Source organism: Nocardioides sp. GCM10030259 (assembly GCF_042666375.1).
Taxonomy (GTDB): Bacteria; Actinomycetota; Actinomycetes; order Propionibacteriales; family Nocardioidaceae; genus Nocardioides.
Map to the genome: position 1 here is coordinate 224699 of NZ_JBHTDF010000008.1, position 55157 is coordinate 279855.

Here is a 55157-nt window from a genome sequence, read left to right on the forward strand (position 1 = left end):
CCTCGAGGAAGCCGTAGCCCATGAGGCCGACGAGCGCGATGACGAAGAAGCTGCCGGTGCCGGGGCCGAGCGCCCCGTCGTAGAAGCCGACCGCGAGGCCCGTGCCCATCGCGATGAACGTGTGGCGGTGCCCGTGGTACCGCAGCATCGTGCGCGCACCGAGCCGCGGGTTGAGGAGCACGTAGGTGCCGACGACGATCAGCGCGACCAGCACGATCGGCTCGAACGCCGAGCGCGGGATCTGGCTCGCCACCAGCGCGCCCAGAGCGGACCCGACGAAGGCCAGCGCCATCAGCGGCAGGAACGTCCGCGGGTCGGGCCGGACCCGGCGGTAGTACGTCGCCGCGCTCACCGTCGTGCCGCTGATCGACGCCACCTTGTTGGTCGCGAGGATCTGCACCGGCGTCGCGCCCGGCATCCCGACCAGCAGCGCAGGGAGCTGGATCAGCCCGCCGCCGCCGACGACGGCGTCCACGAAGCCCGCGGTCAGGGCCGCCAGGCCCAGCAGGGCGAGCACGGTCGCGGAGAGGTCGTCCATCGCAGGACATTCTCCAAGTCGGTTCCCAGTGGTCCTCAAGTGGGCGCGGCTTGAGTACTCCCACCGAACCGAATCGGGTCCACGACGGCACAAGCCCTCGAGACACCCCGGAGCCACCGAAAGAGAGAGTCCCATGTCCCGTCGCTGGATGAACCGGGCGCTGATCGCGCTCGTCGTCCCCGTCGTCACCGTCCCCGTCCTCGCGACGTCCGCCACCGCGGCCGGCGCGGCCAAGGTCCCGACGGCCGAGGCCACCGCCAAGATCTACCCCCACGTCTCCACGGTCTCCGAGTCCACCAGCAAGGTCTTCGGCCCGGGCAAGAAGTGCGGCTCGCAGAAGGTCATCAAGGGCGCCAGCCAGACCTCGGCGTCGTACTCCCCCGACTACAGCGACCCCGCGCTGCTCGAGGACCCGACCGCCTTCGAGATGACCGGCGAGCGGCCGGGCCTCTCCGCCACCGCGATGAAGTTCCCGAGCACCAAGGCGGCGATCGACTACCTGCACGGCTACGAGAAGTACGCCAAGAAGTGCCCGGTCACGAACCCCGGCGGGGGCGGCGGTGGCGGCACCGGCGGCCAGCCGGACTGCAAGTCGTCGATGAAGAAGATCAACTTCAAGCTCGGTGACGAGCGCTGGGGCTACCAGATGAAGCTGACCTGCCCCGACTCGTCGACGGTCATGAACTCGCTCTTCGCCCGTGACGGCAAGTTCGTCGTCTACACGACGGCGATGTCGATGGACGCGACCGCGCCCTCGATCCCGAAGTCGGTCGAGTTCACCAAGCTCGGCCTCACGACCGTGAGCTGACGCCACCCCACCGGCCGCTCACGCAGGACGGCCCCGGACCCACCGGTCCGGGGCCGTCCGCATGTCCTAGTGTCGGTGGGGTGCGGATCGTCTCGCTGCTGCCGTCCACCACGGAGATCCTCTTCGCGATCGGCGCCGGGGACGACGTCGTCGGCGTGACCTTCGAGTGCGACCACCCCGCCGAGGCGCGCACCCGCCGGATCGTCTCGACCTCGGCGATGCCGGAGGGCCTGGCACCCGCGGAGATCGACGCGTACGTCGCGGGCGCGATGAGCCGCGGCGAGGATCTCTACCACCTCTCGGCCGACGCGCTCGCCGAGCTCGACGCCGACCTCGTCGTCACCCAGGACCTCTGCGCCGTCTGCGCCGTGGACGTGTCCGTCGTCGACGACGCACTCTCCTACCTCGGCTGCCGCGCCGAGGTGCTGACCATCGACCCGCACACGCTGGACGAGGTCTTCGGCTCGATCGTCGTGCCGGGCACGGCGACCGGGCACGTCTCCGCGGCCGAGGCGCTGGTCGCCTCGCTGCGGGACCGGCTCGCCGCCGTCCGCGCCCGGGTCGCCGAGCGGCGTCGTCCGCGGGTGATGCTGCTGGAGTGGACGGACCCGCCGTACGCGCCCGGCCACTGGGTCCCCGAGATGGTCGAGGCCGCTGGCGGCGAGTGCCTGCTCGGCAGGCCCGGAGCGCGGTCCGAGCGCGTGCCGTGGGAGTCCGTGCACCAGGCCGAGCCGGACGTCGTGGTCGTCGCGCCCTGCGGCTACGACCTCGCCGGGGCGCGGACGCTCGCCGACGACCTGGTGGCCGCCGGCGTGCTGCCGGCCGGGGTGCCCGTGCACGCCGTGGACGCGAACGCCGCGTGGGCCCGCCCGGGCACCCGCCTGGTCGACGGCGTGGAGGAGCTGGCGGCCCTGCTGCACCCGGCCTGAAGGAAGCTCACCCACCCGTGGGCTGTCAATTGTGGGTCGACCGGCGTACCGTCGAGGCAGCCGAGAGTTTCTCGTGACCCGTCGCCCAAGGCGCCTCCGTTCCCGGTTTATCGATACGCGTTCGACCGGGAACCATGATGTTGTACTCATCGGCCGTCAGGCTGGACCCACCCCGCGCGCACCTCACGGTCTCCGGGGAGCTCGACATCTTCACCACGCCCCTGGTCCAGCGCGACATCGAGGCCGCGCTCGACGGCGGCTGCGTGGACTTCACGGTCGACGTCGCGGCCGTCACCTTCGTCGACGCTTCCGGGCTCGGGTCGTTCGTGCACCTGCACAACACCGCGAAGACCTCCGGCGGATCCCTGAAGTTCGTGGCCGCGAGCAGCGCCTTCCTGTGGGTGAGCAGCGTCGCGGGCCTGCTCTCCGCCTTCGACCTGGACCAGCCGCTCGCCGAGCGGCTGCTGGCCTGAGCCCTGGGTCAGTCGCCGGCCCAGAAGCCGCGGCCGCCGAACCAGTCGCCGTACCCGCCGCCGTACCCGCCCCACGGGCCGCCGCGGCCGCGGCCGCCGAGGTACGAGCCGACGACGGCGGCTCCGAGGTCGTCGAGCTCGGGCGCGACCACCCGGCCGTCGACCCGCTGGGCCATCTGGTCGATGAAGCGGGCGAGTCCGGGGTCCTCGCCGAGCCGGAAGAACGTCGTCTGCGCGCCGAGCCGGCCGGCGTTGTCGAGCTCGCGCACGGCGTACGCCACCGTCAGCGGGTGCGGCGGGTAGGCGAAGTAGACCTGGCCGTCGGGCTCGAGGTGCGAGGTCGGCTCGCCGTCGGTGACGATCAGCAGCACCGGCTGGGCGCTCGGGTGCTTGCGGAAGTGCCGGTTGGCGAGCAGCAGGGCGTGGTGGAGGTTGGTGCCCTTGTCCCACATCGCGTCGAGCGCGGTGAGCTCCTCGATCTCCATCACCTCGGCGTGCCGGCCGAAGCCGATCAGCTGGAGCTGGTCACCGCGGAACCGGGACCGGATCAGCGTGTGCAGCGCGAGGGCGGTGCGCTTCATCGGCACCCAGCGGCCGTCCATGGCCATCGAGAACGACGTGTCGACCAGCAGCGCGACCGCCGCCTGGGTGCGCGCCTCGGTCTCCTGCACCTCGATGTCGTCGACGCTCAGTCGCGGCCCGCTCGGGTCGGCCGCTCGGCGGAGGACGCCGTTGAGCATGGTGCGCGGGACGTGCCACGGCTCGGTGTCGCCGAACTCCCACTGCCGGGTCGCGCCGGACAGGTCGCCGGCTGCGCCGGCCCGCTGGAGCTCGCGGTTGCCCTGCCGGCCCGACATCCGCTCGGCGACGTCGCGCAGCAGCGTCTTGCCGAGCTGGCGCATCGCCTTCGGGGAGAGCCGGTACTGCCCGTCGGAGCCGCGCTGGAGGTAGCCCGAGTCGCGCAGCGCCCGCTCGAGCTCCTGGAGGGTGCGCGCGTCGACCGCGGCGTCGTCACCCAGCTGCCGCGCGAGCGTGTCGAGGTCGAGGTCGTCCATGCGCGCGCCGCCGTACGACTGCGAGAGCTGCTCGGCGAGCCGGTCGAGGTCGGCGAGGTCCTGGAAGACGCCGGTGCCGTCGCCGAGGCCGAGCCCCTCCTCGCCCGACATCTGCTCCGAGCCGCCCCAGTCGAGGTCGGGCCGCAACGCCTGGAGGTTGTCGTCGAGCCGGCCGAGCTGGTCCGCCAGCTGCGGCGAGCCGAACGCCTGCGCCGACAGCTCCATCAGCTGCTGGCGCTGCTCGGGCGACATCGAGTTGAGCATCCGCTGGGCCGCGGCGGAGCGCTGGGCGAGCGACTCGAGGAGCTCGTCGATGTTCTGCGGGTTCTCGGGGAAGAAGTCCCCGTGCTTCCGCATGAACTCGTCGAAGTCCTCCTGGGTGTCGTCGCCCAGGCGGTGCTTCTCGAGCAGCTCGTTGAGGTCGCCGAGCATCTCGTTGACGGCGGCGCGGTCGTCGTCGGTGGCGTTCTCGAGCGCCTCCTTCATGCCGGCGAAGCGCTGGTCGAGCAGCTCGCGGCCGAGGAGGTCCTTGATCTTCTCGTAGTCCTCGCGGGCCTGGCTGCTCTGCCAGTCGTACGACGACAGCTCGCTCACCGCCGCGGCGGTGTTCGGCGGCAGGTTCTCCAGCTGCATCTCGCGCAGGGCGCGGTCGCCGTCGTCCATCATCGCGTCGCGCGCGAGCTGCTTGCGCTCCTCGAGCACCGCATGGTCGAGGAGCTCCTTGATCTCCTGGAGGGTGCCGTCGAGGTTGTGCCGCTGGGTCAGCTCGCGCCGGCGCTCGGCGACCCGGCGGGCCAGGTCGTCGAGACCGCTCTGGTCGCGGCCGCCGCGACGCAGGAACTCCCGCATGGCGCGCTCGGGCGAGTAGCCCGCCATCACGTCCTCCCCGATGGCGTCGAGCGCCTCGGCGAGGTCGACCGGCGGGGCCAGCGGGTCGCCGCCCTCGTAGCGCTTGAAGCGGGTGCGGTCCTTCATCCGTAGACCGTCTCCGCGCCGTCGGTGTCCTTCCCGATCTTGCGGGCGAGGTAGAGGCCCTCGAGCGCGAGCTCGATGGCACCCGCCCGCTGGCCGTCGTTGGCCGCGCCGACCCGGTCGCACACCTCGTCGTACAGCTCCGACTCGCCGAGCACCGGCAGCCCGGTGAGGAAGTCGCGGGCCGTGACCTGCTCGCCGGTGGTGACCATCGCGCCGTTCTCGATCGCCTGCACCAGCAGGCCGAGGTCGATGCCGCGGAAGCGCTGGCGCACGGTCTCGGCTACGGCCGTGCGCAGCAGGTGGGTGAGCACCTCGGTCTCGCGGCCCTCCTCGCCGGTCTCGAACTCGATCTTGCCGCCGAGCACGTCGACCGCGGTCTCGAGGTCGACGACCCGGGCGACCGGCTCGGACTCGCCCTGGCTGGTCGCGCGGTGCAGCGCGGCCGCGGCGATCGTCTCGGCGCCCGCGATCGAGAAGCGCGCCGAGACGCCCGAGCGCTGGTCGACCGAGCTGGACTCGCGCAGCGCGCGGGTGAAGCGGGCCAGGATCTCGACCAGGTGGTCGGGCACGTCTGCGACCAGCTCGGCCTCCTGCCGGATCACCGCGACCTCGTCGTCGAGCTCGGTCGGGTAGTGGGTGCGGATCTCGGCGCCGAAGCGGTCCTTGAGCGGCGTGATGATGCGGCCGCGATTGGTGTAGTCCTCGGGGTTCGCGGTCGCGACGACGAGCACGTCGAGCGGCAGCCGCAGCACGTAGCCGCGGATCTGGATGTCGCGCTCCTCCATCACGTTGAGCATCGCGACCTGGATGCGCTCGGCGAGGTCGGGCAGCTCGTTGATCGCGACGATGCCCCGGTGGCTGCGCGGGATCAGGCCGAAGTGGATCGTCTCCGGGTCACCCAGCGAGCGGCCCTCCGCGACCTTCATCGGGTCGACGTCGCCGATCAGGTCGGCGACCGAGGTGTCCGGGGTGGCCAGCTTCTCGGCGTACCGCTCGTCGCGGTGCCGCCACGAGATGCGCAGGTCGTCGCCGTACGTCGCGGCCGCCTGCTGCGACGTCACGGTGATCGGGTCGTAGGGGTGCTCGCCGAGCTCGGAACCGGAGATCACCGGGGTCCACTCGTCGAGCAGGCCGACCATGGTCCGCAGCAGCCGGGTCTTGCCCTGGCCGCGCTCGCCGAGCAGCACGACGTCGTGGCCGGCGATCAGCGCCCGCTCGAGCTGCGGCACCACCGTGTCCTCGAACCCGTGCAGGCCGGGCCACGGATCCCGGCCCTCGCGGAGCGCCGCGAGCAGGTTGTCGCGGATCTCCTGGCGGAGCGACTTCTGGACGTGGCCGGAGGCGCGCAGCTCTCCGACCGTGCTGATGGAGGGAGCAGTCACGGCTTTCACGCTACGCCGACGAGACAAGAACCGGGACCCGTCTCCGGTTACGGGCAGGTGACGGGAGCCCTACGCTGATCACCGTGGCCCTCCAGGACACCTGCCCGTGCGGCTCCGGCGCGACGTACGACGCGTGCTGCGGCCGGATGCACCGGGGTGCCGTGGCCGCGGCGACGGCCGAGGAGCTGATGCGGTCGCGCTACGCGGCGTACGCCGTCGGCGACCTCGACTACGTGTTCCGCACCTGGCACCCGCGGACCCGGCCCGCCGACCTCTCCCCCGACCCCGGGCTGACCTGGACCGGCCTGGAGGTGGTCGACGACGGCGCCGACTGGGTGGAGTTCGTCGCGTCCTTCACCCGCGCCGGCGTGCCGGGCGAGCTGCGGGAGCGCAGCCGCTTCCAGCGTCGCGGCGAGCGCTGGGTGTACGTCGACGGCGACGTCTCCTAGCAGCTGACTAGGGGACGACCGCCACGGCGCAGTCGGAGTGCTCGACGACGCTCAGCGCGACCGACCCGGTCAGCAACGTCGACAGCCGCCCGCCCCGGTGTGCACCGACCACGACGAGGTCCATCCGCTGCGACCGCTCCACGAGCGTGCCTGCGGCGTCGTCGCGCACCAGCTCGACGCGGGCACTGACGTCGGGGTACTTCTCGGCCAGGCCGCCGAGCGCCTCGGCGATCGGCAGCCGGAGGTCCTCGTCGGTCGCGTCGGGCGGCCAGACCTCCTCGACGCCGTGCAGGATCGTCAGCGGCAGCTGCCGCAGGGACGCCTGGTGGTAGGCGAACTCCGCGACGGCGCGCGAGGCCGGCCCGCTGTCGACGCCGGCGACGACGCCGTTGCGCACCTTTCCGCGGTTGCCCGGCCGCACGACGACCACCGGGCAGGTGGCGTGCCGGACGACGGCGACGCTGACCGAGCCGAGCAGCAGGCTCGCGACCGGTCCGCGGCCGCGTGAGCCCACGACCAGCAGGCTCGCGTCCTCGGCGAGCCGGAGCAGCGTCACCCGGGGGTCTGCCATCCACGCGGTCTCGTGCACCGCGAGGTCGGGCGCCCGCAGGTGGACGTACTGGCGCGCCTCGGTCAGCAGCCGGCGCCCGTCCTCGGCCATCTCCTCGACCACGGCGCGGTGGCTCCCGCCCATCGGGTCTGCCCACGCGGAGCCCGCGGGGTCGACGCCGAAGGCCAGCGTCAGCTGCCGGCGCTCGCGCGTGGCGTGGTCGATCGCCCAGTCGAGGGCCCGGTCCGACGAGGGTGAGCCGTCGATGCCCACGACGACGGTGCCCGGAGGAATGAGTGAGTTCTCCATGGCCCCACGCTCCTCCCGGCCGGTCCGGGAGGAGTAGCGCCGAAGGCCCGGCGGTCTCGGGACCATTGGCCCATGGCAGGGCGCGCGGGCCGCGCGCACCATGGATCGACCACCAGATCCCACCACCGGATCCCACCAGCGAAGGAGGCAGTCGTGCAGGAGACGGTCGACCTCAGCCCGGACCGGTGTGCGCTGCTCCTCGGCGCCGGCGTCACCGGTCGCGTGGCGCTGTCCTCACCGGACGGCCCGCACATCGTGCCGGTCAACTACGCGGTCGTCGGCGAGGCGCTGATCATGCGCACCTCGCCGTACAGCGTCCTCGGCACCTACGGCCGCGGCAGCATGCTCGCCTTCGAGGTCGACTGGTTCGACCACGAGCGCTGGCGCGGCTGGAGCGTCGTCGCCCGCGGCCGCGCCGACGTCGTCACCGACCAGGCCGAGCTCGACCGGATCCGGGCCACCGGCGACCCGCACCCGTGGGCCGGCGGCTCCCGCAACCTCTACCTGCGGCTGCGCTGGACCGAGCTCACGGGCCGGCAGATCGGCGTCGGCTGGGATCCCCTCGATGTCCTGCCAGTACGCCGCGCGGTCTAGGCGACGGCGCTCGGGCAGACTGGCCCCGTGCACCCGAGCGACGACTCCGCCGCCGCCCTGCCCGACACGACCCGGGCGCTCCTCGACGCCGTCGCGGCGATCTCGTCCGACCTCGACCTGCGCAGCGTGCTGTCGCGGATCGTCGAGGCGGCGACGCGCCTGACCGATGCGCGGTACGGCGCGCTCGGGGTGATCGGCGACGAGTCCGCGCTCGTCGAGTTCGTGACGACCGGGATCTCCGAGGAGGAGCGCGCCCGGATCGGCGACCTGCCGCACGGCCGCGGCATCCTCGGCCTGCTGATCAGGCATCCCGAGCCGATCCGCCTGGACGACCTCGCGCGGCACCCCGACGCGACCGGCTTCCCGCCGAACCACCCGCCGATGGCCACGTTCCTCGGGGTACCCGTCCGGATCCGGGGCACGGTCTTCGGCAACCTCTACCTGACCGAGAAGGCCGACGGCCGCTCGTTCACCCAGCAGGACGAGCTCCTCGTCGAGGCCCTCGCCAACACCGCCGGCTTCGTCATCGAGAACGCCCGCGCCTACGGCCTGAGCGAGCGCCGGCGCCAGTGGCTCGAGGCGGCGGCCGAGCTCGACGAGGCCGTGCAGCCGCCGGTCGGCTTCGACACCGCGCTGCGCGAGATCGCGCGGTCGGCCCGGAGCGTCGCGCGGGCGCGTGCGGTCGCCGCCACCACCAGCCGGCCCGGTAGCTCGCCGCAGTTCTCCTGCGCCCGGCCCGAGGACCTGCCCACGGTCTCCGCCGCGCTGAGCGGCCTCGTCGACGACCCGGTCGCCACCCACGCGTCGCGGCCGGTCGAGCGCGCCGTCGAGGGGTACGGCGCGTTCGTCGTACCCCTGCGCACGCACCTGGCCGGCAGCGGCCTGCTGGTCGCCTTCTACGAGCCCGGCACCGGGCCGCTGCCGGTGGAGGACCGCGAGCTGTTCGTCTCCTTCGCCGAGCACGCCGCACTGTCACTCGACCGGGCCCAGGGCCTCGACGACCGCGCCGAGCTCGCCGTCACGTCCGACCGCGAGCGCATCGCCCGCGACCTGCACGACGTCGTGATCCAGCGGCTGTTCGCGACCGGGCTGCACCTCCAGCGCGCCGAGGTGACGGCCCAGAACCCCGACGTCGCCGAGATCGTGCGCGGTGCCGCCGACGCGCTCGACGAGACGATCCGCGACATCCGCGGCACGATCTTCGAGCTCCAGCAGCACCGGACCGGCCCGTCGCTGCGCGCCGACCTGCGGGCGCTCGTCCACGAGTACGCGCCCCTGCTCGGGTTCGAGCCCGTCATCCGCACGTCGGGGCCGGTCGACTCCGCGGTACCGGCCGAGGTCCGCGACCAGCTGCTGCCCGTGCTGCGCGAGGCGCTCTCCAACCTCGCCCGGCACGCGGCCGCCGACCACGGCGAGGTGGACGTGACCGTCGCCGACGGCGAGGTGCGGCTCACCGTGCTCGACGACGGCATCGGCATCGGCGAGGTCGACCGCGAGAGCGGGCTGCGCAACGCCCGCCGGCGCGCCAGCGCCCTCGGCGGCCGGCTCGAGGTGACCCGTCGTACCCCGCGCGGCACGTCGTTCGTCTGGCGGGCGCCGCTGCCGGGCTGAGCGGTGGGCGGGGTCGGGGTCGCGCGCCAGCTGTAACGGGGTGTTGTGGCAGCTTCCGACCCGTCACACCGGGGCGGAAGACGTCACAACACCCCGTTACAGCCAGTGGGCGGCTCAGCTGTGGTGCTGGTCGCCGAGCAGCCGGCTGGCGAGCACGGCCGCCTGGGTACGCCGCTCGAGGCCGAGCTTGGCGAGGATGCTGGAGACGTAGTTCTTCACGGTCTTCTCGGCGAGGAACATCCGCTCGCCGATCTGGCGGTTGGTCAGACCCTCGGCGATCAGCGCGAGCAGCTTGCGCTCCTGCTCGGTCAGCTCGGCCAGCTCGGGCGCGACCGTCTGCGGGTGCCGCACCCGCTCCAGCACCTTGGCGGTCATGCTCGGGTCGATGAGGGACTTGCCGTCGGCGACCTGCCGGATGGCGTCGACGAGTTCGGCGCCGCGGATCTGCTTGAGCACGTAGCCGGAGGCCCCGGCCATGATCGCGGCGAACAGCGCCTCGTCGTCGTCGTACGACGTGAGGATCAGGCCCCGGATCGACGCGTCGACCGCGCGCACGGTGCGGCAGACCTCAATGCCGGAGCCGTCGGGCAGGCGGGCGTCGAGCACCGCGACGTCCGGCCGCAGCGCGGGGATCCGGCTCGCGGCCTCGGTCGCGGACCCCGACTCGCCCACGACCTCGATGTCGTCGTTGCTCTCGAGCAGTGCCCGCAGCCCCTGGCGCACGACCTCGTGGTCATCGAGCAGGTAGACGCGGACCGTGCGGGGCTCGTCGCTCATGCCCCATTCCTACCAGTCGCGGGCCCTGCCGCATCGGGACCTTGGTCCCGGACGGCCCGCCCTTCCGGCCGTTATCCACCACGGCCGACCGGAGCAGGCTGGCTGCGGAGAGGTGATCACGATGCAGGCACTCGTCGTCTACGAATCGATGTTCGGCAACACCAGGACGCTCGCCCGCGCCGTCGCGGACGGCCTGCTCGCCGCCGGCGCGCAGGTCACGGTCAGCCCGGTCGACGAGGTCGACCCGACCACGCTGACGGAGTACGACGTCGTCGTCGCTGGGGCTCCCACGCACGCGTTGTCGCTGCCCCGCCCGTCCACGCGCGAGGACGCCGCCCGCCAGGGCGCGCCCACGCCACCCGAGACCGGCCTGCGCGAGTGGCTCGGTCAGCTGGAGCCGACCGTCGGCGCACGTCCGAGGTTCGCCGTGTTCGACACCCGGATCGGGACCGGCGTGGCTCGGCACTTCACCGGCTCCGCGGCCCGCCGTACGGCGCGCACACTGCGCGGGCTGCACCGCACCCTCGCCGACGACCCGATGAGCTTCTACGTCGAGGCCACGACCGGACCGCTCGCAGCGGGCGAGGAGATCCGGGCCCGGGCCTGGGGCGGCCGGCTGGCGCGGACCGCACCGGTCGGCTGATCGGACGCGCCGGCCAGGTCGAGCACCCGGTCGACGCGGTCGAGCCCGGCCTCGGCGTGGGTGATCCACACGACCGTGCGACCGTCGGCGCCGGAGAGCACCTCGTCGGCGAGCGCGTCGGCCGTGGCGCCGTCGAGGTGCGCGGCCGGCTCGTCGAGCACCAGCACCGGCTGGTCGGCCAGGAGCGAGCGGGCGATGGCGATCCGAGCCCGCTCCCCGCCCGACACCTGCGCGTGCCCATCGCCCAGCCAGCTGTCGAGCCCGTCGGGCAGCGCGTCGAGCCAGCCACCCAGGCGCGCCTGCCGCAGCGCGGCCTCGACCTCGCCGTCGGTCGCGGACGGGCGGGCGAGGCGGACGTTCTCGACCAAGGTCGTCGCGAAGACGTGCGGGTCGTCGTCGACGAGCCCGACCGCACCGCGCACGTCGTCCAGCGCGAGGTCGGGCAGCGCCCGGCCGCCGAGCCGGACGACCCCGTCGACCGGGTCCACGAAGCGCAGCAGCAGCGACGCCAGCGTGCTCTTGCCGCACCCGGTCGGACCGACCACGGCCACCCGCTCGCCGGGCGCGAGCTCGAGGTCGAGGCCCTCCAGCACGCGTCGGCCGTCCCAGGCCGCCGCGACGCCCGCGAGCTCGATCGCCGCGCCCTCCGGTGTCGCGGGCGCGGTCGGCGACACGACCGCAGGCGCCCGTGACGTCAGCGCGTCCAGTCGCTGCTCGGCGGCCCGCGTGCGCGCGGCCAGCGCGCCGGCATCGGCGAGTGAAGCTGCGGGCTCGCCCAGCGCGAGCGGCAGCAGCACGAGGAGCGCGAGCATCGGCCCGGAGACCGCGCCCTGCAGCACCACGGCGGACGCCGCCACGCCGAGTCCCGAGGCGAGCAGCACCAGAGCCCGGCCGGTGGCGGCCCAGGTCGCGGCGGTGACGGTACGCCGGCCGAGCTCGGCGCCCAGCGCCGCCACCGATCCCACGGCGCGCTCCTCGGCCTGCCACATCGCGAGCTCGCTCGCGGTCTGCGCGGCCTCGACAACGGTGTCGGAGAGCCTGGCCCGGGTCGCGACGGCGTCCCGCTCGGCCCGCGCAGCACCCGCCCGGGCGAGCGCGTAGGCACCCCCGGCGGCCAGGCAGACACCGAGCACCACCGGTACGACGGCCGGTGCGACGAGGGCCGTGAACACCAGCGCGATCGCCGCCGTGATCGCGAACCCGCGCACCGGCATCCGCACCCGCAGCTCCCGGTCGAGCACGGCGTCGACGTCGTCGACCACGGCGGCCAGCACGTCACCGCGCCGGCGCCCGAGCGCACCCGGCGTGAGCGGCACGACGGCGTCGTACACCGCGACCCGCCGGTCGGCCAGCATCCGGAGCACGACGTCGTGGGAGCGCAGGCGCTCGGCGTACCGCAGCACCGGCCGCGCGATGCCGAAGGCGCGCACGGCCACGATCGCGACCATCAGGGTCAGGATCGCGGGCTGGTACGACGCCTTGACGATCAGCCACCCGGCGGTGGCCGTCAGCGCGACCCCCGACGCCGAGGCCAGGCCGGCCAGCACGGTCGGCAGGGCGAGGCCGTGCTGGGGCTCGTCGGCCGGCTCGTCCGGCGCCGAGGCACGGGCCGCCACCGAGGCCGCGCGCACCGGCACCGCGGCAACAGGCTCGGGGAGGGCGACGACCCGGTCGGCGACGGAGACCAGCGCCCGACGGTGCGCGACGACCACGACGGCGGACCGCCGGCCGAGCACCTCGACCACCTCGGCGATGACCCGCTCGGTCTCGGGGTCGAGGTGGGCGGTCGGCTCGTCGAGCAGCACGTAGGGCCGGTCGGCGAGCACGACCCGCGCCAGGGCGAGCCGGGCCCGCTCACCCGCCGAGAGCGTCGTACCGTCCTCGCCGAGCGGGGTGTCGAGGTCGACCGGCAGCGCGACCGTCGCGAGCGCGGCGCGCAGCTGCGCGTCCGTGGCCGACGGCACGGCCAGCCGCAGGTTGTCGGCGACCGTGCCGGTCACGAACACCGGGCGCTGCGGCAGCCACGCGATCCGTTCGCGGGTCGGCCCGTGCACGGCGCCGGAGGTCGGCTCGAGCAGACCGGCGAGCACCGCCAGGAGGGTGGACTTCCCGCACCCGGACGGGCCGGTGATCGCGAGGACGCCGCGGTCGGGGACGGCGAGGCTCACGTCGTCCAGTGCGGGTACGGCGCGGCCGGGCCGCAGCACGGACACGTGGTCGAGCGCCATCGCGCCGGGCCGCCGGCGCGGCGTCGGGTCGCCGCCGTCGACGAGGTCGCTCGCGGCCTCGAACGTCGCGACGCCCTCCGCCGCGGCATGGAACTCGGCACCGACCCGGCGCAGCGGCCAGTACGCCTCGGGCGCCAGCAGCAGCACGACCAGCGCGGTCTCGAGGTCGAGCGAGCCGTGGGAGAGCCGGATGCCGACGGTCACCGCCACGAGGGCGACGGACAGCGTGGCGACCAGCTCGAGCACGGCCGACGACGCGAAGGCGATCTGCAGCGTCTGCAGCGTGCGCCGCCGGTAGCGGTCGGTGATCACGCGGATCGTCGCCGACTGGGCCTCCGCCCGCCGGAAGGCAACGAGCGTGGGCAGGCCGCGCATCACGTCGAGGAAGTGCCCCGACAGCGAGGCCAGCGCCCGCCACTGCGACTGCGCGCGGTCGCGGGTCGCGAGGCCGACGAGGATGCCGAACACCGGGATCAGCGGCAGCGTCGCGAGCACGATCAGCGCGCTCAGCGGGTCGAGGACGGCGATCACGACCACGGTGATCACCGGCAGCACTCCGGCCAGCACGAGCGCTGGCACGTAGCGCGTCAGGTACGGCTCCGCGGCCGTCGCGCCGCGCGTCGCCAGGCCGGCCAGCTCGCCGGTCGACCGGCCCGTCCCGCCGTCGCGCAGGATCGCGCGGACCACGCGGCGGCGTACGTCGCCACCCACGACAGCGGCCGCCCGCGCCGCCATGGTGTCGGTGGTCCAGCCGACCGCGGCCCGCGCGGCGAAGACCGCGACCACGACGGCGGCCCACGACCACACCGCGCCCTCGTCGAGGGCGGCCAGCACCAGCCCGGTGATCGCCCACGCCTGGCCGACCAGCAGCGCGCCTCCGGCGACCCCCGCCACCAGCACGACGGCCAGCTGCCGCCGCGCCGGCGCCAGCTGCCGTCGTACGCGCGGGTCGGAGGGCTTCATGTCACCTTCTCGAGCTCGACGTCGGGGATGTGGTGGTGGGAGATCCGCTTGCGGAAGATCCAGTAGCTCCAGGCCTGGTAGCCGACCACGATCGGCGTGAAGATCGCCGCGACGACCGTCATGATCTTCAGCGTGTAGTCGGTCGCGGATGCGTTGGTCGTCGTGAGCGAGTACGCCGCGTCGGTGGTCGACGGCATCACGTCGGGGAAGAGCCCGACGAAGAGTCCGCCGACGGCGAGCGCGATGCACACGAAGGTGCCGATGAAGGCCCAGCCCTCGCGCGCGACGTACGCCGCCGCGATGCCGCCGACGAGCGCGAGCGCGGCGAGCACGAAGAGCACCGCCGAGCCGGCGTTGCCCGTCAGCGCCTGCGCCCACGCGAGGAAGACGACAGCGACGACCGCTGTCGCCAAGCCGCTGCGCACGGCCACCCGGCGGGCCCGGTGGCGGATGTCGCCGTCGGTCTTGAGCGCCAGGAACATCGCGCCGTGGGTGAGGAAGAGCAGCAGCGTCACCACGCCGCCGAGCAGGCCGAACGGGTTCAGCAGCGTGAAGATCGTGCCGGTGAACTCCTTGTTCTCGTCGATCGGCACGCCGCGCACGATGTTCGCGAAGGCCACGCCCCACAGCAGCGCCGGCACGTACGAGCCGACGATGATCGCGCGGTCCCACCACGAGTGCCAGGCGGCCTCCGGCCGCTGGTGGCGGTACTCGAACGCCAGGCCGCGCACGATCAGCGCGAGCAGGATCAGCAGCAACGGCAGGTAGAAGCCGCTGAAGAGGGTCGCGTACCACTCGGGGAACGCCGCGAACGTCGCGCCGCCCGCGGTCAGCACCCAGACCTCGTTGCCGTCCCAGACCGGGCCGATCGTGTTGATCATCAGGCGGCGCTCGCGGTCGTCGCGCGCCAGCCAGGGCAGCAGCATGCCGACGCCGAAGTCGAAGCCCTCGAGGGTGAAGTAGCCGATCCAGAGGACGGCGATCAGGACGAACCAGACGGTGGTGAGCTCCATGACTGCCTCTCAGTACGCGAACGCCAGCGGGCGGTCTTCGTCGTCGTCGCTACCGCGCAGGGTCGGGTCCGGTGGCTCCTGGAAGTCGTCGGGACCCTTCTTGATCACCCGCAGCAACAGGCCGACCTCGATGATGGCGAGCACGCCGTACAGCCCGGTGAGCGTGATGATCGAGATCCACGCCTCGGTCGGGCTCACGCCCGGAGACACACCGCGCGAGGTGTTCATCAGCCCGAAGACCGCCCAGGGCTGGCGGCCCATCTCGGTGAAGATCCAGCCGGCCGAGTTGCCCAGCAGCATGGCGATCGGGGTGGCGATCGCCATCCGCCCGAACCACTTCGACGTCGGCACGCGGCCCTTGCGGGTGAGGAAGAGGATCAGCGCCGCGAAGAAGGCCGCGGCCGCGCCGAAGCCCATCATGTAGCGGAACGTCCAGTAGGTGACGGGGATGATCGGCGTGTACTCGCCCGACGGGTCGTAGTACGCCGCGCCCGGGTCCTGCCCGTAGGTCTCGCGGTACTGCATCCGCAGGTCGTTGATGCCCTGCACCTCGCCGTCGAAGCTGCCGGTGCCGAGGAAGGACAGCAGGCACGGCACGGTGATCGCGAACTTCTCCTGCTTCCCGTCGGGCGTGCCGATCGTGAAGATCGAGAACGGCGCGCACGACTCCTCGGTGTTGTAGAGAGCCTCGGCCGCGGCCATCTTCATCGGCTGGACCTCGGTCATGATCTTGCCCTGGAAGTCGCCGCTGACCGCGACGCCGATCCCGCTCACGAAGACCACCCAGGCGGCGAGCCGGATCGCCATCCGGTACATCGGGCGGTCGTCGACCTTGATGCGCTCGCTCGAGCCGGCGCGGAGGTAGAGCCACGCGCTGACGCCGAGCACGAACGCGGCGGCGGTCATGTACGCCGCGAGGATGACGTGCGGGAACGTGACGAGCTGGACCTTGTTGAACATCACCGCCGCGAAGTCGGTGAGCTCGGCCCGCCCGGTGTCGGGGTTGTACTCGTAGCCGACCGGGTGCTGCATCCACGAGTTGGCCGCCAGGATGAACCAGCTGCTGGCCAGGGTGCCGAAGTGCACCAGCCACATGCAGCCGGCATGCAGGCCACGGGGCAGCTTGTCCCAGCCGAAGATCCAGAGACCGAGGAACGTCGACTCCAGGAAGAACGCCAGCAGCGCCTCGATCGCCAGCGGGGCGCCGAAGACGTCGCCGACGAAGCGGGAGTAGTCCGACCAGTTCATGCCGAACTGGAACTCCTGCACGATGCCCGTCACGACGCCGATCGCGAAGTTGATCAGCATCAGCTTGCCGAAGAACTTCGTCAGCCGGAGCCACTCCGGCTTCCGGGTGCGCAGCCACAGCGTCTCCATCACGGCGACCAGGGCCGTGAGTCCGATGGTCAGCGGCACGAACAGGAAGTGGTAGACGGTCGTGATGCCGAACTGCCATCGGGCGATCTCGAGGATGCTGTCCATCGTGCTCTCCGCTCCGCTTCTCGGCGACGCGAAGTGCGCCGCCGTCACGCTACGAACGACCGTGTCCCACGGACCCCGGTCCAAGGGACCCCCGGAACGGGCCAAAGGTCCCGTGACCCGCTTGTGAAAACTTTCTCAAAGTCTTGGACAGGGCCTGCGGACGTCGCGGAGCCGGGGGTCCTCGGGGGTCCGAAAACGTGACCGCCGTCTCGCCCGCGCGTGGCAGGGTGAGCGGCAGGGACGCCACGCCCGGGACCACCGCCGAGCTCGAGGAGCACGCCATGGCCAAGACCGACTTCAGGACCGCCGAGGACTACCTCGCCTCACTGCCGGAGGACCAGCGGGCCGTGCTCGCGGAGGTGCGCGCGGCGATCCTCGCCGGCGTACCGGAGGGCGCCGAGGAGGTCATCAGCTACCAGATCCCCGCGGTGAAGCACCACGGCTTCGTCCTCTACTACTCCGCGCACACGAAGCACTTCTCGCTCTCCTGCCCGCCGCCGAGCGCGGCGTTCACGGAGTTCTCCGACGAGCTGGCGCGCTACAAGCAGTCCAAGAGCGCCGTGCAGTTCCCCTACTCCGAGCCGGTGCCGGCCGACCTGATCACCCGGATGGCGCGCCACCAGGCCGAGCACAACGAGGCCCGCGAGCACGGTGGTTGAGAAGGGACGAAGTCCCGTCTCGAAACCACCATCCACAGGCACTCGCGGTGGTTTCGAGACAGGCGCTAGCGCGCCTTCCTCAACCACCGGAAACACGGTGGTTGAGGAGGGACGAAGTCCCGTCTCGAAACCACCATCCACAGACACTCGCGGTGGTTTCGAGACAGGCGCTAGCGCGCCTTCCTCAACCACCGGACCACACGCACTCGCGGTGGTTTCGAGACAGGCGCTAGCGCGCCTTCCTCAACCACCGGCACACGGTGGTTGAGGAGGGACGAAGTCCCGTCTCGAAACCACCGTCCACAGGCGCGGTCCCGCAGCGTTGCGGAAGGCCCACCACCGACGCACCCTCGTCACCATGCCCTGGACCTACATCGTCGAGTGCGCCGACGGCTCCTACTACGTCGGCAGCACGTTCGACCTCGAGCGCCGGCTCTGGGAGCACAACCACGACCCGGCGGGTGCGGCCTACACCCGTCGTCGACGGCCCGTGCGCGTGGTGTGGGCCGCAGAGTACGACTCGGTCGCGGATGCGTTCGCCTTCGAGAAGCAGGTACAGGGGTGGGGTCGCAGGAAGCGCGAGGCCCTGATCCGCGGAGAGTTCGACGACCTCCCTGCGTTGGCGAAGCGGCGTACGTCGTCGACGGATCGGTGGTTTCGAGACAGGCGCTAGCGCGCCTTCCTCAACCACCGGGCCACGGTGGTTGAGGAGGGACGAAGCCCGCCGGAGCACGGTGGTTGAGGAGGGACGAAGTCCCGTCTCGAAACCACCGTCGACGGCTCCTAGCGGTCGTCGGTGAACTCCGCCGGACGGCCCTCCTTGCGGGCGCGGGTGGCCTCCTCGAAGTTGCCGGTGAGCAGCCGCAGGTAGAGCTGGCCCATCCCCTCGGTCGGCAGGTAGGACTCCAGGCCGCCCGCGGCGATGCCGGCGTGCAGCGTGCGCTTGGTGAGCTCGATGCCCGGCTGGGAGAAGCCCGCGATCCGGCGGCCGGTCTCGACGGCGGCGGCAAGCACGTCGTCGTGCACGGCGGAGACGAGGCCGATCCGCTCGGCCTCCTCCGCGGTGACGTCGCGGCCGGTCAGCATCATGTCCGCGGCGCGCGTCGAGCCGACGGCGCGCGGCAGGAGGTAGCTGAGGCCGAGCTCGCTGGCGGTGAGGCCGTTGTTGATGCCGGCCGCACGGAAGTACGCCGACGGTGCGGCCAGCCGGAGGTCGCAGGCCAGCGCGAGGCACAGCCCGCCGCCGATCGCGGCGCCGTTGACCGCGGCGATGACCGGCTGGCGGAGCTGCCGGATCGCGAGGATCACGCTCTCCAGGGCCTCCATCGCCCGGAGCGCGTACGTCGGTCGCGTCACCCCCTCGGCGCCCGGCGGGACGCCGGCCGACTCCTGGTCGGCGCCCGAGCAGAAGCCCGAGCCGGCGCCGGTGACGACGACGGCCCGGACCGCGTTGTCGTGACGGAGCTCGGCGAGCGCGTCGCCGAGGGGCACCATCACGTCGAAGGCCATCGCGTTCATCCGCTCGGGCCGGTTCAGGGTGACGACCGCGACCTCGGGGACCGGCCGGTCGAGCAGGATGAGGTCGGCCATCACACGCTCAGGATCACCGACGAGCCGTGGCCGAAGAGCCCCTGGTTGGCGGTGATGCCGACGCGCGCGCCCTCGACCTGGCGCCCGGTCGCCTGGCCGCGCAGCTGCCAGGTCACCTCGCAGACCTGGGCGAGCGCCTGGGCCGGCACGGCCTCGCCGAAGCACGCGAGCCCGCCCGACGGGTTGACGGGGATCCGGCCGCCGATCGTGGTGTCCCCAGCCCGCAGCAGCGTCTCGGCCTCGCCGCGCTTGCAGAGCTGGAGGTCCTCGATCCAGTCGAGCTCGAGCGCGGTCGAGAGGTCGTAGACCTCGGCCAGCGACACGTCGCCCGGGTCGATCCCGGCCTCGTCGTACGCCGCCTGGCCGATCGACTCCTTGAACGTCTGCGCCGGCGCGTCGACGGTGGTGGTCGCGTCGGTCGACAGCAGCGGCATGTCGATGACGGTGTTGGGGAAGGTCGGGGTGACTGTCGAGATCGCGTTGATGCGGACCGGACGGTCGAGGCCGTGCCGCTTCGCGTACTCGGTGCTGGTCAGCACGACCGCCGCCGCGCCGTCGGAGGTCGCGCAGATGTCGAGCAGGTGCAGGGGGTCGGAGACGACGGCCGACTCCAGCACGTCGGCGACCGAGACCTCCTTGCGGTAGCGGGCGTTCGGGTTCTCCAGCCCGTGCCGCGCGTTCTTGACCTTCACCTGTGCGAAGTCCTGGGCGGTCGCGCCGTAGAGGTCCATCCGGCGCCGCGCGTAGAGAGCGAAGTACGCCGGGTTCGTCATGCCGAGCAGCCGGAAGCGCAGCCAGTCGGGGTCGTCCCACCGCTCCCCCGCGTTGGGCGCCAGGAAGCCCTTCGGCGTCGTGTCCGAGCCGACGACCAGCGCGACCTCGGACATCCCGGCGAGGATCCGCGCGCGGGCGGTGTCGAGAGCCTGGGCGCCGGTGGCGCAGGCGGCGTACGACGTCGCCACCTTCGCGCCGTTCCACCCGAGCGCCTGGCCGAACGTCGCACCCGCGACGTACCCGGCGTAGCCGTTGCGGACGGTCTCGCCGCCCACGATCAGGTCGACGTCGCGCCAGTCGACGCCCGAGTCGGCGAGCGCCGCCCGGGCGGCGTGCACGCCGTACTCCACGAAGTTGCGGCCCCACTTGCCCCACGGGTGCATGCCGACACCCGCCACGGCGACATCGTGCGCGCTCACTGGTCGGCCTCCTCGCCCATCTCGGTGACCGGCTTCCAGCGCCAGACCGTGCGGTCGCCCGACTCGTCGGCGTAGAGCGTCTCGACGACCAGCTCCACCTCGGCCCCGACCCGGAGGTCGGCGACGCCGTAGCCGTCGGCGACCTGCCCGAGCACGACCAGCCCCTCGGGCAGCTCGACCGCAGCGAGGGCGAACGACTCGTAGGGGTCGGTGCGCGGGACGTACGGCGGGGGCGGCTGGTACTGCGCGTCCGTGTAGGACCACACCGTGCCGCGCCGCGACAGCGGTGTCTCGTCGAACTCCTCACCGGCACAGCCCGGGTTGCGGCAGAAGCCCGCCGCACGCGGGAAGAACACCGTCCCGCACGTCGTGCACCGGGTCCCGAGCAGGGCCGGGTCGGGCCCGGTGGTGAACCAGCCGTCGATCGCAGGGGTCGCCGTCATGCCGCCACCCTACCAAGCAATTGCTTGGTAGGTCACCGGGCGGCTGCCGCCCGCTGGTTGTCCAGCGTGCCCTCCGAGACCTCGCTGCGGCTGAAGCGCTGGCCGACGACCTGGCCGGCGGTGTCCTGCACGACGCCGGGGACGCCGTCCTGGACCACCCACGTCGCCCGCGTCGAGATCGGCGCGCCCGGGGTGGTCACGTAGGGGACGACGCGGAAGTCGCTGCGCCACTCGCTGGGCGTGACCTGGCAGCGCACGTAGCCGCGCTGCCCGTTGAAGAACTGCAGGTGCGGGTTGGCCGCGAGGAAGTTCTGGCCCTGCGCGGTCATGTCCGCGCCGTCTCCACCACTGGTGATCGACGTCGACACGAACTCGCTGCCGACGACCGGCGACGCGGGGTCGGCGTAGTCGAGGAGCAGGTTGCTCGCGTAGTTCTGGTGCCGGTCACCGGTGATCACCACGAGGTTGCGCACCTCGCGGTCCAGGGCACCCTGGAGCACCCGCTGCCGGTTGGCGACGTAGCCGTCCCACGGGTCCATGAAGAGGAGCTTGGCCTCGCCGGCGTCCTGGTCGGTCTCCGCCATCGGCGCCTGGTTGGCCAGCACCTGCCAGCGCGCCCGCGAGGCCGCGAAGCCGTCGAGCAGCCAGGCCTCCTGCTCGAAGCCCATCATCGTGCGAGCGGGGTCGAGGGTCTCCGGGCCCGGGGCGTGGCTGCCGTCGCCGTACGGCTGGTCGTCGCGGTACTGCCGGGTGTCGAGGACGTGGAAGTCGACCAGGTCCCCGTAGCCGAGCGAGCGGTAGATCTGGATGTCCGGGCCGTCCGGCATCGACGTGGACCGCAGCGGCAGGTTCTCGTAGTAGGCCTGGAACGCGGCGACGCGGCGCGGCATGAAGAGCTCGCCGGGCGTCTGGCTGGACGCCTCGGGCACCTCGTCGGCCCAGTTGTTCTCGACCTCGTGGTCGTCGAAGGTGACGACGAAGGGGTGCGCGGCGTGCGCCGCCATCAGGTCCGGGTCGCTCTTGTAGAGCGAGTACTGGAGCCGGTAGCGGGTGAGGTCGGTGGTCTCGGTGGCGAAGTGCGCGGGCACGGGCGTGTTGCGGGCGCCGCCGGTGGCGTTGACGCCGTACTCGTAGAGGTAGTCGCCGAGGTGCACGACCAGGTCGAGGTCCTCCTGGGCGAGGTGGCCGTACGCCGTGTAGTAGCCCTGGTCCCAGCGCGCGCAGCTCGCGAACCCGAACGCGAGCGACGCCGGGTGCGACCCGGGGCTGGGCGCCGTCCTGGTCCTGCCGACCGAGCTGACGTGTCCGCCGGCCTCGAAGCGGTACCAGTAGTCGCGGCCGGGGCGCAGGCGGCCGACCTCGGGGTGGATCGCGTGGTTGAGGTCGGGCGTGGCGACGACGACGCCCTCACGGACCACGCGCCGGAAACGCGGGTCCTCGGCGACCTGCCAGCGCACCGGCACCGGGCGCGGCGGCATCCCGGCCAGTCCGTCGACGGCGTACGGGTCCGGCGCGAGCCTGGTCCAGAGCACGACCGAGTCCGACCACGGGTCGCCCGAGGCGACGCCGAGCGTGAACGGGTAGTCGATGCGCACCGGGCGACCGGCGCCCCGCGCGGCCTGCGCGGGGACGGCGCCGGTGCCGAGGAGCACGGCTGCGCCGACGGCACCGCCGACGAAGCCGCGTCGGCTCAGGGCGCTCCCGGAGCCGAGCGGGTGGGACGAGAGACGGCGACCGCGACGGCGCGCGTCGCCAGGGACCTGCAGGGACATCCGAGAACCTCCCGAGATGGATGGAGTCTGCGGAGAGACTCCATCCATGCCGGGTGAACTCCCGGCGACCGCACCGGGACGTTTCGTCGGATGTTGGGCGGCCGGACGTCGACCGTCAGCCGCGCGCCAGGTAGGCCAGCAGGTCGTGCCGCGTGACGACGCCGACCGGCTTGCCGTCCTCGTGGACCAGCAGCGCGTCGGCGCCCTCGAGCGCGCCGACGGCGTCGGACGCGGGCTCGGTGGAGCCGATGGTCGGCAACGGCGCGGACATGTGCTGGCTGACGCTGTCGGTCAGCCGGGCCGAGCCGGTGTAGAGCTGGTCGAGCAGGGTGCGCTCGGAGACCGACCCGACGACCTCGGCGGCCACCACGGGCGGCTCGGCGCGGACGACTGGCATCTGGGAGACGTTGTACTCCTGCAGGATCGCGACGGCCTCGGCGATGGTCTCGTTGGGGTGGGTGTGGACGAGGTCGGGCAGCCGCCCGTCCTTGCCGCGCAGCACCTCGCCCACCGTGACGGGTACGTCGGCGGCGCCGTCGACCGGGAAGCCGTACTGCCCCAGCCAGTCGTCGTTGAACACCTTGGTCAGGTAGCCGCGGCCGGAGTCGGGCAGCAGCACGACGATCACGGCGTCCTCGCCCTCCGGGGTGCCCTCGAGCTCGTGGGCGAGCTGGATCGCGGCGTGCACGGCCATGCCCGACGAGCCGCCGACCAGCAGCGCCTCCTCGCGGGCCAGCCGCCGCGTCGTCGCGAACGAGTCGGCGTCGGAGACCTCGATGATCCGGTCGGCGATCGTGCGGTCGTAGGCCTCCGGCCAGAAGTCCTCGCCGACGCCCTCGACCAGGTACGGGCGGCCGCTGCCACCGGAGTAGACGGACCCGGCGGGGTCAGCACCCACGACCTGCACCGAGGGGTTCTGCTCCTTGAGGTAGCGGCCGGTACCGCTGATCGTGCCGCCGGTGCCGACGCCGGCCACGAAGTGCGTGATGCGGCCGTCGGTCTGCTTCCAGATCTCGGGACCCGTGGTCTCGTAGTGGGACCGCGGGTTGTGCGGGTTGGAGTACTGGTCCGGCTTCCACGCACCCGGCTGCGACGCGAGCCGGTCGGAGACGTTGTAGTAGGAGTCGGGGTGCTCGGGCTCGACCGCGGTCGGGCAGACGACCACCTCCGCGCCGTACGCCTTGAGCACGTTGCGCTTGTCCTCGCTGACCTTGTCGGGGCAGACGAAGACGCACTTGTAGCCCTTCTGCTGGGCGACCATCGCGAGCCCGACACCGGTGTTGCCCGAGGTCGGCTCGACGATCGTGCCGCCCGGCTGGAGCTCGCCCGAGGCCTCGGCGGCCTCGATCATGCGGGTGGCGATGCGGTCCTTCACGGAGCCGCCGGGGTTGAGGTACTCCACCTTGGCGAGGACGATCGGTCCCTTCGCGCCTTCCAGGGAGCCCATGGACTTCGACAGCCTGAGCAGCGGGGTGTTGCCGATCAGGTCGAGGAGCGAGTTGGCGTACTGCATCTGCCCAATCTAGGGCTGATCGAGCGGGGTATCCCAAACTTCGCCTTCGCCCTCCTCCTAAGGTGGATGGCGTGGGGAAGGCAGCAGCGGCACGCATGCTCGCCTCGGCCGCGACGTACGGCGGAGGCGGCCTCTCCCTGCTCGGAGCCAGCCTGTACGGCGTGCTCCTCGTCGAGGCCCAGGCGGCCCGGCGCACCATCGGCAACGCCGAGGGCGACCCGCCGGACCCGACCGGCTGGTACGGCCGGGGTCGCCCCGGCCCGGCCATCAAGGTCGCGCTGATCGGCGACTCCAGCGCCGCCGGCTACGGCGTCGACCTGGTCGAGGACACGCCCGGTGCGCTGCTCGCCAGCGGCGTGGCGCTGCGCGCCGACCGGCGCGTGCACCTGCGGGCGTACGGCGTCGTCGGGGCAAGGTCGTCGGACCTGGACGCCCAGCTCGACCGCGCGCTGCCCACGGCCCCCGACGTCGCGGTGATCCTCATCGGCGCCAACGACGTCACCCACCGGATCCTCCCCGCGGCCTCGGTGCGCTACCTGTCGGACGCCGTCCGGCGGCTGCGCGAGGCCGGTGTCGCGGTGCTCGTCGGCACCTGTCCCGACCTCGGCACCATCGAGCCGATCATGCCGCCGCTCAAGCAGGTGGCCCGGCTCTGGTCGCGCCGCATCGCCGCCGCCCAGACCATCGCGGTGGTCGAGCAGGGCGGCCGCACGGTCTCGCTGGGCTCGATCCTCGGCCCGGAGTTCGCCGCGGCCCCGGCCCTGCTCTTCGGGCCCGACCGGTTCCACCCGTCCGCCCACGGCTACCGCTCGCTCGCGCAGGTGCTGCTCCCCTCGACCCTGGCCGCGCTCGGCCTCGGCCCGGAGGACGAGGAGCAGCCGGAGGCGTTCCGGGGCGAGGGCGTGATGCCGATCTCCGCCGCCGCAGTCCAGGCCGTCAACGTGCCCGGCACCGAGCTCGACGGCACCGAGGTCGCCGGCTCGCGCCGCGGCGTACGCGGCCTGTGGGTGGAGCTGCGGCGCCGCCGGCGGCACCCGGACACCGAGGGCGAGACGCCCGACGAGCAGGACGACGAGGAGCTCCAGACCGTCCAGGGGTAGGCACGGGGGTAGGGAAAACCCCACCCACACCGGCGGTCTGGGCCCATCGAGACCGCGGCCGCGGATTCCTAGCGTCGGAGGCATGAACTCCACCACCTCCACGGCGGCCCTCGAGGTCCGCGGCCTGACGATGACGTACGGCGAGGGCGCCGGCGCCGTCCGGGCCCTCACGGACGTCGACCTGGCCTTCTCGCGCGGCACCTTCACGGCGGTCATGGGACCGTCCGGCTCCGGCAAGTCCACCTTCCTCAACTGCGTCGCCGGGCTCGACCGGCCCACCTCCGGGCGGGTCGCGGTCGACGGCCACGACGTCACCAACCTCGGCGAGGACGACCGCACCCGGCTGCGCCGGGAGCGGATCGGCTTCGTCTTCCAGGGCTTCCACCTGCTGCCCTACCTCACCGCCGAGCAGAACGTCGGCCTCCCGCTCCGTCTCGCGGGCCGCCGCCAGGACCGGGCCCGGGTCCGGTCGCTGCTCGAGCGGGTGGGTCTCGAGGAGCGCGCCGGGCACCTGCCGGGCGCGCTCTCCGGCGGCCAGCAGCAGCGGGTCGCGATCGCCCGCTCGTTGGTCACCGAGCCGGCGGTCGTGCTGGCCGACGAGCCCACCGGCGCCCTCGACTCGACGACGGCGCACGACGTGCTCGGGCTGCTGCGCGACAGCGTCGACGCCCTGGGCCAGACCGTCGTGATGGTCACCCACGACCCGGTCGCGGCGTCGTACGCCGACGCGGTGGTCTTCCTCGTCGACGGCCGGGTCGCGGGCCGGATGCAGGGCCCGACTGCCGACGCGGTCGCCGGCCAGATGGCGCACCTCGACGAGCTGACGGGTGCGGCGTCATGAGGTCGCTCGCGCTGGCCTCGCTCCGGCACCGCCGGACGGCCTTCACCGCGACGTTCGTGTCGGTGCTCCTCGGCGCCGCGCTGATCGGCGCGTTCGCGACGCTCGCGCAGACCGCGACGGGGGACGTGTCCGACGCCGACGCCGAGACCCTGACGATCATGGGGATCGTGGTCGGTGCCTGGGGCAGCCTCATCGTGCTGTTCTCGGTCGCCTCGACCCTGGCGATCACGGTCCGGCAGCGGGCCGAGGAGATCGGGCTGCTGCGGGTCGTCGGCGCGACGCCGCGGCAGGCGCGTCGCCTCGTGCTCACCGAGGCCTCGACGGTCGCCGGGGTCGCCGCCGTGCTGGGCGCGCTCGCGGCGTGGCCGGCGGGCTTCGTGCTGCTCGCACTGCTGCGCAACGGCGGGATGGTCTCCGACGACGTCGAGTTCGGCGGGGGCGTCGCCGCCCTCGGCGGTGCGGCCGTGCTGGTGCTCGCCACGAGCCTGGTCGCGGCGGCGGTCACCGCCCGGCGTACGACGAACGGCCCCGCCACCCTCGCGATCGCCGACGCCCGCAGTGAAGCGGCCCGGATGCCGTGGTGGCGCGTCGCGATCGGCCTGGTGCTGGTCGCCTACGGCGCCGGCATGGCCGTCGTGACGATCGCGGTGACCCGCCACGACGACGACCCGTACGCCGCGATGAGCACCAGCGGCTCGAGCTCGATCCTCGTCGGAGTCGGACTGGCCGTGCTCTCCCCCGTGCTGCTGCGGTGGCTGTCGCGGCTCTGCGCGCCGGCGGTCGGCCGGACCGGCGTGGTCGGCTGGCTCGCGGCGTACAACACCTCGCGCCGGTCGCAGCTGCTCGGCGGGGTCCTGGCCCCGGTCATCGTCGTCACCGCGGGCGCGGTGGGCGTGCTGATGCTGGTCGGCATCGACCACCGCACGATCGGCGCGCAGGCGACCGACGAGGGCGACACGATCAACCTGCTCAACAACGTCGTCACCGGCATGATCGTGCTCTTCGCCGCGGTGATGGTGATCAACGCGTTCGCCGCGGTCGTCGCCGGCCGGCGCCAGGAGCTCCAGCGGCTGCGGCTGCTGGGCGCGACGCCGACGCAGGTGGAGCGGTCCGTGCTCGTCGAGGCCGGCATCGTCGCCGGGATCGGCGTGCTGCTCGGCCTGGTGGCGTCGCTCGCGACCGTGGTGCCGTTCGCGGTCGCCCGCGACGAGGGCGTCGTCCCCGACGGCCAGCTCTGGCTGCCGCCGCTGCTGGTCGCCGGCGCAGTCGCGCTGACGCTGGCGTCGGCGCGGTCCGCCGTACGGCGTCTCGGGCCACTCTCCGGGGCAGTCCGATGACAGACTTGGCCACCATGCCGCTGCGGAAGATCGGGTCACTCCGGCCCACGCCGGTCGACGGGGACGCCCTCGTCGACCGGCTGCGGCTGACCGCCGTCAGCGCCGGCTACGCGCTGTCGATGGCGCCGTCCCTGGCGCTCGCGATCATGTCGATCCTCTGCATCCCGCTGGGCCTGGTCATGGTCGGGTTCGCGCTCGCCTTCGCGGTCGTGCCCGCGACCGCCGCGCTCACCGCCCTCCACCGGCGGGCCAGCGGCGCGCTCCTGGGCGAGCAGCTCACCACGGCGTACGCCGACACCCGCGGCACCAACTTCCTGACCCGCCCGGTGCGCTGGCTCACCGACAAGGCGCGCTGGCGCGACGTCGGGTTCCTGTGGTTCTCGGCGACCGGCGGCTTCGTCATGTCGGTGCTGCCGGTGGGGTTGCTCGCGTCGCCGGTCGTGCACCTGGTCGGCGCCATCGTCGACGGCGGCTTCTGGTGGTGGTTCCTCGTGCTGATCGACGGACCGCTGCTGGTCGCCTGGTGGTGCGCGACCCCGGCACTGGTGCGCGGGCGCGCGGTCGCCGAGCGCAACATCCTCTCCCACTCGCGCGTCGAGCGGCTCGAGCAGCGGGTCTCGGAGGTCACCGAGTCGCGGGCCGCGACCCTCGACCACAGCGCCGCCGAGGTGCGCCGCATCGAGCGCGACCTGCACGACGGCGCCCAGGCCCGGATCGCGGCCGTCGGCATGAACGTCGGCCTCGCCGAGAAGCTCATCGAGACCGACCCGGCCGCCGCCGCCGACCTGCTCCGCGAGGCCCGCGAGACGACGATCACCGCCCTCGAGGACCTGCGCTCGGTCGTGCGCGGCATCCACCCGCCGGCGCTCGCCGACCGCGGCCTGGCCGGCGGCATCGAGGCCCTGGCACTGCCGCTGCCGATGCCGGTCACCGTGTCGCTCGCCGTACCGCCCGGGCTGCCGGACCCGGTCGAGTCCGCGGCGTACTTCGCCGTCGCCGAGTGCCTCGCCAACACCGCGAAGCACGCCTCGGCGTCGCGCGCCTGGGTCACCGGGACGTACGTCGACGGCGTGCTGCGCCTCGTCGTCGGCGACGACGGCCGGGGCGGCGCCGACCCGGACGGCGGCGGGCTCTCGGGTGTCGCGCGCCGGTTGGCGGCCTTCGACGGCACACTGGTCGTCGCCAGCCCGCCGGGCGGGCCGACCGTCGTGACCATGGAGGTGCCGTGCCCGACCGCTTGAAGGCGGTGGTCGCCGAGGACCAGGCGCTGCTGCGGGTCGGGCTGACCCGGATCCTCGAGGCGAGCGGCTTCACGGTCGTCGAGGCCGTTGACAACGCGCCGTCGTTGACCCGCGCCCTCGCCTCGACCGAGGTCGACGTCGCGGTCGTCGACGTGCGGATGCCGCCGTCGTTCTCCAACGAGGGCCTGGTCGCCGCGATCGACGCGCGGCGGGAGCGGCCGGGGTTCCCCGTGCTCGTGCTCTCGCAGTACGTCGAGCCGCTGTACGCCCGGGAGCTCCTGGCCAGCGGGGAGGGGTCGGTCGGCTACCTGCTCAAGGACCGGGTGGCCGACGTCGACGGCTTCGTGACCGCGGTGCGCCAGGTGGCGGGGGGCGGCACGATGCTCGACCCCGAGGTCGTCGCCGGCCTGGTCTCCGGCGCCGGCCGCGAGCAGCCCCTGGAGCGGCTCACGCCGCGCGAGCGCGAGGTGCTGACGCTGATGGCCGAGGGCCGCTCGAACGCCGCGATCGCCGCCCGGCTCTTCGTCTCCGAGAAGGCGGTCGGGAAGCACACCAACGCGATCTTCACCAAGCTCGACCTGCCCCCTGCGTCCGACGACAACCGCCGGGTGCTGGCCGTGCTGACCTGGCTCGACGGCGGCGGCCGGAAATGACGAACGGGCCCCGGGGAGCACCCCGGGGCCCGTCGTACGCGCTCAGTCCTGGTTGAGGATCGCCAGGATGCGCAGCAGGTTGGTGTAGATCCAGACCAGGCTGACGGTGAGGGCGAAGGCGATCCGCCACGCCTCGCGCTCGGGCACGCCGTGCGCGATGAACTGCTCGGTCATGTCGAAGTCGAGGATCAGCATGAAGACACCGAGCACCAGGCCGACGACCGCGAACAGCAGGCCGACGCCGCCCATGCCGAAGATCCCCAGCTGGGAGCCGAACAGGCCGAGCACGAGCTCGAGCAGGCTGAGTCCGACCATGCCGAAGACCGCGGCGATGACGAACGTGCGGAACCGCTGCCCGACCTGGATGTTGAAGAACTTGTACGCCGCGAGCGTGCCGCCGAAGGCGGCGAACGTGCCGATCACGGCCTGGACGACGATGTGGTCGCCGATCATCGCGTCGAAGAACTTGCTCAGGCCGCCGAGCGCGACGCCCTGGGCGACGGCGAAGGCCAGCACGAGGGCGGGGCTGACCACGCGCTTGAACGAGTTGACCATCGAGAGGCCGAACGCGACCAGCGAGCCGATCGTCATCAGCCCGATCAGCGGGCCGAGGTCGGCGTTGGTGTCGGTGATGTCGGGCGTCGCGAGCCACGTGACGGCCGCGGCCGCGAGCACCGCGATCAGCGAGATGGCGGTCTTCTGGACGACCGAGTCGATCGTCATCGGCGCGGTGGAGACCGGGGCGCCGGGGCCCGCGGGACCGCCGGGCGTGCCGACGCTCCACGAGGCGGGGTCCGAGTAACCAGGCTGGCCGTAGCCCTGGTGGGCGGTGCCGTTGCCGGAGTACGTCTGGAACGCCTGCGAACGGAACACCGGGTTGTTGCTCTGCATTGGTCTCTCCTCGAGGCCGGGGTGGCGTCGCCCTGACGGGTCGCCTGTGGAACCCATCCTAGGCGGGCTCACCGGGTACAACGCCCGCCTGTCCCCAGGAGTTCCCCACCGACCAACCCGGGAAACGACGACTTCACCTCGTCCGGGGTGGTCCGGGGTGGGAGGTCGCCACGCCCCCTGTCCCAGGGCCAGAATCAGCGGCATGGAAGACGCCGTGTTCGCGGCGGTGGTCGCGGGCCGGTTCCTGCTACCCCTGCTGATCCCGTACTGCCCGCTGCCCGCGATCATCGCCTGCCTGGTGCTGGACGCCGCCGACCAGACGATCTTCCAGGCGTTCGGCTTCGACCCGCCGGGCTACCAGAACTACGACAAGGCAATGGACATCTTCTACCTGTCCCTCGCCTACCTGGCCGCGATGCGCAACTGGGACAACCTCGGCGCCTTCGCGGTCGCCCGGTTCCTGTACTACTACCGGCTCGCGGGCGCGTTCCTCTTCGAGGTGACCCACGAGCGGTGGGTGCTGCTGGTCTTCCCCAACACGTTCGAGTACTTCTTCATCGCCTACGAGCTGTGGCGCACCCGCTGGCGCACGCGGCCGGTGGCCGAGCGGACGTGGATCATCACGGCGGCGTTCATCTGGATCGTCATCAAGCTGCCGCAGGAGTACTGGCTGCACGTCGCCGAGCTCGACGTGACCGACACGCTCGAGGACTACGCCTGGGCGTGGCCGCTGCTGATCTTCCTCCTGCTGCTGCTCGCGGCGATCCTCTGGTTCGGCGTACGACCGCGGCTGCCCGCGCCCGACCACGGCCTCCGGCTCGTGGCCGACCCTGTCCCCGCGGCCGTCGACAACCAGGCGGAGCTCGCGGCGCTGCACGTCGCCGGCGGCTGGGTGGTCTCGTGGATGACCCTCGAGAAGATCGTCCTCGTCGGCATGGTGTCGGTGATCTACGGCCTGTTCCTCCCCGGCGTGACCGCCTCGACCCCCGACCTGTTCGTCTCGATCGCCGTGCTGGTCGCCATCAACGCCGGCATCACCCTGCTCTTCTCCCGCCGGCGCTGGACGATCGAGTCCGCCGGTCTCTCGGTGGTGTCGCGCATCGCGATCAACGTGGTGCTCGTCGCCTTCGTGGACCGTCTCGGACCGAACGCGGACGGCTGGGACACGTTCTTCTTCCTCTGCCTGATCAGCCTCATCACGACGCTGCACGACCGCTACCAGCCCATCTACGCCTACCGGCGCAGCCGCGTGCGCGACCTCCGTGAGGCGTGACGCGGTGCCCCCGCTGGGACTCGAACCCAGACTGCGCCGCTTTTAAGCGGGCTCACTAGCCGAATCGCGGGCTACGCCGGGCCACCTCGGGCCGCGACCCTTCGCAGACGTTTCCGCAGGTCACTCCTGGAAAGAGCACCGTTGAGCCTGATCCCCGCACAAATCAACCGGCAGAAGAGATTCGGGCGTGCCGTAGCGCCGGAGTAGCGCCGCGCTCCGGGCCAGGCTCGCCCTGCGCTTCCGAACCAGCGGCAATCGCTGCATTCGTGCATACTCGACGCCTACCTACGACACCGCCTGGTCGCGGTCGAGGTGACAAGCGGAGAAGGTCGGCTGGTCCTACAACCGGTCACCGAGCGACGCGGGTGGTTACAGCACCACTCGCAGCCCACCAAGCAGGTCGCCGGGTTCTGACTCAACGGACCCGAGGAACGACCATGGGCGACTCTCCGCCACCCCTTCTGATTCGACGCACCGACGTCCCCGCCGTCTACGGCTTGGACGCTCGGCTAGTCCGTCGGCTCTGCGAAGAGCACCGGCTGTCTCGTGTGCACCCGATGGGTCCCACAGGCGGTGTGTACCTCGTGCGTGCGGAGATCGACGCGCTCATCGCTGAGTCCACCACCCCGCCCGGCGAAGCGGCTGGTCGCTGACGCTTGCGCGTTCGCGCGCCCGCACCTTCTCAACTCAACAGCGGCCCTCGCACCAACACATCCCGGCCCGGACGGTGCGAGGCGTATGGGCCAATACGTGCAAGCTTCCCCGTCCCCACCCCTACCGGGCATTTCCGCTGGTCGCACCGGATCGGTGTGGGGGCGGGGTGCTTGGCAAGAAGTGCCGAATGCCCAGGCAGGCATGGCGATTCGGCAGTCAGGTCGTCTCGGAGAGGTTCGCTAGTTAGCACCCGACTAGCACCGAACCGATGAAGGGAGGGCCGACCTGTGGCAGCACCGACAAGGGTCTACGCCAAGAAGATCTGGGCGAACGTGACCGACGAGCAACTGGCCGCAGTCGAGCGGGAGTGCTCGTTGACCGGCAAGTCCGTAAGCGATGTCGTCCGCGCTGCGCTCGCCGTCTACCTCACCACTCCCGCCAAGAAGCGGAGGAAGTCATGACGTGGACAGAGCACGCCCATCGCAAGTTCCAGGACCAGTCGCGACGCGACTATGCGGCGTTCCGAGCCAAGCAGGACGAGGCATCGGCCAAGCGCTACGAGGAGATGAAGTCCATGAAGTATCAGACAACCGTCGGCGATTCCGTCGACAAGTTCCCCGCCGTCGGGCCGGTGCTCGATCAGATCGGCGATACCCGAGCAGCCTTGACAGAACTGTTCGATGAGGCGGCCAAGGCTCGCGAGAACCAGCGCCGGATCGAGGCCGCCAGCGCCTCGGACGCCTCGCGGTTCCGAGGCATCACCGGGGGCGCGCGATGAACCTCGAGAACAGCGCCCAGGTGCAGTTGACGTTGCTCGACATGGAGGCCCGCATCCAGAACCCACCTGCCACGTGGCAGATGCGGATCAACGGCCGGACGCCACTCGACCGCACCGAGCAGGTGTATGGCAAGCGTCGCCAGCAGGTGCGCGACCAGCAACGCGCGGGCTACCAGCGTGTGCTCGAAGCCGCCGTGGAGAAGTGCAACACCGGCATCCGCGATGTGCAGAGCATCGATAAGGAGATCCAGGCGCTCCGTCGCGCTCTTCGCAACGACCCGAGCCAAGCCGCTGAGATTCAGAAGTGGGTTTCCCGGGCCGTGCACGAGCTTGACCGGATCGCGACGTCCGTCCAGACGGTCCAGGACGACGAGCAGGCCGCGATGGAGGTCATCGACCAAGACCCGGCCGAGTGGGAGGCGTCCCTCATAGAGCGCTTCCCCGGTCGCGCCAACGGCCTGCCGGTCTTCACCGAGGGCTGGCTGCGGGGCGAAAAGGACGCACCCGACCCGCTCGGGGGTGAGCGGTGATGCGCCTGCTGCACGAGCCGGACGGCTACACCGTTGACATCGTGCGGGTTGATCCGACCGACGCGCACGTGCCGGACCCGTGGTTCTGGAAGGACCGCGACCACTCGGTCTTCCTCGTTGAGGACGCGATGGGTGACCGGAACGTTCTGCGCCTCCGCTCGGTCCGTCGCTCCATCATGGAGTGGGTCAAGCACGACTTCCCAGATCGCGACGATGCGGAACTAATGACCGACGTCCACATCCTGTCGGCACTCGACCACCCTGACACCCCGCTCGGCGTTCGGTTCACCAACAACGATGTCGACTGGCCGCCCGGCGTCGTCTATCGCGGCGAGTTCTACACCCGCGAGGCGAATGGGTCGCTGACCGCGTGGGGTGAACGTGATCCGAACACTCCAACTCGTGCGCAGTGGGCCGCGAGCGTCCGCGTCGCCGAGGCGTATCTCAAGGCGGTGCGGCCATGAGTGGCCGGATCGTGGCGCGATACGACTACACGAACTCCAAAGGTGACCTGCGGCTGCGCAAGTTGCGGTTTGACCCCAAGGGGTTCCTGATGCGGTCGTGGGACAGCGATCGCGAGAAGTGGCGCAACGGCGTCTCCGACGAGCGTCAGCGCTTCTGGATGCTCGCTCTGTACAAGCTTCCAGAACTCGTCGCCGCACTCAGGGTCGACGTGCCGGCCTGGTGGTGTGAGGGCGAGAAGGACGCGGAGACGCTGCTGCGGCTCGGCCTGACGGCAACCACCACCCCCAACCCCAGCGAGTTGTGGGACGACCAGTGCCGCTGGTTCACGAAGTTCCGCAGCCAGTCCGAAGTCATGCTCGTGCTCGACAACGACCTACACGGCGGCTGGTGGGGCTGGGAGCGCTACACCGGCCTGCTCAGGTTGGGGGTGGCGCCGGACCGGATCCACGTGCTCGCGCCGCCGTATCGGTTCAACGACGTCACCGACATGGTCGAGGCAGGCCGTAGCCCGTCTGACATGCGGCGGGTGGACCTCGCCCGGCTCGAGAAGGCGGCACACGCCTACACCGCAGCCCGAGCGCGCTCCTACACGCGGCGCCGGACGTCGCTCGGCCCGAGCGGCTGGCAACGGGAGGTCGTGAAGCGAGGCGCGTCATGACAATCCGCCGCCCCACTCAACTGACACATGATGCGCGACCCGCTGTTGGAGCAACGGGCCGCGCGAAGTCCCTGTGACGGAGAGGAGAACAGGGATGGCTACCAAGATCGAGCGTACGCGCCCGACCGGCTTCGCCGTTGCCCGCTTCATGAGTGGTCGGTGGTCCTGATGGCGAACCAAGCAAAGCGGACCAGTTGGACCACGCCAGTCGATCTCTCCGAGGCACTCAAGGGTGCCCCACCCCCAGCCCCCCAGGTTGGGCGATGGACTGGCGAGGTTGATGGAAAGCCCAAGAAGTGCGCGCTGTTCTATCCGAACGAAGTGCACAGCGTCGGCGGTGAGCCGGAAGCGATGAAGTCCTGGCTAGTGCTTCACGCGGCCACGCAGGAGATAGACGACGAGAACAACGTCATCTACATCGACATGGAGGCCAACGACCGCTCCATCGTGGACCGTCTGTTCCGGCTCGGCGCGGTCAAGGGACGCATCAGGGAGCACTTCCACTACTTCCGACCCGATGCCCAGATCACCCAAGCCGACCAGGAGCAGTTCGCGCGGTTCCTGATCCGTTACAAGCCGACCTTGGTCGTGCTGGACGGCGTGACAGAGGCGTACTCACTGCACGGCCTGAGCATCAACGCTGCCGAGGACGCGGCCAAGTGGTTCCAACACTTCTCGCGACAGTTCCAGAAGAAGAAGCCGACCAAGACCTACGCCGGTCCGGCCATCGTGGAGCTTGACCACGTCGTGAAGTCTCGGGACGACCGCAACGGTTGGACCATCGGCACCCAGCACAAGAAGGCCGGCATCAAGGGCGCGATGTACATCGTCGAGTCCGTCGACCAATTCGGGAAGGGCAAACACGGGCGGTCCCGGTTGTTCCTCGCCAAGGACAGTCCTGGCGGGGTTGAGTGGGTGTCCTATGGCAAGGACCGCAGGCGGTACGTCGGTGATCTGCACTGCGACGCGACCGACCTGGGCGGTGACATCAACGCCTACATCAAGTCGCCTGACGCGGAAGTGTCCAAGGCCACCCCGGACGTGCCGCTGACCCAACAGCCCGACTTCCGGTTGCTGATGCAGGAGGTCCACGGCTACATCGCCAAGCACGACGGGTGCTCTCTGAGGTCGATTCGCGACAACACGGTTGGGACTAACGACCGCATTGCCTCGGCGGTCGAGGCCCTGATCAGTGAGGGCTACGTCGAAAACGAGGGCACCTCGACGCGTGGGAAGTACGTCGCCGCAGCCAAGGACTTCACCGCGCTCCGGGTCGTCCCGGGCGGTGTGAAGTCGTGAGCGGTTCGGCGGTTCGGAACCGGTTCGCCGAACCGGTCGCGAACCGGTACTCGGAAGCGGTTCGGCGGTTCGGCCGCCCTTTAGGGCCGAACCGAACCGAACCGGTCGGGACGGGCGAGTGAGAGGAAATGCAATGTCGAAGGTGAATCGAACCGGTCAGGGCTCGCCTGCTGAGGAGTCGGGCAAGGACCTTTCAGGGTCTTTGCCTAACAAGCCGAAGCGGCGCCGCCCCACAAAGGCCGAGCGCGAAAGGGTGCGCGCCTCACGAAAGGAGACTCCTGCGGAGTTCGGCATGCCAGGCTCCGTGAACGACAGCCGCCGCTGCAGCGCGACTGCCCATCGGACGGGTGAGAGATGCAAAGCGCCGGCCATGCTCGGCTCGACCTGTTGTCGAGTTCATGGTGGAGCCGCACCTCAGGTGAAGAAGTCGGCCAAGGAACGCCTTCTCGAGCTTGCAGACCCGGCCATCTCCGCGCTGAGCAAGATTGTCCGCGACGAGGACACCGACGACTCGGTCCGCGTCCGTGCGGCGCTCGGAATCTTGGATCGGATCGGCTATGGCCCCGGTTCCAAGATCGAACTCGACGTGGGCCTGACCAAGTTCGAGCAGACGCTAGTCACGGCGTACGGCGGTGAGGTCGTCAACGGCGAGGCTGTGTTTCCCAAGACCCCGGATCGCAACGGCGGCGTGGACCGCGACAGCCTGGCCGACCCACCACACGCTCTTGGTTTGGGGGTGGGGGCTGCTGATCACTGGGAGGACCGCGAGCAGGCCGAGTACGACCTGCAGACAGAGATCGACCGCGAGCGGTACGCCGAAGAGGGCGCGCAGGTCGAGCGCGACCGCATCCGATCCACCGGCCCGGTGGTACGCGGCGAGGTCGTCGACAACGATCCGCCCGCGTACGACCCTGAGCGGGGGCGCTGGCCCTAGGTGCCACGCGAGCGGACCGTACGTGGGCCGTAGGCGTGTGAGGGCGGGCTCGACGGCCTCGACCCCCGCCCCGCCGACGAGGAGCCGGCTACGGGGCGCGGGTGTCTGCCGCTCGACGGCATTTCCGGGGAGGCCTAGCGTCGCGCTCCCGCTCCGGAGCGGAAACGGGCGAAAGCGATCCGGAGCGGTCCACCGAGACGAAGGGAGCGACTAATGAAGCTGGTGGGCTACATCCGAGTGAGTACCCGTGGCCAGGCCCAGGAAGGGCACTCGCTTGACGCACAAGAGGCGCTGCTGCGCGAGTGGTCGAGCTTGCAGGATCACGACCTGCTCGCGGTGATCCCCGATGTGATGAGCAGCCGCAAGACCGATCGTCTGCACGGACGTGAGGCGGCGATCCGGCTCGTGGAGGCCGGGCTCGCTGACGGCTTGCTGATCCTGCGCTGGGACCGCGCAACGCGGTCGCTGATCGACGGGCAGGGCCTGCTCGACCGGAGCCGCAAGGGCCGCTGGCCGATCCTCGACACGTCGGGCAAGTCGTCGTTGAGCGAGCGCGACAACCTCATGACCAACATGGAGCAGGTGATCGCGGAGGACGAGAGGCAGCGCATCAGCCAGCGGACGAAGGAAGGGCTGGCAGTCGCGCGGGCCAAGGGCAAGGAGCCCGGTCGCAAGCAGGTCACCAACGACCTCACCGACCACATGATCAGCGACCTCCACGACGCAGGCCGGTCGGCCCGGTCGATTGCAGCCGAACTGACCAAGCGCGGCATCGCAGCCCCTGGGGGTGGGGGGACCTGGTGCCACTCCACGGTCACGCGCATCCTGCGTCGCCTCCACGCAGAGGACGCGGCATGAGCCTCTGGACACCGCAGGACTCCGACGACCTCGACAGGCAGGTCCGCGCGCTGCGCCAAGCCGACAAGCGCGACCGGTCCGGGTCGCCTCCTCCGCCTCCGCGAGAGCCCCGGCAGCCCCGGCCCCGTCAACCGTATCGGCGCAACAAGTGGCCTAAGCCAAGGCAGAAGCCCAATGGACGTTGGTTCGCCGAGGTCATCGAGCAGGGCCAGTACTACAGCAAGACGTTCGATACCCAAGACGAAGCACAGGCGTACCTAGACGCGATCACCGGAAGGCAGGACAACTGATGGCACGACGCAAGACCGGACCGCGCGCCTGGATGCGCGTGAGTCACAAGACCAAGGACCTCCCGGCCTCCAAGCGCCGCTGGGAGGTCGTCTACGAGGACCCCAACAACGGCTTCAAGCGGCGCACGAAGGGCGGCTTCCCGACCAAGACTGCAGCCGAGCGCTGGCGTGATGACGAGTTCCTGCAGCCCGCCCGTCAGGGCGAGTGGGTGGACCCGGCGCGGGGCGATGCATTGTTCAAGGACGTTGCAGAAGCTTGGTTGCCAACATACGTGCCAAAGCGAGGCAAGGTCCGCGGCCAGCGACAGCACGAGCAGATCATCACCGGCGAGAAGAGCCTCCTGATGAAGCAGTTCGGCGAGACGCGCATCGGTGACATCACTCCGGCCGCAGTCGCGCTATGGGTCAACAACGCCAATCGCTCACCAAGCACCGTGCGCCACTACTTCTACACACTGCGGCTGGTCATGAAGTACGCCCAGGCGAACGGCATCATCCGCCGCGACCCAACGCAGGGTGTTGCACTGCCCGAACCACGCAAGATGAAGGACGAGGAGGCGGACCGCTATCCGTTGACACTCGCCGAAGCCCTCAGGCTTGCAGCCGCCGTGCCCGAGCCGTGGGACATGTACATCCGACTGGCCGCCGCGACCGGGATGCGTCCCGAGGAACTCACAGGCCTGCGTCTGAGTGACGTCACCGACGACCAGACCGTCACCGTCCGGCGCGTGGTCGTGATGCACAAGGGCCAGCCGATGGTCGAGAACGTCGCCAAGACCTCAGACAGCCACCGCGCCATCGAACTCGATGACGACACCGCCAAGCTTCTTATCGACTACATCGCCAAGCACCGAGGACGCGCCGCCAAGTGGTTCGCTGCCAACCCCGAACACAAGCACCCCGGCGATGCCTTGCCCCTCTTCGTTGGGGTGGGGGAGTTCAAGCGCGGACAGCGCCAGCGCAAGACCGGCACCGACGTCGACTGGCTCGACTACTCCACCCTCTGCAAGCACGGCTGGTTCTACATGCGGCACTGGGACTCAGCCCGCAAGGCAGCAGGGGTGCCGGAGACCGTCCGGTTCTACGACCTCCGACACATGCACGCGTCCCTGCTCGTGGGGATGCTCGGGCAGCCGGGCGCGATGACACTCACGGAGGTAGCCGAGCGCCTGGGCCACTCCCCCGCAGTCCTGCTCGCCCGCTACGCCCACTCCCCGCGTGACCGCCGGCAGGCGAAGGTCAATGCCGTGAACGCCGTCATGACGCTCACCCCCGACAGCAACGTCGTCGCGCTTCACAAGCGTGCATGAACTGGCCGCGCGTGCCGATGTCTGCACGTAGTCTGCATCCGTGCTGCCATCCCAACGACGACGCGCGGAAGAGTTCTCTGCCCGTGAAGCAGCGGGCGAGTCAGTGTGGGTAGATCAGTTCGACCGCAAGGCCCTCGTCCGCATCGCTGAGTTGTGGCGCATCATCGAGGGAGACGTGAGTCTCTACGGAGCGCACTTCTCTGACGAGGTCGGCCGCGTTCTGCGACGTGGGGGTGGTTGGCCGTTCCAGCGCTTCGGCCCAGACCAACTGGCCTCAGCAACCGATCATGACCTCATTCTTGATGCAATCGCGGCTGGCCTTGTCGCTGCGAACAAGGTGAAGCCACAAGGCAAGCTGGCCGCCAATTACCAGAAGCTTGTCAACTTCGTCCTCAACGAGCACCGGATCGCCCACAAGTTCGTGGACGGCGAGTTGATTCCGTTCAAGTCCGACGAGCTTCTGCAGGAGGTCGTCGAGCCCACCCTGCGGTTGTTGGTAGGGGCGGAGTACAAGGGCGCTCATGACGCCTACCTGAAGGCGTTGAAGGAGATCAGCCAGAACGAGGCCGCCGACGCCATCACCGATGCGGGGGCGGCCCTACAGCAGACGCTCACAGCGCTCGGGTGGTCCGGGAACTCGTTGGGCAGACAGATCGCAGACGCCCGGAAGAACGGCCTGCTTGCCGGCCACGATCAGCAGTTGGCCGACGGCATCCTCAAGTTCGCTGACTGGGCCTCCGCTGATCGCAGTGAGTCGGGAGATGCCCACAAGACCAGTAATGCCACCACCGCCGACGCCTGGCTGATGGTCCATGTCGTCGGCGCGCTAATCGTCCGTCTAGTCGACCCATCCAAGCGCGGCGAGTAGGGGACCCACCAAGCTTCGACAACGGGAACCCCGTCGTGCAGGCGGGTACTTCTTAGGCTTGGCCGCCTTGCGGCGCTATGGCTGGCCGCTTTGGTATGTCACCCTCGGCCTCGAGTGCCTCAACGACTCGGATCGCGACGCCCGAAGTCACTTCGACCAGGTGTTCTGTGCTTTCGATTGCTGTAGCGCCTGCGGTAGCAAACGCCGAGTACGCAGCCAGGAGGGCCGTCCAGCGAGCGAGTCGCACTGCCCAATTGCGGCGCTCCTCCTCGCGTACGCGCGGGATCGCCTGAATGACTTCTCCGGTGACCACATTGGCGGCCCTGGCGACTCGGGCTGTCCCGAAGAGTTCGACGTTCTCGATCAGCCAGCGCACATGTCCCACCGACTGCGTCAACGACCGTCGAAACGCCTCGGGGAGCGCATCGGTGTCGTTCAGCGCTTCGAGCCACTCGTCGCATTGCTCGCCTATTTGCTCAAGGTTGAATCCACCTGGCGCTGACGATGTGGCGTCCATCCGCGCCTCTATCACGTCGCCAACACCATTCAAGAGAGCCAGGTGCTCAGCGGCGAGCACTGGGCCGCTGCCCTTAGTGCGCCATTGCGCGTCCGGAGACACGATCGCCGTCCACCAGGCCGTCGTGAATGGCTCATACCTCTGTCGCTTGTCGTCCGGCAGGGCAGCGATCTGCTCCAAGGTCGCCGTGTACAACCCGACAACCTCGGCGTGCCGCTGAGCGAGTTCCGGCTTCCCGGGATGAACGTCTAAAGCATCGCCCCAGCGCTGCAGTATCGTGTCCTTGCTGCTCTCGTTGACCGCATGCAAGATCGCGGCGAGCGAATGTGCGTCCGTCCGATGCATCGAGTCTTCCTCCCCTATCGACGGACATGCTCGCATGCAACGTGAACAAACTCAGGGCATATGCAAGCCTCCGCGCGCTTGAACCTTCCTGCTCAACGGTGAGGGTTCCGGGCCCCGACGGAGAAATACCGTCGAGGCGTCAGAGGAACCTCCCTGCCACGAGTAAGAGGATGTGAACGACATGGCTAGCGGCTTTGTGCACTACACGGTCAGCAACGCTGATGTGCAGCTGCTCCCGCAGATCGGGCTCGGACGGCGCGGACGCCGGATGCCGGTTGCTGCCGGTGAGGAGTACCCGGCTGTCGTGACCAGGTGCCCCACGCCCGACTTCCCCGGCGACGCGACGATCTGCGACCTGATGGTGTTCCTCAACGGGACCACGCCCTACTTCGTACGCAACGCACCTGCGGGAACCGGCCAGCCCGGCACCTACAACGCCGTTGCCCAAAAGAGCGCGGTCGGCTGACCCATGCCGAGCGGTCCGATTGAGTTCTTGGGCGAGCACCGAGACCAGCACACACCGGCGTCGGAGTACGGCGGTGCGGACGGGCTGATCCAGCCCGAGCCCCACCCGATGACTCCGAGCGAGGCGAACACAGCCATCGTCCGTGCAGGCATGTACGGCGACACGCTCGATGGCGACGTGGTCGTAGACCCCGCCACCGGGCACATCGTGCCGCCTGAACTCAACCGGCCCGCCTAATCAAAGGGAGGCGGGTCGATTCGACCGCGCGGGAGCGCGTTCGGCCTTACCCTCCTCTGGTGACTTTCGAACCGGGTCCGAAGGGTGCAGGCATTGTTGCGACGCGTTGACTCGGCGGTCTTGAACTTCCAGCCAGGCATTTTCGGCAAGGGCTACGTCTACCTCGTGATCGGGCGACGGAGCACTCTCGTGAGTCCGAAGAAGTGGACCAGGGCCGATATGGCCCAGTTCCAGCACTATCAGAACCAGTACGCCGCCTTCGTCGCGGACATGGAAGGCCGTCGGTACTGGATGTACCGGGGGCGGTTCTACTCGGACAACGAAGGCCTGGGTCAGCAGGAAGTTCACGCGCTGCTCGTGGCCCGCGACGAACGCAACCAACGTCAGGTTGATCGCGCAGTTTCGATGATGGAGCGGCGCGACATCGCGCCCATCAACAGGCGAGGCGCGATCCCCGACGAGGTCAAGCAGTTCGTTTGGCAGCGCGACGGTGGGCGATGCCGCAATTGCCAATTGCCGCATGAACTTCAGTTCGACCACATCATCCCGGTGGCGATGGGTGGGTCGAGCGAGCCCGAGAACCTGCAGTTGCTATGCGGCCCGTGCAATCGAGCGAAGGGTGCCGGTCTGACTCAACGCGGCCCGGCGGTCTAGCCGGGGCCGGGACCACGTGCTGCCGGGCCGCAAATGGGGATTGCCGCCACCGAGGAGCCGTTTCGGGCCTCGGGGCTGGCCCGGAGGGCGCAAATCCGCCTACGGACCGTTGCGGACCTCCTACTGGGCAGACTCCGCGTACGCCTGCGCGCAGATCCCTGCGGCGTGAACGCCGACCTGGGCCGCCGACCCTCCGGCGTCGAGCGCGTCAAGCAGCTGCTGTGCGATTGCTCCGGTGTCGCCGTCTGCGTCTGCAAGCTTCTCCACGTCGCCGTGTATGTCTGCGAGCACATCGCTCGCGTCGGCGTTGGGGTTGTCCCGCGTTACATCAATCAGCGAGTCGCATGCGTCGCGGAGTTGTTCGCGCTCGTCGGCGCTGCCGCATCCCGAGAGGCCGAGCGCGGCTAGGAGACACAGCAGCAGGAGACCGTTACGCATGTGCGCACGTTAGTGCGACCGGGCCGCCCGCACGGGTGTTTCTGTGGTCCGACCCCCACCCAACAGGGCAGGGGTCGGGCTTGGGGGTCAGGCGTCGGGGTCCTCCGCGATCACGCCGCGCGGGAGCCAGTCAGGGGACAGGATGCACATGCCCTCGTCGGCGCAGGCCTCGTGGCACACAGACTCACGCTCCAGGCCGCACTCGATGAACTTGCCGCCCGGTCCCCAAGGGTCGCTCATGACGCCTTCTTGACCGGAGCGGTCGCCTTCTTGACCGGCGTCTTCTTGGACGCGGGCTTGGCGGCCTTCTTGGTGGTGGGAGTGGGCAGGTCGAGCAGGCCCACCGCAAGCTTCTCGGCCTTGCCCGCCGCGATGCTCTTGCACTTCGGGCAGAACTGCGCCGGGGTCGAGCCGTTCTTCCACGCCGCGCCCCGGTTCGGCGCGGACGTCTCAGCCCCGTGGTTCAGGCAGGTGGTCTTCCACTCGTCCGCCTCCTTGCGGGTCCAGGTGGTCGCCCCGGTCGAGCGGGACACGGCGTGACGGGTGTTGGCAGTCGCGGGCATGGGAGCCTCCATCGGTCAGATGGTTGCTGGATGCAACCAAATGTCGCGACGCTACGCCAGCCTCTGTGCGTCTGGAAAGCCGCACATCACGACCTGCACAGATGCGAGCATCGCCACATGGCTGAGGTGACGTGGAACTGCGCGGCTTGCGGCTTTCCGATCGCAGACGGCGACGGTTGGGTGCAGGCGCGAATGAGCGAGGTCAATCAGCGTGAGATCGACGTTGCGGAGTGGGAGTCAGAGCACACCAAGGACGACGGACCAACGGCCCTCACGTACAGCGAACTGATGGATGCGCCCGGACCGGTTCCGTGGACGGCACTGCACGAGGTCTGCGACGGAACTGCGGGCGAGCCGTATGCCATCGACGTCGAAGAACTCCGAACGCCGTGGGACCTCATTCGCTGGACTGCCGACCTTATGCAGAAGTCATGGCTGAAGGCGACCGACTGGAGCGAGGTCATACGAGCCAAACACACCGAACACTCACCTGAGTAGCCCGCCGTAGCCCGACGTGGCCCGCCTTCGCGTTGCAGGTATGCCGTAGCGCCCGAGTAGCGCCGAACGTCTGCGTCCGGAGCGCTCTCAACGGGCCGTTTGCTTGTTTCCGCTGGTCAACCACCTTTCGAGCGGTGCCCCCGCTGGGACTCGAACCCAGACTGCGCCGCTTTTAAGGCGGCTTCCTCTGCCGATTGGGATACGGGGGCGGTGGCTAGGCCGCCGCGGGTAAGCCGAGCGGCAGGCGCACCGTGAAGGTGGTGCCCCGGCCGGGGGTGCTGTCGACGTCGAAGGCGCCGCCCATCTGCGCCACGAGCTGGCGGCAGATCGCGAGGCCGAGGCCGGTGCCGCCGTACCGGCGCGTGATCGAGGAGTCGGCCTGGCGGAAGGGCTCGAAGACCGTGTCGACCTGCTCCTGTGTCATCCCGATGCCGGTGTCGGAGACCTCGAGGTGGAGGTCGACGCCGTGCCCGGCGCCCTTGGTGTGCGCCACCAGGCGGACGCTGCCGGCGTCGGTGAACTTGACGGCGTTGTCGAGCAGGTTGGTGACCACCTGGGCGATCCGGACGGGATCGCCGACCAGGAGGGGCGGGAGCTCGCCGTACGCCGACTCGACGGTGAGCCCGCGCTCGGCGGCCGCGCCGCGGCTCGGCGCGAGCGTCTCGTCGAGCAGCGCGACGACGTCGAAGGGCACGGCCTCGAGCTGGGTGCGGCCGGCCTCGATCCGGGAGAAGTCGAGGATGTCGTCGACGAGGCGCAGCAGCCGGACCCCGGACCGGTGCAGCGTGGTGGTGAGCCGTCGCTGCGCGTCGTCGAGGTCGGTGTCGTCGAGCATCTCGGACGCCGCGATCACGCTGGTGAGCGGCGTGCGCACCTCGTGGCTCATCGTGGCGAGGAAGAGCGACTTGGCGCGGTTGGCCTCCTCGGCGTCCGACCGCGCCTGCTCGACCTCGCGCCGCATCCGGTTGCGCTGCGTGATGTCCTCGGCGATGCCGTAGACGCCGACGATCTCGTCGTCGACGACGATCGGCAGCCCGGTGAGGCTCAGCTCGACGCGGTGGCCGTCCTTGTGGCGGATGCTCGCCTCGAGGTGCCGCGGCCGCCTGGCCAGCACGTCCTCCCAGCTCTGCCCGACGGACTCGAGCTGGTCGTCAGGCAGCAGGTCGGTGAACAGCAGGTCGCACAGCTCGTCCTCGGTGTAGCCCGAGAGGACGGCCGACGCCGCGTTGGCGCTGGTGAACCGGCCGTCGAGGCTCAGCGAGAAGACGCCGTCGGGGTGGTAGCGGAAGAGCGTCTCGTAGCGCTCCGTCGTCTCGGCGAGCGCCCGGTCGACCGCGACGTGCGTGACGGCATCGCGGCGGGCCTGGCGGTAGCGGAGCACGGAGTACGTCGTCGCCGCCAGGCACGCCGTGGCGGCCGCAGCAAGGACGGTGTCGCCCGTCGAACCCCATGAACCGCGGAGCCGGGGTGGGACTCGGAGGATCCTCATCCGGGTCCGGACCTGTCGGGCACCCCCGAGACTGACCAACGCATGGGGATCAGCCTAGCGACGCGAGCTCCGCGGCACGTGCCAGGACACCGTCGAGCATCGCCTCGGTGAGTCGTCCGGTGAAGGTGTTCTGCTGGCTGGGGTGGTAGCAGCCGAGCAGCGAGACCTCCCGGCCCTCGCCGACCAGGCGGGCCTCCGCGCCGTGGCCGAACCTCGGCCGGGGCCGCACGACATCCCAGCCGAGCGCGGCGTACGACCGCAGCGCGGCGTCCCAGCCGAACCCACCCAGCGCCACCACGACCCGCACGTGGTCGACGAGCAGCCCGAGCTCGGCCTCGATCCACGGGGCGCAGGTGTCGCGCTCGGCGACGGTCGGCTTGTTCTGCGGCGGCGCGCAGCGGACGGTAGCGACCATCCGCGTGTCGATCAGCCCCTGCCCGTCGTCGGCGTAGGTGCTGGTCGGCAGCCGCGCCAGCCCGACCCGGTGCAGGCTCGCGAAGAGCCAGTCCCCGCTGCGGTCGCCGGTGAAGATGCGGCCGGTCCGGTTGGCGCCGTTGGCGGCCGGGGCCAGGCCGACGATCAGGATGCGGGCCGTGGCCGGACCCCAGCCCGGGATCGGCCGGCCCCAGTAGGTCTCGTGGGCGAACGACGCGCGCTTGACGTCCGCGACCTCCTCCCGCCAGCGGACCAGTCGCGGGCAGGCGCGGCACACCGAGACCCGGGCGTCGACCTCGGCCATGCCGTCGGCCGCGGCGGCGCGAGCCAGGCGGCGTACCTGCGCCGGCGTGCGCGCGACCGGCGTCTCGGCGGTCGCGGGGTCGCCGGGCCAGCCGGTGCCGGGCGGGACGTGGCTCACCCGGAGCAGTCTGCCGTCAGTGGTGACCGACCTTGTCGCGCGCGGCCCCGGCCGCGGCCGCCGCCTGGTGGCCGACGGCGTCCTGCGCCTTGCCCACGGCGTCCTGCACCTTCGGGCTGTGCGCGACCTTGCTGGCCCCGGTCTTGATCTGCTCGTAGCGCTCCCGCCCGGCGCGCGTGCCGAGCACGTAGCCGATGGCCACCCCGATCAACAGGCTCGTCTTCTTCATAGAGGCACCCGTGCCCGGAGCGCCGGTAACCAAACCCGCCCGTCGCGACAGTCCCTGACGTTTGGGGGGTCCCCGGAGGCGAAGAACCCCGAAAACGTCAGGGAGCATCCCGGCGGTCGACCATCGACCAGGCGATCCCGTCGAGGATGTCGCAGTCGGAGACGACCATGGTGTCGAGGCCGGAGCGGCGCAGGACCCGGTCGAGGATCAGGGTGCCGGCGCCGATCACATCGGCCCGGCCGGGGTGCATCGACGGGATCGCGCGGCGCTCGTCGACGGTCATCGCGAGCAGGCGGTCGACGACCGCGTCGACCTCGGCCACGGGCAGCACGTGCTGGTCGACGGCCCGGCGGTCGTACGCCGGCAGGCCGAGCGCCACGGACGCGAGCTGCGTGACGGTGCCCGCGACGCCGACGATCGTGGCTGCGCCCGCGGGGTCGACCGGGCAGGCGTCGAGGTGCGCGTCGATGTCGGCGACGCAGGCGGCGATCTCGGCCTCGGTGGGCGGGTCGGAGTGCAGGTGCCGCTCGGTCAGCCGCACCGAGCCGATGTCCATGGACCGCGACGCCTCGGGTGTCGTGGCCCCGAGGATCAGCTCGGTCGACCCGCCGCCGATGTCGACGACCAGGACCGGCGTCGCCGGGCGTGTCCGCAGGTTGCGCACTGCGCCGTCGAAGGACAGCGCCGCCTCGACGTCCCCGCTCACGACCTCGGGCTCGACGCCGAGGCGGTCCCGCACGCCTTCGACGAAGACATCGGAGTTCGCGGCGTCGCGGGTCGCCGACGTCGCGACGAAGCGCACCCGGTCCGCGGGCACGTCGTGGGCGCGGACCATCTCGGCGTACTCGTCGATCGCCGCGAAGGCCCGCTCCAGCGCCTCGTCGGCGATCCGGCCGGTGCGGTCGAGGTCCTGCCCGAGCCGCACCATCCGCATCTCGCGGACGTCCACACTCAGCCCGTTCGATGGGAGCAGCGAGCCGATCAGGAGCTTGATCGTGTTCGTGCCGCAGTCGATCGCGGCTACACGCACGGCCCGGGCTCCCACCACGCACCGAGCCGGTCGAGCACCTCGTCGCCCAGCGGGTTGACGCCCCGCCCCTGGGCCAGCGACTGACCGGCGAGCACGTGCAGGCACTTCACGCGGTCGGGCATGCCGCCGGCCGAGATGCCGTCGATCTCCTCGACCTCGCCGAGGGTGGCGCGGTACTCCAGGTACCGCTCATGGGCCCGGCGGTACGCCGCGGCGAGCTCGGGGTCCTCGCCCAGCCGGTCCTGCATCTCCTTCATGAGTCCCGACCCCTCGAGCGTGCCGATCCGGGACGCCGCCCGGGGGCAGGTCAGGTAGAACGTGGTCGGGAACGGCGTGCCGTTGGGCAGCCGCGGCTCGGTCGTCACCACGTCGGGGTTGCCGCACGGGCAGCGGTGGCCGATCGCGTGGATCGAGCGGGGCTCGCGCCCGAGCTGGGCCTCGATGGCGGACACGTCGGCGGGATCGATCACGGTCCGATCATCTCAGGCTCGGTTTCGAGGCTCCCTTCGGTCGCACCTCAACCACCGGCGCCCTTGATCTTGGTCGCCGGCCCCTTCTCGGGCTTCGGCGGGTGGCCGGCGAGCTCGACCGACCGCCAGGCCGTGGACCACCAGGCGCGCGGCTCCTTCGGGGCGATCGCGTCGGGGTCGCTCAGCTTGGCCTCGCTCTCGATCGGCTCGCCGTCCTCGTCGAGCACGACGTACGCCGTCTCGCCCGGCATCACGTAGTTGAGGTCGCGGGCCTGCTGGCGCAGGTACGCCGGGTCCTCCCAGCGCCGCTTCTCCCGTTCGAGGTCGTCGATCTCGGCCTCACGCAGCGCGATCTGCCCCTTGAGGTCGCCGATGTGCTCCCGCTGGTCGAGGTAGGCACGCAGCGACGACGCGTAGGAGATGGTCAGCAGCGACAGCACCAGCACGAGCACCGCGGCGCGGCCGGTCAGCCGCGGGCGGCGCCGGCCGGGCAGGCCGGCGGCCGCGGGCTGGTCGGCAGCCGGCCGCGCACCGGGGCGGGCGGTCGACTGCACCCGTCCGGGGCCGGTGCGGCCGCGCGGTCGCGCGCCGCGCGACGACGTACGGCGCGACTCGGGTGGCATGTCTCCTAGGGTCGCTCAGCCGGCGTACCGCGGGAACGCCGACGCGCCGGAGTAGCGGGCAGCATCTCCGAGCTCGTCCTCGATCCGCAGCAGCTGGTTGTACTTCGCGACGCGGTCGGAGCGGGCCGGGGCACCGGTCTTGATCTGGCCGCAGTTGGTGGCCACGGCGAGGTCGGCGATCGTGGTGTCCTCGGTCTCGCCGGAGCGGTGGCTCATCATGCAGCGGTAGCCGTTGCGGTGCGCGAGCTCGACGGAGTCGAGGGTCTCGGTGAGCGAGCCGATCTGGTTGACCTTCACCAGCAGCGCGTTGGCCTGGCCGCCGGTGATGCCGCGCTGCAGGCGCTCGACGTTGGTGACGAACAGGTCGTCGCCCACGAGCTGGGTCCTGGCCCCGAGCGCGTCCGTGATGGCCTTCCAGCCGTCCCAGTCGTCCTCGTCGAGCGGGTCCTCGACGGAGACGATCGGGTACGACGCGACGAGGTCGGCGTAGTAGGCGACCATCTCGTCGGTCGACTTCGGGGCACCCTCGAAGACGTAGGAGCCGTCCTTGTAGAACTCCGACGCCGCGACGTCCATCGCCAGCGCGATGTCCTTGCCCAGGGTCAGGCCCGCGGCCGAGACCGCCTCGGCGATCAGGTCGAGGGCGGCGCGGTTGCTGTCCAGGTCGGGCGCGAAGCCGCCCTCGTCGCCGAGGCCGGTCGAGAGGCCCTTCTTCTTCAGCACCGACTTGAGCGCGTGGTAGACCTCGGCGCCCGAGCGCAGCGCCTCGCGGAAGGTGGGGGCGCCGATCGGCGCGATCATGAACTCCTGCACGTCGACGTTGGAGTCGGCGTGGGCGCCGCCGTTGAGGATGTTCATCATCGGCACCGGCAGCAGGTGGGCGTTGGGGCCGCCGACGTAGCGGTAGAGCGGGAGGCCGGCGGAGTCGGCAGCAGCCCGGGCCACGGCGAGCGAGACGCCGAGGATGGCGTTGGCGCCGAGCGTCGCCTTGTTGGGGGTGCCGTCGAGCTGGAGCATGGTCTGGTCGACGAGCCGCTGGTCGTCGGCGTCGATGCCCTCGACCGCCGGCGCGATCGTCTCGATGACGCCCTTGACGGCCCGCTGGACGCCCTTCCCGGCGTAGCGGTCGCCGCCGTCGCGCAGCTCGACCGCCTCGAAGGCGCCGGTCGAGGCACCGCTGGGCACCATGGCGCGGGCGAACGCGCCGTCGTCGAGCAGCACCTCGACCTCGACGGTGGGGTTGCCTCGCGAGTCGAGGACCTCGCGGGCGCCGACGGCTTCGATGGATGCCACGATCACTGCTCCTGGGGGGATGGGAAGGGTCCGCCGTTCAGACTAGCGGGAGGGAACGTCACGCTCATCGTGGTCCCACCGGTCGTCGCGTTGGTGCCGGCCCAGGCGGTGCCGCCGTGCCGCTCGGCGATCCGCTTGACGATGGAGAGGCCCAGCCCGGTGCCTCGGTAGCCGCCGTCGAGGTGGGCGCGGTGGAAGCTGTCGAACACCCGCGACTGCTCGTCCGCCGGGATGCCGATCCCGTTGTCGCTGACCTCGACCAGCACCATCGGGGGCGCACCTTCCTCACGGACCTCGCGCGCGGAGATGCGTACGTCGGGCGCCACCCCCGGCGCGACGTACTTGACCGCGTTGCCGACCAGGTTGTCGACGACCTGGCGCAGCAGCACGGGCTCGGCGAGCACCGCGGGCAGGTCGTCGCCGACGACGACGATGGACGGCGTGGCACCACCCCGCACCCGCTCGGCGTCGATGCGGGCCCGAGCGACGTCCGCGGCGAGCGAGCCGAGGTCGACCCGGACCGGCTTGATCTTGAGGTCGCGGGCGGTCGTGTAGGCCAGCAGGTCGCTGATCAGGTGCTGCATGCGCTGCGCCGCGCGCAGGATGCGGTCGAGCTGGTCGGCCTGCCGGTCGAGCGGGACGACGACACCGTCGCGCGCGGCCTCCAGCAGCGCCTCCGACCAGCCCTCGACGACCGTGAGGGGGTTGAGCAGGTCGTGGGCGACGACGCCCGCGAACGACGCGAGCTCGTCGCGTTCGCGCCGGTCGGCGGTCACGTCGTGGAAGACCACGACTACCAGGGGCGGGTCGGTGTCGGGCAGCGGGCGGGCCGTCACCTCGAGCATCCGGCCCTCGGGGGCCTGGGGGTTGCGCACGAAGAGGTCGACCGCCTCGACCGCCTCTCCCGCGAGGGCCTGGGCGAAGATCCCCTGGTGCCGCGACGCCGGCGTCCCGTCGGCGTAGAAGATGCCGGAGCTCTCGCTGGCGATCCGGCCCTGCTCGTCGAGCCGGGGGCGACCGACCAGGTGCGTCGCCGCCTCGTTGCGGAGCACGATGCGTCCCTCGGGGTCGAGCACGCTGACGCCGTCGCCCATCGTGTCGAGGATCGTGCGCAGCAATGTCGCCTGCTCGAGCGACTCGGCCTCCGAGCGCTCGAGGCGACGGTTGGCCTGCAACAGCTCGCGGCGGGCCACGGAGAGCGTGAGGTTCAGGACGACGATGACGGCGATGTAGGCCTGGAACACCAGCTCCCGGGTGCCGACGTCCTCGATCGTCGTGAACGGCCCCTCGTTCAGGACGACCGCGATCGTGACCCCCGTCGCGAGGAGGAGCGCGTGGATGTCGGAGACCCACGAGGAGAAGCGGGAGCCGGCCCACACGCACGTCGCCAACAGCAGGAAGGGGACGGGCAGCTCGTCGTTGACCCAGAACACGAGCCAGGTCGCGACCACCGTCACGATGGCGAGGGAGGTCGCCTCCAGCACGCTGCCGCGGCCCAGCCCGCCGAGCCCGCCACGCGGTGCGCGCGCCGCGCTGCGGGCCAGCAGCGACAGCGGGAAGATCGCGATGACGGCGACCCCGTTGCGCAGGATCCAGGTCAGCAGCGTGTCCCAGCTCCCGTTGCCGAGGGACAGCAAGGCGCCGGACCCGACGGCGGCCGCCACCGTCGCGGAGACGAACGTGGCGCCGCCGAGCACCCCGAGCTCGCGGACGCCCTGCACGCCGGGTGGCGGATCCTCGCCGAAGCCCCACATCTCCGGGCACCACCGACTGAGCAGATACCCGAACACGAGCACCTGCACGACGGTGCTGACCGCGAAGCCGATCGCCAGTCCCGGCTCCGCCCCCGTGACGGCGTTGGCCGCGAACGAGCAGGCGAAGAGCACCGACGCATCCACCACCAGCCAGCGCTGCCAGCCGGTGACCGCGAGCCAGGCCGCCGCCACGCCGGCGGCGGGCCAGACCAGGGCGGACTCCGAGCCCTCGAGGACCGTCTGTCGACCGAGGAACGCCGCGAACAGGAAGTAGGCGGCGAAGGCGCCGAGGTCGAACAGCCGTGCCCGCGTCACCGTCACCCCTGGCTCCCGCCCCTCGCGAGCGCCCGGCGAGCGGCCGCTCGCAGGTCGTCGGGGTCGAAGGGCTTCGCGATGCGCTCGGCACCGGTGCGCTCGATCCGGTCGATGACCTCCCCGGTCCACTGCACGGTGACGAAGACCGCCGGCAGGCCGGGCCACACCTGCTCGACCTCGGCGAGCAGCGCGACGCCGTCGGTCTCGGGCAGCGCGTAGTCCATGAGCACCAGGTCGGGCCGGTAGTCCGGCTCCGCCTCCTGCAGCTGCCGCAACGCGGCCGCGGACGGCACGCCTCGCAGCTCGTGGCCGTCGGTGAGCATGCAATGCGCGATCCAGTCGCGCACGTCGGCGTCGTCCTCGACGATGAGTACCCGGGGCACGAGTCCGACCCTAGTGGTCATCGACGGAAGTTCGTCGAGGGTGGCCGTCGTCCAGGTGCGTGCAGCGCAAGGCGGCGGCGCGAAGGCAGACTGGGGTCTTTCGAGCGCTGCCAACGCAGCGATGTGCGTGCCTGGGCGGCGGGGACCCCGACGAACTGACGGAGATGGCCACCAGCGGCCATCAGGGGTGTTCAGAGCAGACGTCGCACGGCGTCGCGCAGGGCCTGCTCCGGGTCCACGCCGGCCGCGCGGGCGTCGACGACGAGCGCGAGCAGGCGGTCACCGATCTCCGTCGGCGGGTCCTCCGCCGGCGCCGCGACCGGGGATCCCGCTCGCTCGAGGCGGTCGATCACCTTGTCGGCGTACAGCAGCGCGGGCAGGCCGGGCGGCAACCCGTCGGTGACCGAGGTCCGCGCCTTCTCGGACGCCTTGATCGACTCCCACACCTCGTTGATCTGTGCTGGATCGGTGGGGGCCGGCGTGCCGCCCTCGCCCGACCCGAAGACGTGCGGGTTGCGCCGGCGCATCTTCTCGATGATGTCGGCGGCGACGTCGTCGATCGTGAACTCGCCGGTCTCCTCGGCGATGACCGCGTGGAAGTAGACCTGGAGCAGCAGGTCGCCGAGCTCCTCGCGGAGCAGCGCGGCGTCGCCGGTGTCGATCGCCTCGAGCGTCTCGTGGGTCTCCTCGAGCAGGTAGCGCGCGAGCGAGCGGTGCGTCTGGCCGGCCTTCCAGGCGCACTCGGCGCGCAGGCGACGCATCACCTCGAGGAACTCCAGGAGCGGCTCGCCCGACGCGGGTTTCGAGGTGGTTCCTGAGGAGCCGACGGAGTCGGCGTCTCGAAGGGCTCGCTCCGCTCGCACCTCAACCACCGTCCGGGACTCAGCCGCAGCGCTGCGTCTCGGGGAGGGTCGCGGCGTACGTCGTGTCCGGCTCGTCGCCGCTGGCCCGCGTGGCGTTGTCGCTCACCGGGAAGGAGACGCTCGTGTCGGTGGGCACGGCCCGGCCGCCGTCGAGCTCCACGCCGTAGCGCGGGTTGATGCGCACGTCGTGGTCGTCGAGCCACTGCTGGAAGAGCGCGGCTCCGTCGTCGCCGGCGGCGTCGACCACGGCGGAGACGTAGAGCTCGGCACCGCTCACGTCGATCGCGGCGTCCTTCTCCGCCTCGCTCAGCCCCTCGAACTGGCCTCCGGCCTCGGCCTGGTCGACCGCCTCCTGGTACGACGGCCCGGCCTCGACGCCCTGGTCGGCGGCGAACTGGTCGGCCGCCGAGCGGAGCGCCAGGCTGCCGGCGACCCGGGCGTTGAGCTGGCTGCGCGGGATCGCCTGTCCCTGCAGCTGCGGCGTGACCGCGGGACAGTAGTCGGCGGCCACGTCACGCACCGTGCTGTCGCTGATGGTCTCGTCGCCGACGCGGGCGGCGATGCCGGGGTTCAGGTCGGGCACCGAGCCACAGCCGGTCAGCAGCACGGCGGAACCGATGGCCACCACGGCCAGCCCACGCAGTCGGGGGGTCACTTGCTCTCCTCGGGGTCGATCACGGAGTCGATCACCTGGCGAGCCCATTCAAGCAGGGCGATGCCGCTCAGTGGCTGACCCCCGATGCCGGCGGTCATCGGGCGCGGCACGAGGATCGTGCTGACCGGCGCCTTGACGATCGACTTCGGGTACAGCCGGTTGAGGCGCACGACGCGCGACTCGGGGAGGTCGACCGGCGCGAACCGCACGTTGCGGCCGGCGATGGTGACCTCGCCGACGCCGGCCTGGCGAGCCCGGGCGCGGAACCTGGCGACCAGCAGGAGCGAGACGACGTCGATCGGCGGCTCGCCGTACCGGTCCAGCAGCTCCTCGTTGATCAGGTCGACGTCGTCGTCGGAGCGCACCTCGGCGAGCCGCTTGTACATCTCCAGCCGGAGCCGCTCGCTCGGGATGTAGTCGTGCGGCAGGTGGGCGTCGACGGGGAGCTCGATGCGGACCTCGTTGAGCTCCGGCTCGCCCTCGCCCTTGAACTCGTGCACCGCCTCGCCGACCAGCCGGACGTAGAGGTCGAAGCCGACGTCGGCGATGTGGCCGGACTGCTCGCCACCGAGCAGGTTGCCGGCGCCGCGGATCTCGAGGTCCTTCATCGCGATCGCCATGCCGCCACCGAGGTCGGAGTGCTGGGCGAGCGTGGCGAGCCGCTCGTGCGCGGTCTCGGTCAGCGGCTTCTCGGACGGGTAGAGGAAGTACGCGTACGCGCGCTCGCGCGAGCGGCCGACCCGGCCACGCAGCTGGTGGAGCTGGGACAGGCCGAGGGTGTCGGAGCGCTCGATGATCATGGTGTTGGCGTTGGAGACGTCGAGGCCGGACTCGACGAGCGTCGTGCAGACGAGCACGTCGGAGCGCTTCTCCCAGAAGTCCAGCATCACCTGCTCGAGCTGGCGCTCGTTCATCTGCCCGTGCGCCGTCGCGACCCGGGCCTCGGGTACCAGCTCGCGGATCCGGGCGGCGGCCTTCTCGATCGAGTTGACCCGGTTGTGGATGTAGAAGACCTGGCCCTCGCGGAGCAGCTCACGGCGTACGGCGGCGATCACCTGGCGGTCCTCGTAGCCGCCGACGTAGGTGAGCACCGGATGGCGCTCCTCGGGCGGCGTGGTGATCGTCGACATCTCGCGGATGCCGGTGATCGCCATCTCGAGCGTCCGCGGGATCGGCGTCGCCGACATCGACAGCACGTCGACGCTCGTCCGCAGGCGCTTCATCTGCTCCTTGTGCTCGACGCCGAAGCGCTGCTCCTCGTCGACGATGATCAGCCCGAGGTCCTTGAACCGGACGTCGGGGTTGAGCAGCCGGTGGGTGCCCACGACGACGTCGATCGAGCCGTCGGCCATGCCGGCCATGACCTCGCGTGCCTCGGCGTCGGTCTGGAACCGGCTGAGCCCCTTCAGCACGACGGGGAAGCCGCTCATCCGCTCGGAGAACGTGCTCAGGTGCTGGGTGACGAGCAGCGTCGTCGGCACGAGCACCGCGACCTGCTTGCCCTCCTGGACGGCCTTGAACGCCGCCCGCACCGCGATCTCGGTCTTCCC

The 55157-nt window shown here is 71.0% G+C and carries 60 protein-coding genes and 1 tRNA gene (2 of these 61 running past the window's edge); 30 read left to right on the forward strand and 31 right to left on the reverse strand.

The features are described from left to right. A protein-coding gene (locus tag ACFQQI_RS09680; protein WP_378561561.1) for a sulfite exporter TauE/SafE family protein crosses the window boundary here: on the reverse strand, positions 1-538 show its 5' portion. 245 nt of this gene lie to the left of the window's left edge; 538 of the gene's 783 nt are visible here — the first part of the coding sequence; it begins with the start codon at positions 536-538; the stop codon falls past the left edge of the window. Between the two features lie 133 nt (positions 539-671). Here ACFQQI_RS09680 and ACFQQI_RS09685 point away from each other — a divergent pair, with 133 nt between their 5' ends. From ACFQQI_RS09685 to ACFQQI_RS09695, 3 genes are all read left to right on the forward strand, one after another. Then, complete coding sequence (locus tag ACFQQI_RS09685) at positions 672-1346, forward strand: hypothetical protein (protein WP_378561564.1); 675 nt, start codon at positions 672-674, stop codon at positions 1344-1346. Positions 1347-1426: 80 nt separating this feature from the next. Next, on the forward strand, positions 1427-2275 hold the full coding sequence (locus tag ACFQQI_RS09690; RefSeq protein WP_378561567.1) for an ABC transporter substrate-binding protein: 849 nt from the start codon (positions 1427-1429) through the stop codon (positions 2273-2275). A gap of 134 nt (positions 2276-2409) precedes the next feature. Further along, a complete protein-coding gene (locus ACFQQI_RS09695) occupies positions 2410-2748 on the forward strand; it encodes an STAS domain-containing protein (RefSeq protein ID WP_378561570.1) in 339 nt (112 codons plus the stop codon). Positions 2749-2756: 8 nt separating this feature from the next. Here ACFQQI_RS09695 and ACFQQI_RS09700 read toward each other — a convergent pair whose 3' ends face one another. Further along, on the reverse strand, positions 2757-4778 hold the full coding sequence (locus tag ACFQQI_RS09700) for a VWA domain-containing protein (protein ID WP_378561573.1): 2022 nt from the start codon (positions 4776-4778) through the stop codon (positions 2757-2759). Continuing rightward, positions 4775-6169, reverse strand: coding sequence for a magnesium chelatase (locus ACFQQI_RS09705; RefSeq protein WP_378561576.1), 1395 nt, complete (start codon positions 6167-6169; stop codon positions 4775-4777). Before ACFQQI_RS09705 ends, ACFQQI_RS09700 begins: the two co-directional genes overlap by 4 nt. A gap of 74 nt (positions 6170-6243) precedes the next feature. Between ACFQQI_RS09705 and ACFQQI_RS09710 the strand changes: the two genes are divergently transcribed. Next, on the forward strand, positions 6244-6609 hold the full coding sequence (locus tag ACFQQI_RS09710) for a YchJ family protein (protein ID WP_378561579.1): 366 nt from the start codon (positions 6244-6246) through the stop codon (positions 6607-6609). 7 nt (positions 6610-6616) lie between these two features. On the opposite strand, the gene ACFQQI_RS09715 is transcribed toward ACFQQI_RS09710, so the two are convergent. Beyond that, positions 6617-7468 carry a universal stress protein gene (locus tag ACFQQI_RS09715; protein WP_378561582.1) on the reverse strand — a complete coding sequence of 284 codons (852 nt, stop codon included), beginning with the start codon at positions 7466-7468 and terminating at the stop codon, positions 6617-6619. Positions 7469-7621: 153 nt separating this feature from the next. On the opposite strand from ACFQQI_RS09715, the gene ACFQQI_RS09720 reads away from it, so the two are divergent. Further along, on the forward strand, positions 7622-8062 hold the full coding sequence (locus ACFQQI_RS09720; RefSeq protein ID WP_378561585.1) for a pyridoxamine 5'-phosphate oxidase family protein: 441 nt from the start codon (positions 7622-7624) through the stop codon (positions 8060-8062). 27 nt (positions 8063-8089) lie between these two features. Beyond that, positions 8090-9673, forward strand: coding sequence for a GAF domain-containing protein (locus ACFQQI_RS09725; RefSeq protein ID WP_378561588.1), 1584 nt, complete (start codon positions 8090-8092; stop codon positions 9671-9673). Positions 9674-9787: 114 nt separating this feature from the next. On the opposite strand, the gene ACFQQI_RS09730 is transcribed toward ACFQQI_RS09725, so the two are convergent. Further along, complete coding sequence (locus ACFQQI_RS09730) at positions 9788-10450, reverse strand: response regulator (protein WP_378561591.1); 663 nt, start codon at positions 10448-10450, stop codon at positions 9788-9790. Positions 10451-10571: 121 nt separating this feature from the next. Here ACFQQI_RS09730 and ACFQQI_RS09735 point away from each other — a divergent pair, with 121 nt between their 5' ends. Next, positions 10572-11093 carry a flavodoxin family protein gene (locus ACFQQI_RS09735; RefSeq protein ID WP_378561594.1) on the forward strand — a complete coding sequence of 174 codons (522 nt, stop codon included), beginning with the start codon at positions 10572-10574 and terminating at the stop codon, positions 11091-11093. Here the strand turns inward: ACFQQI_RS09735 and cydD are convergent. Genes cydD through ACFQQI_RS09750 form a run of 3 tightly spaced genes read right to left on the reverse strand, consistent with a single transcriptional unit; the run spans position 10997 to position 16779 of the window. Further along, positions 10997-14284, reverse strand: coding sequence for a thiol reductant ABC exporter subunit CydD (gene cydD, locus ACFQQI_RS09740; protein ID WP_378561597.1), 3288 nt, complete (start codon positions 14282-14284; stop codon positions 10997-10999). The genes ACFQQI_RS09735 and cydD overlap by 97 nt on opposite strands. Beyond that, positions 14281-15297 carry a cytochrome d ubiquinol oxidase subunit II gene (gene cydB / locus ACFQQI_RS09745; protein ID WP_378561600.1) on the reverse strand — a complete coding sequence of 339 codons (1017 nt, stop codon included), beginning with the start codon at positions 15295-15297 and terminating at the stop codon, positions 14281-14283. The genes cydD and cydB overlap by 4 nt, the downstream gene beginning before the upstream one ends. Before the next feature lie 9 nt (positions 15298-15306). Next, entirely contained in the window at positions 15307-16779 is a 1473-nt protein-coding gene (locus tag ACFQQI_RS09750) for a cytochrome ubiquinol oxidase subunit I (RefSeq protein WP_378561603.1), read from the reverse strand. Between the two features lie 281 nt (positions 16780-17060). Between ACFQQI_RS09750 and ACFQQI_RS09755 the strand changes: the two genes are divergently transcribed. Next, on the forward strand, positions 17061-17438 hold the full coding sequence (locus ACFQQI_RS09755; RefSeq protein WP_378561606.1) for an iron chaperone: 378 nt from the start codon (positions 17061-17063) through the stop codon (positions 17436-17438). A gap of 358 nt (positions 17439-17796) precedes the next feature. Beyond that, entirely contained in the window at positions 17797-18111 is a 315-nt protein-coding gene (locus ACFQQI_RS09760) for a GIY-YIG nuclease family protein (protein WP_378561609.1), read from the forward strand. A 110-nt stretch (positions 18112-18221) separates the two neighbouring features. On the opposite strand, the gene ACFQQI_RS09765 is transcribed toward ACFQQI_RS09760, so the two are convergent. From ACFQQI_RS09765 to ACFQQI_RS09785, 5 genes are all read right to left on the reverse strand, one after another. Further along, positions 18222-19028, reverse strand: coding sequence for an enoyl-CoA hydratase (locus ACFQQI_RS09765; protein WP_378561612.1), 807 nt, complete (start codon positions 19026-19028; stop codon positions 18222-18224). After that, complete coding sequence (locus ACFQQI_RS09770; RefSeq protein WP_378561615.1) at positions 19028-20221, reverse strand: lipid-transfer protein; 1194 nt, start codon at positions 20219-20221, stop codon at positions 19028-19030. Before ACFQQI_RS09770 ends, ACFQQI_RS09765 begins: the two co-directional genes overlap by 1 nt. After that, positions 20218-20664, reverse strand: a complete 447-nt coding sequence (locus ACFQQI_RS09775; RefSeq protein WP_378561618.1) for a Zn-ribbon domain-containing OB-fold protein — start codon at positions 20662-20664, stop codon at positions 20218-20220. Before ACFQQI_RS09775 ends, ACFQQI_RS09770 begins: the two co-directional genes overlap by 4 nt. A gap of 32 nt (positions 20665-20696) precedes the next feature. Further along, positions 20697-22436 (reverse strand): alkaline phosphatase D family protein, encoded by a 1740-nt coding sequence (locus ACFQQI_RS09780; RefSeq protein WP_378561621.1) that lies wholly within the window; start codon positions 22434-22436, stop codon positions 20697-20699. Between the two features lie 115 nt (positions 22437-22551). Continuing rightward, positions 22552-23949, reverse strand: a complete 1398-nt coding sequence (locus tag ACFQQI_RS09785; protein WP_378561624.1) for a cystathionine beta-synthase — start codon at positions 23947-23949, stop codon at positions 22552-22554. 71 nt (positions 23950-24020) lie between these two features. Here ACFQQI_RS09785 and ACFQQI_RS09790 point away from each other — a divergent pair, with 71 nt between their 5' ends. The 5 genes from ACFQQI_RS09790 to ACFQQI_RS09810 all read left to right on the forward strand — a co-directional run bounded on the left by ACFQQI_RS09790 (position 24021) and on the right by ACFQQI_RS09810 (position 29121). Further along, a complete protein-coding gene (locus ACFQQI_RS09790) occupies positions 24021-25049 on the forward strand; it encodes an SGNH/GDSL hydrolase family protein (RefSeq protein WP_378561627.1) in 1029 nt (342 codons plus the stop codon). Positions 25050-25131: 82 nt separating this feature from the next. Beyond that, a complete protein-coding gene (locus tag ACFQQI_RS09795; RefSeq protein ID WP_378561630.1) occupies positions 25132-25890 on the forward strand; it encodes an ABC transporter ATP-binding protein in 759 nt (252 codons plus the stop codon). Next, positions 25887-27227 (forward strand): FtsX-like permease family protein, encoded by a 1341-nt coding sequence (locus ACFQQI_RS09800; RefSeq protein WP_378561633.1) that lies wholly within the window; start codon positions 25887-25889, stop codon positions 27225-27227. Before ACFQQI_RS09795 ends, ACFQQI_RS09800 begins: the two co-directional genes overlap by 4 nt. A 14-nt stretch (positions 27228-27241) precedes the next feature. Further along, entirely contained in the window at positions 27242-28468 is a 1227-nt protein-coding gene (locus tag ACFQQI_RS09805; protein WP_378561636.1) for a histidine kinase, read from the forward strand. Beyond that, complete coding sequence (locus tag ACFQQI_RS09810) at positions 28465-29121, forward strand: LuxR C-terminal-related transcriptional regulator (RefSeq protein ID WP_378562299.1); 657 nt, start codon at positions 28465-28467, stop codon at positions 29119-29121. Before ACFQQI_RS09805 ends, ACFQQI_RS09810 begins: the two co-directional genes overlap by 4 nt. A 42-nt stretch (positions 29122-29163) precedes the next feature. On the opposite strand, the gene ACFQQI_RS09815 is transcribed toward ACFQQI_RS09810, so the two are convergent. Next, on the reverse strand, positions 29164-30012 hold the full coding sequence (locus tag ACFQQI_RS09815) for a Bax inhibitor-1/YccA family protein (RefSeq protein ID WP_378561639.1): 849 nt from the start codon (positions 30010-30012) through the stop codon (positions 29164-29166). Positions 30013-30214: 202 nt separating this feature from the next. Between ACFQQI_RS09815 and ACFQQI_RS09820 the strand changes: the two genes are divergently transcribed. From ACFQQI_RS09820 to ACFQQI_RS09875, 12 genes are all read left to right on the forward strand, one after another. Then, a complete protein-coding gene (locus ACFQQI_RS09820; RefSeq protein ID WP_378561642.1) occupies positions 30215-31285 on the forward strand; it encodes a hypothetical protein in 1071 nt (356 codons plus the stop codon). A 986-nt stretch (positions 31286-32271) separates the two neighbouring features. Then, entirely contained in the window at positions 32272-32400 is a 129-nt protein-coding gene (locus ACFQQI_RS09825) for a ribbon-helix-helix protein, CopG family (RefSeq protein WP_378562302.1), read from the forward strand. After that, the gene (locus ACFQQI_RS09830; RefSeq protein ID WP_378561645.1) at positions 32397-32717 is read left to right on the forward strand and encodes a hypothetical protein; all 321 of its coding nucleotides are present in this window, start codon (positions 32397-32399) and stop codon (positions 32715-32717) included. Before ACFQQI_RS09825 ends, ACFQQI_RS09830 begins: the two co-directional genes overlap by 4 nt. Next, positions 32714-33247, forward strand: a complete 534-nt coding sequence (locus tag ACFQQI_RS09835) for a hypothetical protein (RefSeq protein WP_378561648.1) — start codon at positions 32714-32716, stop codon at positions 33245-33247. Before ACFQQI_RS09830 ends, ACFQQI_RS09835 begins: the two co-directional genes overlap by 4 nt. Continuing rightward, positions 33247-33711, forward strand: coding sequence for a hypothetical protein (locus ACFQQI_RS09840; RefSeq protein ID WP_378561651.1), 465 nt, complete (start codon positions 33247-33249; stop codon positions 33709-33711). Before ACFQQI_RS09835 ends, ACFQQI_RS09840 begins: the two co-directional genes overlap by 1 nt. Further along, positions 33708-34370: a hypothetical protein gene (locus ACFQQI_RS09845; protein WP_378561654.1), complete on the forward strand. Its 663-nt coding sequence runs from the start codon at positions 33708-33710 to the stop codon at positions 34368-34370. The genes ACFQQI_RS09840 and ACFQQI_RS09845 overlap by 4 nt, the downstream gene beginning before the upstream one ends. Before the next feature lie 159 nt (positions 34371-34529). Further along, complete coding sequence (locus ACFQQI_RS09850) at positions 34530-35669, forward strand: hypothetical protein (protein WP_378561657.1); 1140 nt, start codon at positions 34530-34532, stop codon at positions 35667-35669. A 418-nt stretch (positions 35670-36087) separates the two neighbouring features. Further along, complete coding sequence (locus tag ACFQQI_RS09855; protein ID WP_378561660.1) at positions 36088-36603, forward strand: hypothetical protein; 516 nt, start codon at positions 36088-36090, stop codon at positions 36601-36603. Between the two features lie 213 nt (positions 36604-36816). Further along, positions 36817-37461 carry a recombinase family protein gene (locus ACFQQI_RS09860; RefSeq protein WP_378561663.1) on the forward strand — a complete coding sequence of 215 codons (645 nt, stop codon included), beginning with the start codon at positions 36817-36819 and terminating at the stop codon, positions 37459-37461. Next, positions 37458-37751 carry a hypothetical protein gene (locus ACFQQI_RS09865; RefSeq protein WP_378561666.1) on the forward strand — a complete coding sequence of 98 codons (294 nt, stop codon included), beginning with the start codon at positions 37458-37460 and terminating at the stop codon, positions 37749-37751. Before ACFQQI_RS09860 ends, ACFQQI_RS09865 begins: the two co-directional genes overlap by 4 nt. After that, positions 37751-39061, forward strand: a complete 1311-nt coding sequence (locus ACFQQI_RS09870) for a tyrosine-type recombinase/integrase (protein ID WP_378561669.1) — start codon at positions 37751-37753, stop codon at positions 39059-39061. The genes ACFQQI_RS09865 and ACFQQI_RS09870 overlap by 1 nt, the downstream gene beginning before the upstream one ends. Before the next feature lie 40 nt (positions 39062-39101). Then, positions 39102-39929 (forward strand): hypothetical protein, encoded by an 828-nt coding sequence (locus ACFQQI_RS09875; RefSeq protein ID WP_378561672.1) that lies wholly within the window; start codon positions 39102-39104, stop codon positions 39927-39929. A 52-nt stretch (positions 39930-39981) separates the two neighbouring features. Here the strand turns inward: ACFQQI_RS09875 and ACFQQI_RS09880 are convergent, their stop codons facing one another. Next, positions 39982-40791, reverse strand: coding sequence for a hypothetical protein (locus ACFQQI_RS09880; RefSeq protein WP_378561675.1), 810 nt, complete (start codon positions 40789-40791; stop codon positions 39982-39984). 181 nt (positions 40792-40972) lie between these two features. On the opposite strand from ACFQQI_RS09880, the gene ACFQQI_RS09885 reads away from it, so the two are divergent. From ACFQQI_RS09885 to ACFQQI_RS09895, 3 genes are all read left to right on the forward strand, one after another. Continuing rightward, positions 40973-41257 carry a hypothetical protein gene (locus ACFQQI_RS09885; RefSeq protein WP_378561678.1) on the forward strand — a complete coding sequence of 95 codons (285 nt, stop codon included), beginning with the start codon at positions 40973-40975 and terminating at the stop codon, positions 41255-41257. Between the two features lie 27 nt (positions 41258-41284). After that, positions 41285-41494, forward strand: a complete 210-nt coding sequence (locus ACFQQI_RS09890; protein ID WP_378561681.1) for a hypothetical protein — start codon at positions 41285-41287, stop codon at positions 41492-41494. Between the two features lie 120 nt (positions 41495-41614). Then, on the forward strand, positions 41615-42148 hold the full coding sequence (locus ACFQQI_RS09895; protein ID WP_378561684.1) for an HNH endonuclease: 534 nt from the start codon (positions 41615-41617) through the stop codon (positions 42146-42148). Between the two features lie 120 nt (positions 42149-42268). Here ACFQQI_RS09895 and ACFQQI_RS09900 read toward each other — a convergent pair whose 3' ends face one another. The 3 genes from ACFQQI_RS09900 to ACFQQI_RS09910 all read right to left on the reverse strand — a co-directional run bounded on the left by ACFQQI_RS09900 (position 42269) and on the right by ACFQQI_RS09910 (position 43149). Then, positions 42269-42586, reverse strand: a complete 318-nt coding sequence (locus ACFQQI_RS09900) for a hypothetical protein (RefSeq protein WP_378561687.1) — start codon at positions 42584-42586, stop codon at positions 42269-42271. Between the two features lie 87 nt (positions 42587-42673). After that, on the reverse strand, positions 42674-42826 hold the full coding sequence (locus ACFQQI_RS09905; protein ID WP_378561690.1) for a hypothetical protein: 153 nt from the start codon (positions 42824-42826) through the stop codon (positions 42674-42676). Continuing rightward, the gene (locus ACFQQI_RS09910) at positions 42823-43149 is read right to left on the reverse strand and encodes a hypothetical protein (protein ID WP_378561693.1); all 327 of its coding nucleotides are present in this window, start codon (positions 43147-43149) and stop codon (positions 42823-42825) included. Before ACFQQI_RS09910 ends, ACFQQI_RS09905 begins: the two co-directional genes overlap by 4 nt. Positions 43150-43266: 117 nt before the next feature. On the opposite strand from ACFQQI_RS09910, the gene ACFQQI_RS09915 reads away from it, so the two are divergent. Further along, positions 43267-43647 carry a hypothetical protein gene (locus ACFQQI_RS09915; protein ID WP_378561696.1) on the forward strand — a complete coding sequence of 127 codons (381 nt, stop codon included), beginning with the start codon at positions 43267-43269 and terminating at the stop codon, positions 43645-43647. 135 nt (positions 43648-43782) lie between these two features. Here ACFQQI_RS09915 and ACFQQI_RS09920 read toward each other — a convergent pair. The 13 genes from ACFQQI_RS09920 to mfd form a co-directional block, all read right to left on the reverse strand. Further along, a tRNA-Leu gene (locus tag ACFQQI_RS09920) sits at positions 43783-43856 on the reverse strand. 5 nt (positions 43857-43861) lie between these two features. Next, a complete protein-coding gene (locus tag ACFQQI_RS09925) occupies positions 43862-45136 on the reverse strand; it encodes a PAS domain-containing sensor histidine kinase (protein WP_378561699.1) in 1275 nt (424 codons plus the stop codon). A gap of 49 nt (positions 45137-45185) precedes the next feature. Further along, positions 45186-45992, reverse strand: a complete 807-nt coding sequence (locus tag ACFQQI_RS09930; protein WP_378561702.1) for a uracil-DNA glycosylase — start codon at positions 45990-45992, stop codon at positions 45186-45188. A 16-nt stretch (positions 45993-46008) separates the two neighbouring features. Further along, entirely contained in the window at positions 46009-46221 is a 213-nt protein-coding gene (locus ACFQQI_RS09935; protein ID WP_378561705.1) for a hypothetical protein, read from the reverse strand. Between the two features lie 97 nt (positions 46222-46318). Further along, positions 46319-47251 carry an exopolyphosphatase gene (locus ACFQQI_RS09940; RefSeq protein WP_378561708.1) on the reverse strand — a complete coding sequence of 311 codons (933 nt, stop codon included), beginning with the start codon at positions 47249-47251 and terminating at the stop codon, positions 46319-46321. Next, positions 47242-47721: a DUF501 domain-containing protein gene (locus ACFQQI_RS09945; RefSeq protein ID WP_378561711.1), complete on the reverse strand. Its 480-nt coding sequence runs from the start codon at positions 47719-47721 to the stop codon at positions 47242-47244. Before ACFQQI_RS09945 ends, ACFQQI_RS09940 begins: the two co-directional genes overlap by 10 nt. A gap of 47 nt (positions 47722-47768) precedes the next feature. Next, the gene (locus ACFQQI_RS09950) at positions 47769-48344 is read right to left on the reverse strand and encodes a septum formation initiator family protein (RefSeq protein WP_378561714.1); all 576 of its coding nucleotides are present in this window, start codon (positions 48342-48344) and stop codon (positions 47769-47771) included. A gap of 15 nt (positions 48345-48359) precedes the next feature. After that, positions 48360-49637, reverse strand: a complete 1278-nt coding sequence (eno, locus tag ACFQQI_RS09955; RefSeq protein WP_378561717.1) for a phosphopyruvate hydratase — start codon at positions 49635-49637, stop codon at positions 48360-48362. A gap of 2 nt (positions 49638-49639) precedes the next feature. Beyond that, positions 49640-51706, reverse strand: a complete 2067-nt coding sequence (locus tag ACFQQI_RS09960) for an ATP-binding protein (RefSeq protein WP_378561720.1) — start codon at positions 51704-51706, stop codon at positions 49640-49642. 2 nt (positions 51707-51708) lie between these two features. Further along, positions 51709-52089, reverse strand: coding sequence for a response regulator (locus ACFQQI_RS09965; RefSeq protein WP_378561723.1), 381 nt, complete (start codon positions 52087-52089; stop codon positions 51709-51711). A 191-nt stretch (positions 52090-52280) separates the two neighbouring features. Continuing rightward, positions 52281-52952, reverse strand: coding sequence for a MazG family protein (locus ACFQQI_RS09970; protein WP_378561726.1), 672 nt, complete (start codon positions 52950-52952; stop codon positions 52281-52283). Between the two features lie 19 nt (positions 52953-52971). Further along, positions 52972-53607, reverse strand: a complete 636-nt coding sequence (locus ACFQQI_RS09975) for a hypothetical protein (protein ID WP_378561729.1) — start codon at positions 53605-53607, stop codon at positions 52972-52974. Continuing rightward, on the reverse strand, positions 53604-55157 hold the end of the coding sequence (gene mfd / locus ACFQQI_RS09980) for a transcription-repair coupling factor (protein WP_378562305.1). 1932 nt of this gene lie beyond the right edge of the window; only the last 1554 of its 3486 coding nucleotides appear in the window; its start codon lies beyond the right edge, outside the window — the gene reads right to left on this strand; the stop codon is at positions 53604-53606. The genes ACFQQI_RS09975 and mfd overlap by 4 nt, the downstream gene beginning before the upstream one ends.

Bases quoted from the DNA above. Each gene is read 5' to 3' on its own strand.
- ACFQQI_RS09815 (WP_378561639.1), bottom strand. From the start codon at position 30,012: ATGCAGAGCAACAACCCGGTGTTCCGTTCGCAGGCGTTCCAGACGTAC.
- ACFQQI_RS09870 (WP_378561669.1), top strand. From the start codon at position 37,751: ATGGCACGACGCAAGACCGGACCGCGCGCCTGGATGCGCGTGAGTCAC.
- ACFQQI_RS09735 (WP_378561594.1), top strand. From the start codon at position 10,572: ATGCAGGCACTCGTCGTCTACGAATCGATGTTCGGCAACACCAGGACG.
- ACFQQI_RS09860 (WP_378561663.1), top strand. From the start codon at position 36,817: ATGAAGCTGGTGGGCTACATCCGAGTGAGTACCCGTGGCCAGGCCCAG.
- cydB (WP_378561600.1), bottom strand. From the start codon at position 15,297: ATGGAGCTCACCACCGTCTGGTTCGTCCTGATCGCCGTCCTCTGGATC.
- ACFQQI_RS09900 (WP_378561687.1), bottom strand. From the start codon at position 42,586: ATGCGTAACGGTCTCCTGCTGCTGTGTCTCCTAGCCGCGCTCGGCCTC.
- ACFQQI_RS09845 (WP_378561654.1), top strand. From the start codon at position 33,708: ATGAGTGGCCGGATCGTGGCGCGATACGACTACACGAACTCCAAAGGT.
- ACFQQI_RS09685 (WP_378561564.1), top strand. From the start codon at position 672: ATGTCCCGTCGCTGGATGAACCGGGCGCTGATCGCGCTCGTCGTCCCC.
- ACFQQI_RS09775 (WP_378561618.1), bottom strand. From the start codon at position 20,664: ATGACGGCGACCCCTGCGATCGACGGCTGGTTCACCACCGGGCCCGAC.
- ACFQQI_RS09880 (WP_378561675.1), bottom strand. From the start codon at position 40,791: ATGCATCGGACGGACGCACATTCGCTCGCCGCGATCTTGCATGCGGTC.
- ACFQQI_RS09830 (WP_378561645.1), top strand. From the start codon at position 32,397: ATGACGTGGACAGAGCACGCCCATCGCAAGTTCCAGGACCAGTCGCGA.
- ACFQQI_RS09915 (WP_378561696.1), top strand. From the start codon at position 43,267: ATGGCTGAGGTGACGTGGAACTGCGCGGCTTGCGGCTTTCCGATCGCA.
- ACFQQI_RS09700 (WP_378561573.1), bottom strand. From the start codon at position 4,778: ATGAAGGACCGCACCCGCTTCAAGCGCTACGAGGGCGGCGACCCGCTG.
- ACFQQI_RS09795 (WP_378561630.1), top strand. From the start codon at position 25,132: ATGAACTCCACCACCTCCACGGCGGCCCTCGAGGTCCGCGGCCTGACG.
- ACFQQI_RS09780 (WP_378561621.1), bottom strand. From the start codon at position 22,436: ATGTCCCTGCAGGTCCCTGGCGACGCGCGCCGTCGCGGTCGCCGTCTC.
- ACFQQI_RS09885 (WP_378561678.1), top strand. From the start codon at position 40,973: ATGGCTAGCGGCTTTGTGCACTACACGGTCAGCAACGCTGATGTGCAG.
- ACFQQI_RS09805 (WP_378561636.1), top strand. From the start codon at position 27,242: ATGCCGCTGCGGAAGATCGGGTCACTCCGGCCCACGCCGGTCGACGGG.
- cydD (WP_378561597.1), bottom strand. From the start codon at position 14,284: ATGAAGCCCTCCGACCCGCGCGTACGACGGCAGCTGGCGCCGGCGCGG.
- ACFQQI_RS09800 (WP_378561633.1), top strand. From the start codon at position 25,887: ATGAGGTCGCTCGCGCTGGCCTCGCTCCGGCACCGCCGGACGGCCTTC.
- ACFQQI_RS09785 (WP_378561624.1), bottom strand. From the start codon at position 23,949: ATGCAGTACGCCAACTCGCTCCTCGACCTGATCGGCAACACCCCGCTG.
- ACFQQI_RS09925 (WP_378561699.1), bottom strand. From the start codon at position 45,136: ATGAGGATCCTCCGAGTCCCACCCCGGCTCCGCGGTTCATGGGGTTCG.
- ACFQQI_RS09905 (WP_378561690.1), bottom strand. From the start codon at position 42,826: ATGAGCGACCCTTGGGGACCGGGCGGCAAGTTCATCGAGTGCGGCCTG.
- ACFQQI_RS09755 (WP_378561606.1), top strand. From the start codon at position 17,061: ATGGCCAAGACCGACTTCAGGACCGCCGAGGACTACCTCGCCTCACTG.
- ACFQQI_RS09730 (WP_378561591.1), bottom strand. From the start codon at position 10,450: ATGAGCGACGAGCCCCGCACGGTCCGCGTCTACCTGCTCGATGACCAC.
- ACFQQI_RS09950 (WP_378561714.1), bottom strand. From the start codon at position 48,344: ATGCCACCCGAGTCGCGCCGTACGTCGTCGCGCGGCGCGCGACCGCGC.
- ACFQQI_RS09765 (WP_378561612.1), bottom strand. From the start codon at position 19,028: ATGGCCGACCTCATCCTGCTCGACCGGCCGGTCCCCGAGGTCGCGGTC.
- ACFQQI_RS09935 (WP_378561705.1), bottom strand. From the start codon at position 46,221: ATGAAGAAGACGAGCCTGTTGATCGGGGTGGCCATCGGCTACGTGCTC.
- ACFQQI_RS09715 (WP_378561582.1), bottom strand. From the start codon at position 7,468: ATGGAGAACTCACTCATTCCTCCGGGCACCGTCGTCGTGGGCATCGAC.
- ACFQQI_RS09695 (WP_378561570.1), top strand. From the start codon at position 2,410: ATGATGTTGTACTCATCGGCCGTCAGGCTGGACCCACCCCGCGCGCAC.
- ACFQQI_RS09820 (WP_378561642.1), top strand. From the start codon at position 30,215: ATGGAAGACGCCGTGTTCGCGGCGGTGGTCGCGGGCCGGTTCCTGCTA.
- ACFQQI_RS09750 (WP_378561603.1), bottom strand. From the start codon at position 16,779: ATGGACAGCATCCTCGAGATCGCCCGATGGCAGTTCGGCATCACGACC.
- ACFQQI_RS09760 (WP_378561609.1), top strand. From the start codon at position 17,797: ATGCCCTGGACCTACATCGTCGAGTGCGCCGACGGCTCCTACTACGTC.
- ACFQQI_RS09865 (WP_378561666.1), top strand. From the start codon at position 37,458: ATGAGCCTCTGGACACCGCAGGACTCCGACGACCTCGACAGGCAGGTC.
- ACFQQI_RS09910 (WP_378561693.1), bottom strand. From the start codon at position 43,149: ATGCCCGCGACTGCCAACACCCGTCACGCCGTGTCCCGCTCGACCGGG.
- ACFQQI_RS09835 (WP_378561648.1), top strand. From the start codon at position 32,714: ATGAACCTCGAGAACAGCGCCCAGGTGCAGTTGACGTTGCTCGACATG.
- ACFQQI_RS09840 (WP_378561651.1), top strand. From the start codon at position 33,247: ATGCGCCTGCTGCACGAGCCGGACGGCTACACCGTTGACATCGTGCGG.